This window comes from Marinospirillum celere, from assembly GCF_900112235.1.
Taxonomy (GTDB): domain Bacteria; phylum Pseudomonadota; class Gammaproteobacteria; order Pseudomonadales; family Halomonadaceae; genus Marinospirillum; species Marinospirillum celere.
On the sequence record NZ_FOLH01000006.1, the window covers coordinates 1 to 57671 of the forward strand.

At 50.2% G+C, this 57671-nt stretch carries 47 protein-coding genes and 1 pseudogene (1 of these 48 running past the window's edge); 6 read left to right on the forward strand and 42 right to left on the reverse strand.

All coding sequences use genetic code 11. From position 1 onward, the window contains the following. Nucleotides 1–51 precede the first annotated feature (51 nt). The 8 genes and pseudogenes from BM185_RS12895 to BM185_RS12930 form a co-directional block, all read right to left on the reverse strand. Entirely contained in the window at nt 52–1263 is a 1212-nt protein-coding gene (locus tag BM185_RS12895) for an ABC transporter substrate-binding protein (RefSeq protein WP_091964588.1), read from the reverse strand. A 108-nt stretch (nt 1264–1371) separates the two neighbouring features. Beyond that, nucleotides 1372–2082 (reverse strand): ABC transporter ATP-binding protein, encoded by a 711-nt coding sequence (locus BM185_RS12900; protein ID WP_091964590.1) that lies wholly within the window; start codon nt 2080–2082, stop codon nt 1372–1374. Further along, nucleotides 2082–2855: an ABC transporter ATP-binding protein gene (locus BM185_RS12905; RefSeq protein ID WP_091964592.1), complete on the reverse strand. Its 774-nt coding sequence runs from the start codon at nt 2853–2855 to the stop codon at nt 2082–2084. Before BM185_RS12905 ends, BM185_RS12900 begins: the two co-directional genes overlap by 1 nt. Before the next feature lie 153 nt (nt 2856–3008). Further along, nucleotides 3009–4934, reverse strand: a pseudogene (locus tag BM185_RS12910) (propionyl-CoA synthetase); the annotation flags it as partial. Nucleotides 4935–5210: 276 nt separating this feature from the next. Next, nucleotides 5211–6095, reverse strand: coding sequence for a 3-hydroxyisobutyrate dehydrogenase (gene mmsB, locus BM185_RS12915; RefSeq protein ID WP_091964596.1), 885 nt, complete (start codon nt 6093–6095; stop codon nt 5211–5213). Between the two features lie 222 nt (nt 6096–6317). Continuing rightward, nucleotides 6318–7439, reverse strand: coding sequence for an enoyl-CoA hydratase/isomerase family protein (locus BM185_RS12920; RefSeq protein WP_091964598.1), 1122 nt, complete (start codon nt 7437–7439; stop codon nt 6318–6320). A gap of 229 nt (nt 7440–7668) precedes the next feature. After that, nucleotides 7669–8448 carry an enoyl-CoA hydratase gene (locus BM185_RS12925; RefSeq protein ID WP_091964600.1) on the reverse strand — a complete coding sequence of 260 codons (780 nt, stop codon included), beginning with the start codon at nt 8446–8448 and terminating at the stop codon, nt 7669–7671. After that, on the reverse strand, nt 8448–9614 hold the full coding sequence (locus BM185_RS12930) for an acyl-CoA dehydrogenase family protein (protein ID WP_091964602.1): 1167 nt from the start codon (nt 9612–9614) through the stop codon (nt 8448–8450). Before BM185_RS12930 ends, BM185_RS12925 begins: the two co-directional genes overlap by 1 nt. Before the next feature lie 134 nt (nt 9615–9748). Between BM185_RS12930 and BM185_RS12935 the strand changes: the two genes are divergently transcribed. The 3 genes from BM185_RS12935 to BM185_RS12945 all read left to right on the forward strand — a co-directional run bounded on the left by BM185_RS12935 (nt 9749) and on the right by BM185_RS12945 (nt 13015). After that, the gene (locus tag BM185_RS12935) at nt 9749–10630 is read left to right on the forward strand and encodes an AraC family transcriptional regulator (RefSeq protein WP_091964604.1); all 882 of its coding nucleotides are present in this window, start codon (nt 9749–9751) and stop codon (nt 10628–10630) included. An 82-nt stretch (nt 10631–10712) separates the two neighbouring features. Then, nucleotides 10713–11138, forward strand: a complete 426-nt coding sequence (locus BM185_RS12940) for a MerR family transcriptional regulator (protein WP_091964606.1) — start codon at nt 10713–10715, stop codon at nt 11136–11138. A gap of 197 nt (nt 11139–11335) precedes the next feature. After that, nucleotides 11336–13015 carry an AMP-binding protein gene (locus BM185_RS12945; RefSeq protein WP_091964608.1) on the forward strand — a complete coding sequence of 560 codons (1680 nt, stop codon included), beginning with the start codon at nt 11336–11338 and terminating at the stop codon, nt 13013–13015. Nucleotides 13016–13154: 139 nt separating this feature from the next. Here the strand turns inward: BM185_RS12945 and BM185_RS12950 are convergent, their stop codons facing one another. From BM185_RS12950 to BM185_RS12980, 7 genes are read right to left on the reverse strand one after another with little or no spacing between them, the layout of a single operon-like run. Further along, the gene (locus tag BM185_RS12950; protein ID WP_091964610.1) at nt 13155–15305 is read right to left on the reverse strand and encodes a sensor histidine kinase; all 2151 of its coding nucleotides are present in this window, start codon (nt 15303–15305) and stop codon (nt 13155–13157) included. 47 nt (nt 15306–15352) lie between these two features. Then, nucleotides 15353–16099: a response regulator gene (locus BM185_RS12955; RefSeq protein WP_091964612.1), complete on the reverse strand. Its 747-nt coding sequence runs from the start codon at nt 16097–16099 to the stop codon at nt 15353–15355. Further along, nucleotides 16096–17736: a diguanylate cyclase gene (locus BM185_RS12960; RefSeq protein ID WP_091964614.1), complete on the reverse strand. Its 1641-nt coding sequence runs from the start codon at nt 17734–17736 to the stop codon at nt 16096–16098. The genes BM185_RS12955 and BM185_RS12960 overlap by 4 nt, the downstream gene beginning before the upstream one ends. Then, on the reverse strand, nt 17733–18119 hold the full coding sequence (locus tag BM185_RS12965; RefSeq protein WP_245751769.1) for a response regulator: 387 nt from the start codon (nt 18117–18119) through the stop codon (nt 17733–17735). The genes BM185_RS12960 and BM185_RS12965 overlap by 4 nt, the downstream gene beginning before the upstream one ends. Continuing rightward, the gene (locus tag BM185_RS12970; protein WP_091964619.1) at nt 18119–20701 is read right to left on the reverse strand and encodes a PAS domain S-box protein; all 2583 of its coding nucleotides are present in this window, start codon (nt 20699–20701) and stop codon (nt 18119–18121) included. Before BM185_RS12970 ends, BM185_RS12965 begins: the two co-directional genes overlap by 1 nt. A gap of 9 nt (nt 20702–20710) precedes the next feature. Next, complete coding sequence (locus tag BM185_RS12975; protein WP_177203566.1) at nt 20711–21772, reverse strand: HD domain-containing phosphohydrolase; 1062 nt, start codon at nt 21770–21772, stop codon at nt 20711–20713. A 51-nt stretch (nt 21773–21823) separates the two neighbouring features. Continuing rightward, nucleotides 21824–25327, reverse strand: coding sequence for a response regulator (locus BM185_RS12980; RefSeq protein ID WP_143089519.1), 3504 nt, complete (start codon nt 25325–25327; stop codon nt 21824–21826). A gap of 391 nt (nt 25328–25718) precedes the next feature. Between BM185_RS12980 and BM185_RS12985 the strand changes: the two genes are divergently transcribed. Beyond that, nucleotides 25719–26273 carry a hypothetical protein gene (locus BM185_RS12985; protein ID WP_091964621.1) on the forward strand — a complete coding sequence of 185 codons (555 nt, stop codon included), beginning with the start codon at nt 25719–25721 and terminating at the stop codon, nt 26271–26273. A gap of 54 nt (nt 26274–26327) precedes the next feature. Further along, nucleotides 26328–27689, forward strand: a complete 1362-nt coding sequence (locus BM185_RS12990; protein WP_177203567.1) for a methyl-accepting chemotaxis protein — start codon at nt 26328–26330, stop codon at nt 27687–27689. A gap of 37 nt (nt 27690–27726) precedes the next feature. Here BM185_RS12990 and BM185_RS12995 read toward each other — a convergent pair whose 3' ends face one another. The 17 genes from BM185_RS12995 to BM185_RS13075 form a co-directional block, all read right to left on the reverse strand. After that, nucleotides 27727–28377: a response regulator gene (locus BM185_RS12995; RefSeq protein WP_091964625.1), complete on the reverse strand. Its 651-nt coding sequence runs from the start codon at nt 28375–28377 to the stop codon at nt 27727–27729. 60 nt (nt 28378–28437) lie between these two features. Beyond that, nucleotides 28438–29745, reverse strand: coding sequence for a diguanylate cyclase domain-containing protein (locus BM185_RS13000; RefSeq protein WP_091964627.1), 1308 nt, complete (start codon nt 29743–29745; stop codon nt 28438–28440). A gap of 18 nt (nt 29746–29763) precedes the next feature. Then, nucleotides 29764–30198 (reverse strand): response regulator, encoded by a 435-nt coding sequence (locus BM185_RS13005; protein WP_245751770.1) that lies wholly within the window; start codon nt 30196–30198, stop codon nt 29764–29766. After that, nucleotides 30167–32092, reverse strand: coding sequence for a sensor histidine kinase (locus BM185_RS13010; protein ID WP_091964630.1), 1926 nt, complete (start codon nt 32090–32092; stop codon nt 30167–30169). Before BM185_RS13010 ends, BM185_RS13005 begins: the two co-directional genes overlap by 32 nt. Continuing rightward, on the reverse strand, nt 32092–33012 hold the full coding sequence (locus BM185_RS13015) for a substrate-binding domain-containing protein (RefSeq protein WP_177203568.1): 921 nt from the start codon (nt 33010–33012) through the stop codon (nt 32092–32094). The genes BM185_RS13010 and BM185_RS13015 overlap by 1 nt, the downstream gene beginning before the upstream one ends. Then, on the reverse strand, nt 33012–35531 hold the full coding sequence (locus tag BM185_RS13020) for an EAL domain-containing protein (RefSeq protein ID WP_091964634.1): 2520 nt from the start codon (nt 35529–35531) through the stop codon (nt 33012–33014). Before BM185_RS13020 ends, BM185_RS13015 begins: the two co-directional genes overlap by 1 nt. Nucleotides 35532–35554: 23 nt before the next feature. After that, a complete protein-coding gene (locus BM185_RS13025; protein WP_091964636.1) occupies nt 35555–35995 on the reverse strand; it encodes a response regulator in 441 nt (146 codons plus the stop codon). After that, the gene (locus BM185_RS13030) at nt 35982–37385 is read right to left on the reverse strand and encodes a sensor histidine kinase (RefSeq protein WP_091964638.1); all 1404 of its coding nucleotides are present in this window, start codon (nt 37383–37385) and stop codon (nt 35982–35984) included. The genes BM185_RS13025 and BM185_RS13030 overlap by 14 nt, the downstream gene beginning before the upstream one ends. Further along, on the reverse strand, nt 37382–38140 hold the full coding sequence (locus BM185_RS13035) for a substrate-binding periplasmic protein (protein WP_091964640.1): 759 nt from the start codon (nt 38138–38140) through the stop codon (nt 37382–37384). Before BM185_RS13035 ends, BM185_RS13030 begins: the two co-directional genes overlap by 4 nt. After that, nucleotides 38134–39714: a sensor histidine kinase gene (locus BM185_RS13040; RefSeq protein WP_091964641.1), complete on the reverse strand. Its 1581-nt coding sequence runs from the start codon at nt 39712–39714 to the stop codon at nt 38134–38136. The genes BM185_RS13035 and BM185_RS13040 overlap by 7 nt, the downstream gene beginning before the upstream one ends. Next, the gene (locus BM185_RS13045) at nt 39707–41158 is read right to left on the reverse strand and encodes an extracellular solute-binding protein (protein ID WP_143089520.1); all 1452 of its coding nucleotides are present in this window, start codon (nt 41156–41158) and stop codon (nt 39707–39709) included. Before BM185_RS13045 ends, BM185_RS13040 begins: the two co-directional genes overlap by 8 nt. Then, the gene (locus BM185_RS13050) at nt 41149–42810 is read right to left on the reverse strand and encodes a sensor histidine kinase (RefSeq protein ID WP_091964645.1); all 1662 of its coding nucleotides are present in this window, start codon (nt 42808–42810) and stop codon (nt 41149–41151) included. The genes BM185_RS13045 and BM185_RS13050 overlap by 10 nt, the downstream gene beginning before the upstream one ends. Nucleotides 42811–42928: 118 nt before the next feature. Further along, a complete protein-coding gene (locus BM185_RS13055) occupies nt 42929–43663 on the reverse strand; it encodes a methyl-accepting chemotaxis protein (protein WP_091964647.1) in 735 nt (244 codons plus the stop codon). 161 nt (nt 43664–43824) lie between these two features. Further along, the gene (locus BM185_RS13060; RefSeq protein ID WP_177203569.1) at nt 43825–45111 is read right to left on the reverse strand and encodes a sensor histidine kinase; all 1287 of its coding nucleotides are present in this window, start codon (nt 45109–45111) and stop codon (nt 43825–43827) included. 124 nt (nt 45112–45235) lie between these two features. Further along, a protein-coding gene (locus tag BM185_RS13065) for an IS3 family transposase (RefSeq protein ID WP_091964651.1) occupies nt 45236–46398 on the reverse strand; the annotation gives its coding sequence in 2 pieces (ribosomal slippage) (nt 45236–46143 and nt 46143–46398; 1164 coding nt in all). A 62-nt stretch (nt 46399–46460) separates the two neighbouring features. Next, nucleotides 46461–46706 (reverse strand): hypothetical protein, encoded by a 246-nt coding sequence (locus tag BM185_RS13070; protein WP_091964653.1) that lies wholly within the window; start codon nt 46704–46706, stop codon nt 46461–46463. Nucleotides 46707–46717: 11 nt separating this feature from the next. Further along, nucleotides 46718–47020, reverse strand: a complete 303-nt coding sequence (locus BM185_RS13075) for an Hpt domain-containing protein (RefSeq protein ID WP_177203570.1) — start codon at nt 47018–47020, stop codon at nt 46718–46720. Nucleotides 47021–47112: 92 nt separating this feature from the next. On the opposite strand from BM185_RS13075, the gene BM185_RS13080 reads away from it, so the two are divergent. Then, complete coding sequence (locus tag BM185_RS13080) at nt 47113–47799, forward strand: response regulator transcription factor (RefSeq protein ID WP_091964658.1); 687 nt, start codon at nt 47113–47115, stop codon at nt 47797–47799. Between the two features lie 39 nt (nt 47800–47838). Here BM185_RS13080 and BM185_RS13085 read toward each other — a convergent pair whose 3' ends face one another. The 10 genes from BM185_RS13085 to BM185_RS13130 all read right to left on the reverse strand — a co-directional run. After that, entirely contained in the window at nt 47839–48996 is a 1158-nt protein-coding gene (locus BM185_RS13085) for an HD-GYP domain-containing protein (RefSeq protein WP_091964660.1), read from the reverse strand. A gap of 129 nt (nt 48997–49125) precedes the next feature. Next, nucleotides 49126–50307 (reverse strand): O-succinylhomoserine sulfhydrylase, encoded by a 1182-nt coding sequence (locus BM185_RS13090; protein ID WP_091964662.1) that lies wholly within the window; start codon nt 50305–50307, stop codon nt 49126–49128. Between the two features lie 21 nt (nt 50308–50328). Beyond that, nucleotides 50329–51852: an amidophosphoribosyltransferase gene (gene purF, locus BM185_RS13095; RefSeq protein ID WP_091964664.1), complete on the reverse strand. Its 1524-nt coding sequence runs from the start codon at nt 51850–51852 to the stop codon at nt 50329–50331. An 11-nt stretch (nt 51853–51863) separates the two neighbouring features. Continuing rightward, entirely contained in the window at nt 51864–52349 is a 486-nt protein-coding gene (locus BM185_RS13100; RefSeq protein ID WP_091964666.1) for a CvpA family protein, read from the reverse strand. Nucleotides 52350–52362: 13 nt separating this feature from the next. Further along, the gene (locus BM185_RS13105; protein WP_091964668.1) at nt 52363–52908 is read right to left on the reverse strand and encodes an SPOR domain-containing protein; all 546 of its coding nucleotides are present in this window, start codon (nt 52906–52908) and stop codon (nt 52363–52365) included. Then, entirely contained in the window at nt 52893–54227 is a 1335-nt protein-coding gene (gene folC / locus BM185_RS13110; RefSeq protein WP_091964670.1) for a bifunctional tetrahydrofolate synthase/dihydrofolate synthase, read from the reverse strand. The genes BM185_RS13105 and folC overlap by 16 nt, the downstream gene beginning before the upstream one ends. A gap of 8 nt (nt 54228–54235) precedes the next feature. Next, nucleotides 54236–55099 carry an acetyl-CoA carboxylase, carboxyltransferase subunit beta gene (accD, locus tag BM185_RS13115; RefSeq protein WP_091964672.1) on the reverse strand — a complete coding sequence of 288 codons (864 nt, stop codon included), beginning with the start codon at nt 55097–55099 and terminating at the stop codon, nt 54236–54238. A gap of 94 nt (nt 55100–55193) precedes the next feature. Next, entirely contained in the window at nt 55194–55997 is an 804-nt protein-coding gene (gene trpA, locus BM185_RS13120; protein WP_091964674.1) for a tryptophan synthase subunit alpha, read from the reverse strand. Beyond that, nucleotides 55994–57205 carry a tryptophan synthase subunit beta gene (gene trpB, locus BM185_RS13125; protein WP_091964676.1) on the reverse strand — a complete coding sequence of 404 codons (1212 nt, stop codon included), beginning with the start codon at nt 57203–57205 and terminating at the stop codon, nt 55994–55996. Before trpB ends, trpA begins: the two co-directional genes overlap by 4 nt. Nucleotides 57206–57249: 44 nt before the next feature. Next, nucleotides 57250–57671: the 3' portion of a phosphoribosylanthranilate isomerase gene (locus tag BM185_RS13130; RefSeq protein ID WP_091964678.1), read on the reverse strand. The gene runs 226 nt beyond the window's last position; only the last 422 of its 648 coding nucleotides appear in the window; its start codon lies off the right edge, out of view; the stop codon is at nt 57250–57252.

Below are 57671 nucleotides of genomic sequence, written 5' to 3' on the forward strand. Positions count from 1 at the left end.
AAAGGCCCCGCTTGTTTCTTATTTTCTAAATCAGCAGAAGCTTAATTCAACTTAGTTGTTGACTAGACGACACTGGCTTTGTGAAAGCGGACGGAAGGCTTCATCACCTGGGATGGTACGAACAATCTTGTACAGATCCCACTCACCAGAAGATTCTGCAGGTGTTTTAACCTCGGCCAGGTACATATCGTGAACCATGCGGCCGTCTTCGCGGACATAACCACCTTTGGCGAACATGTCGTTGATTTCGTTGTTAGCCATCCATTCACGAACAACTGATGCTTTGTCACTGCCAGTCGCTTCAACACCTTTCAAGTAGTGCATGGTGCTGGAGTAGATACCGGCTTGAACCATAGAAGGGCGAGCGCCAGTGCGATCATAGAAGCGATCAGCCCAAGCACGTGCATCTTCATCCATATCCCAGTACCAGCCAGTGGTCAGTTGAATGCCTTGAGCGGTTTGAGTGCCCAGGGCGTGAACGTCATTCAGGAAGAGCAGCAGAGCAGCAATCGTTTGACCGGCTTGGGCCAGACCAAACTCACCTGCGGTTTGGATAGAGTTAACGGTGTCACCGCCGGCATTGGCTAAACCAACAACCTGAGCACCAGAGGATTGAGCCTGCAAAACGTAAGAAGAGAAGTCACTGGTTCCCAGTGGGTGACGAACCGTGTTTACTACAGTGCCACCATTGGCTTCTACAACGTTACGTACATCGTTTTCCAGGGCATGACCGAAAGCATAATCAGCGGTTAGCATGAACCAGCTCTCACCACCTTCAGCTACAACAGCTGCTGCAGTACCATTAGCCAGTGGATAGGTGTCGTAAGTCCAGTGGATGTGGTTAGGTGTGCAGTGTTCATTGGTGATACTGGAAGCTGCAGAACCGTTAACCAGACCCAGGGTGTTAGTACCATCCATAACCCGCGTGGCAGCAATGGTCACCGAAGAAGCCACCAGACCCTGAACCATATCAACATTATCCCGCTCAACCCACTGACGCACGGTGCTGGAAGCTACGTCAGGACTGTTACGGTCATCAGCACTGAGAATGCGTATATTGGCACCGTTAATGGAGCCACCAAATTCTTCAACAGCCATACGCAGAGCAGTCAAACCATTTGGCCCGGCCAGATCCCGGTAAATACCAGACATATCTGCCAGATAGCCGATGCGAATTTCATTATTAGAGATTTCAGCCTGAGCTGCGCTCATGCCCATAGCTGTTGCGATTGCTGCCGTTAATGCAGTTTTCATCAGTTTCATTGTTTTTCTCCGATGCCTTGCAGGCTCTTGTTTTTGTTTTGCTTGTTGGTTTTTCATCCGTGAATAGCCTTTTGGCTAGTTAAAATCCGTGTTCGGGTTATCCAGGCGCTACACGCCCAGATAGGTGTTCAGTATGTCCTGTTTGCTTTCCAGCTCTTCTTTTTTGATTTCTTCGACGATCTGACCGTGCTCCATAATGTAATGGCGATCAGCAATCGGGGCTGCAAAACGGAAGTTTTGTTCAACCAAAAGAATGGTCAGATTTTTGGCTTTAAGCTTGTTAAGCACTTCAGCCAATTTTTGGACGATAACCGGAGCCAGACCTTCAGTGATTTCATCCAGCAGGAGCATATTGGCTCCAGTGCGCAGGATACGAGCCATGGCCAGCATTTGCTGTTCACCACCGGATAGCTGAGTACCGCGACTTCTGCGACGCTCATACAGGTTGGGGAACATGTCATAGATTTCATCCAGACTCATACCGCCGCTGCGAACCGTGGGTGGTAACAAGAGGTTTTCTTCCACGCTTAAGCTGGCAAAAATACCGCGCTCTTCCGGGCAGTAACCCACACCCAAACGGGCAATATGATGAGGCGCTGTATTAATGGTTTCATTACCATTGATCATGATGGAACCAGTACGACGTCCAACCATGTTCATAATGGATTTGAGGGTGGTACTACGTCCGGCACCGTTACGACCCAGCAAGGTCACCAGTTCACCACGATTGATCTGAAGATCAATACCGTGAAGGATATGGGATTCCCCATAGTAGGCATGCAGATCGGTAATACGCAGTTGTTCGTAAGCCTTACTCATCAGTGGGCCCCCTTCACTTCAGCATCTTCACTGCCCATGTAGGCTTCACGCACCTTGGGATTTTGGGAAACGTTGGCATAATCGCCTTCAGCCAGGACAGCACCACGCGCCAGAACGGTAATCTTGTCGCAGAGTTTACTGACCACGCCTAGGTTATGCTCAACCATCAGAATCGTACGCCCTACTGCCGCTTGGCGAATCAGTTCAACGACCTTATCAACGTCTTCATGACCCATGCCCTGGGTTGGTTCATCGAGCAACATCACAGTGGGCTCCATGGCCAGGGTGGTTGCCAACTCCAAAGCCCGCTTGCGGCCATAGGGCAGCTCAACAGTAATAGTGTTGGAATACTCCTCCAGACCTACAGACTCCAAAAGCTCCATAGCGCGATCGTTGAGCTTGTCCAACACCCGCTCATGTTTCCAAAAGTGGAAGGAGTTACCCATGGGGCGTTGTAAGGCCACCCGCACGTTTTCCAATACTGTCATGTGTGGAAACACAGCAGAAATCTGAAAAGAGCGGACCAGGCCCTTACGAGCGATTTGGTTGGATTTGAGTTTGGTAATCGACTCACCCTGGTAAAGAATCTCTCCACGGGTGGGGGGCAGATATTTTGTCAGGAGGTTGAAGACCGTGGTTTTACCAGCACCATTAGGACCAATCAGGGCATGAATCGTACCCTTCTCAACCTGCAGGTCTACTGAGTCAACAGCTGTGAAGCCGCGAAACTCTTTAGTCAGACCTCGCGTTTCTAACACGAACTCCTGGCTCATAGTGAATCCTCTTGCTGTGGGCTTAAGCCCTGTTGTTTTTGTTGCAGCTAGTCTTACTGAGCTTGTCGAACCAGTCTTAAATGACCTTGACGTAAACGTAAACCATATCAACAGGATCGACAAGAGGGTTTTTTGACTTTTTTGCGATTTTTGTTAATTCACCTTGGATTTAGTAATGCCTGCCTGATCCAACGCTTCACCAATTTCCGGCAAAATGGAAAGATCATCAATCGTTGAAGGCGGCGCATAGTCTTCACCCTCGGCAATTTTGCGCAGAATCGCACGCAGAATCTTCCCAGAACGGGTTTTCGGCAAGCGTTTGACCACCAGCGCTTTCTGGAAACAAGCCAGCGCACCAATCTTTTCACGTACCAGGGCAATAAGCTCCTTCTCCAGCTGCTCATGGCTGATGTCCGCCCCATCCTTGAGTAGAATCAACCCCACCGGTAACTGGCCCTTCAGCTCGTCAGAAACGCCAATGACCGCACATTCCGCCACTGCCGGATGGGTCGCTACCACTTCTTCCATTTCCCCCGTAGAAAGGCGGTGACCGGAGACATTAATCACATCATCAGTACGGCCCATGATGTAAACAAAGCCTTCCTGGTCGATATAGCCGCCATCCCCGGTGTGGTAGTAGCCCTTAAAGGTGCTCAGATAGGATTTCAGATAGCGCTCATGGTCACCCCAAAGGGTTTGAGCCACACCCGGCGGCAAGGGCAGCTTGATTGCAATGGAGCCCATTTCATCTGGCTCGGCCTGGGAACCATCTGGACGCAAGACTTGAACATCATAGCCAGGTACACCCCGGTTAGTAGAGCCCACGCGGAGATCACCCTCGCCCATGCCGGTTAGCGGTGCCGTTACCGGCCAGCCGGTTTCGGTTTGCCACCAGTGGTCAAACACTGGCTTTTTAGACATTTCGTGGAGCCAGTGGTAAGTGGGTGAATCCAGCTTTTCACCAGCAACAAAAATATGCTTGAGCGAAGAGACATCATATTGGCGGAACAGCTCACCTTCCGGGTCTTCCTTGCGAATAGCACGGAAAGCGGTAGGTGCACAGAAGATGCCGTTGACACCGTATTCCTGAATCACCCGCCAGAAGGCCCCAGCATCCGGTGTGCGTACTGGCTTACCTTCGTAGAAGATGCTGGTGCAACCACCCATCAGTGGGCCATAAACGATGAAGGAATGGCCAACCACCCAGCCAATATCAGAAATACCCCACCAGGTATCGCCATCCTGCATGTTATAGACATTGCGCAGGGCAAAATTCAGCGCCACGGCATGGCCGCCATTCTCACGCAGCACGCCCTTGGGCTTGCCGGTGGTGCCGGAGGTATACATGATATACAGCGGGTCTGTAGCCGCCACCGAGACACACTCAGCGGGCGTTACATCCTCTTGCACTTGAAACCAGTCCAGATCCCGGCCTGCTTGCATTTGCGCCTTAATTTGCGGGCGCTGCAACAGAATGACTTTTTCTGGCTTATGAGTGGCTTCTTCAATCGCGGCATCGACCAGCGGCTTGTATTCAATCACCTTGGTAAATTCAATGCCGCAGGAAGCCGTCAACACCACCTTGGGTTTGGAGTCATCAATACGCACTGCCAACTCATGGGGTGCAAAACCGCCAAAAACCACTGAATGCACTGCGCCCAGACGCGCGCAGGCGAGCATGGCAATGGCTGCTTCCGGCACCATGGGCATGTAGATAATGACCCCATCGCCCTTACCAATGCCCTGAGCCTTGAGCGCACCAGCAAAGCGCTTGACGTCTTCCAACAACTGATTATAGGTGAAGGTTTTTTTGGTATCTGTCACCGGCGAATCATAAATCAGCGCAATGCGATCACCCTTGCCGTCTTCGACATGGCGATCCAGCGCCAGATAACAGGAATTCAGCTCACCATCGGCATACCACTGGTGAGTCCCATCGGCGTTTTCCTTGAGAATCTGGGTTGGCTTCTTGTACCAAGCAATTTGATCGGCCTGCTCGGCCCAGAAACTCTCCGGGTTTTTCAATGCACGCTCACGTGCGTCTTGTGCTTGTTGCATGTGAACCTCGTCTCTGTTTTGTTTTTGTTTTGACGTAAATGATTGGCTGTGCTTCGGCTAGCCTCTGGCCTCAAGGGCAGGGCATTACCTGTCAGGACGCGTAAATACATCCCTGTAAGCTCCGACCACAACGTCTTGCCCTTCCGTGACCACCCAAGGCGGCTAGTACCAAAGCGCGACAAGGGTGTCTGTTGCCAGCGTAGCAGGGACTGCGCAGCGCGGCGCTTGAGGCAAGGAAAGCCGAGCGCGCCGAAAAACAGATCTCCCTTGTCATAGCGCTCACGCCTGGCCGACCCCTTACTCAGCAAACATCTTCTGGATGCTGGAGAAGTCCAGGCCGCCATTGCCTTTTTGGGCATGCAAAGCGAAGAGGTTGCGCGCCAGGCTGCCCATGGGAACGGAGGATTTGCTGGCAACAGCAGTATCCAGCGCCAGCCCCAGGTCTTTGGCCATCAGGTCAACCTGGAAGCCGCCCTGGTAGTTGTTGGATGAAGGCACGCCTTCCATCACGCCAGGCCAGGGGTTGTAGACGTTAAGGGTCCAGTTGCCGCCCGAGCTTTGCTTCATGATTTCGGAGAGCACCGCTGGATCCAGGCCATTTTTGACGCCCATCGCCAGGGATTCAGTCGTCCCTGCCATGAGTACGGCCAGCAGCATGTTGTTGCAGATTTTGGCAATCTGACCAGCACCGGCATCTCCCGCGTGGAAAGTAGCTTTAGCCATGGGTTCGAGAATAGGTTTGGCTTGATCAAAAGCTTCTTTATCACCACCACAGATAAAGGTCAGGGTGCCGGCTTTGGCACCACCGACACCACCGGAAACCGGAGTATCCATAAAGCGGATTTTCTTTTCAGCAGCAACTGCAGCGACCTTGCGTGCCGTGTCAGCGGCGATAGTTGAGGAATCCAGCACCAGGGTTCCAGCAGGCAGTTGGCTGAACAGACCTTCAGCACCCAGGTAAAGGCTTTCCACGTGCTGGCTGGCGGGCAGCATGGATACCACCACTTCTGCACCCTTGGCTGCTTCAGCCGCTGAAGTAGCGGTTTTGCCACCGGCACCTTGTAGTTCTTTCAGCGCAGCATCACTCAGGTCAAAGCCAGTCACGTCATGGCCTGCCTTAACCAGGTTTTGCGCCATGGGACCACCCATATTGCCAAGACCGATAAATGCGATTTTTGTCATTGTTTTTCTCCGGTTACTAGTTCGTGTGTAATGAATGTGACTACTTCAAGGGGAAAGGCGTGAAGCAATTCAGGCCTTTCCCAACATACAGTTGTGGCCGACCTACATGGATGTAGGAAGTGCAGAAATTCATCAGGAGTGAATTCTGCCGGAGCTTACAGGGACGTATTCACGCGTCCTGTAATTGCTTTACTCTTTTCCCAGTGACTCCCGGCCTCACGCTCAGAGGTCATTCAACGGATTAATCCCCCAAAGCGGTTCAAAAAAGCTATCAACCCACTGCTGTTCCACGCTGCCTGCTGTTGGGTAGCGCCAGCGGGGCTTTTTGTCTTTGTCGATTAAAAGCGCTCTGATACCTTCAGCAAATTCCCCTTTCAGAGCACAGTTCACGGAAACCGTCAGCTCCTGCTGAAAGACTTCTTTCAAAGAGGCATGGCGAGTGCGCCTGAGTTGTTCTTGTATCAACAGCATGGAAGTAGGCGAGCCCGCCGCCAGGGTGGATACCGCACGATTCAACCACTTGTCATCGCCCTGGTAGCTGGTGATTTTTTTAATTCGTTCCAACGGCGAATCTGCATCAGTCAGGTACTGAATCTGCTGGTAGTGATCCTGGACGGGTGAATCCGGCAGTTCTGCCAAGCAGGGTTCTTCAAATTCACGCAGGGTTTGATTAACGGTTTTCCAAGGGTCTTCCCAACCGGCTTCTTCCAGCGCACCCAGTACCCGATTACGGTGTTCGTGGGTGATAAAGCGGTCGGCCAGGCCGGTAAATAGCGCATCAGCAGCGTTGATGTTAGCTCCGGTCAGGCCGAGGAAGAGGCCTGTGCGGCCGGGCATGTGGTTGAGGAACCAGCTACCGCCGACATCCGGGTAGAGGCCGATGGTGATTTCCGGCATGGCCAGGCGCGAATTTTCGGTAACGACTCGGTAGGCCGCACCAGCCATCAGGCCCATACCACCGCCCATGACGATGCCGTTACCCCAAACGATCAAGGGTTTGGGGTAGGTGTGGATCAGGTAGTCAAGGCGGTATTCGGTGGAGAAAAAGGTTTCGGCATAGGCGTTGGTTTTGGCTGGATCACCACCACCCGAATATTCCGTCATCGACCGGTAGAGAGCGACGATATCGCCACCCGCACAGAAGGCCTTGTCGCCACTCCCTTCCAGCCAGACAGCGGCAATACGCTTGTCATCGGCCCAGCTGCGGAATTTGGGCAGCAGCTGCTCGATCATTTCCAGCGACAAGGCATTGAGGGCTTTGGGCGCATTCAGAGTCGCCACCCCCAGCAACTGGCCGTTGTTAAGCGGCAGTTCGCTGAAAATTACCGGTAAATCAGTTGTCATGGCTAGCTCTCTTGGTTGTTAACATTTTCTTCTTGCTACTTTCAAATAGCTGCTCGCTTTTGCAAGGCAGCCCTGAGGCAAATCCGGAACGAGGCACTACAGGTCAGGACGCATGAATACATCCCTGTAAGCTCTGACTGCAACCTCCTGTTGCAGACAGCCTGACCTTGCAGCACCTCGTTCCTGCATCAGTTCGCCTGACAAGTGCATGCCTCGCCACTGGAACCTCTTACCTGTTCTTCCACTCAGCCTGGCGCTTGTTCAAAAACGCCTGGACGCCTTCTTTTTGGTCTTCGGTATCGAAGAGGTCGACAAAGAGTTCACGCTCCAAGCGCCAGCCTTCGTCATGGCCTTTAGCATCTCGGGCATTCATAACCAGAGTTTTGCAGGAGGCAATGGAAGAAGGTGATTGCTGACAGGCCATTTCTGCCAATTCCAGGGCCTTTTCCAGCGCCTTGCCTGTAGGCACGACTTCTTCAACCAGACCGATTTCCAAAGCTTTGTCGGCTTTCAGGCGTTCGCCGCAGAGGATCATGCGTTTGGCCCAGCCTTCACCCACCAGCCAGGGTAGGTTTTGGGTGCCACCCGCACAGGGCAGGAGGCCGACCTTGGCTTCGGGCAGAGCCATTTGGGCCTGTTCTTCCGCGACACGAATATCGCAAGAGAGGGCGCATTCCAGGCCACCACCCATGGCATAGCCGTTGATAGCAGCGATGGAGACACCACGGAAGTTAGTCAGGGCTTCAAAGGCTAGGCCAAAGTGGCGGGCCATGTCGCGGGCAACGGCTTTATCGCCATCAGCAAATTTGTTGAGATCAGCACCGGCTGAGAAGAATTTTTCGCCTTCACCCGTTATGACCAGGGCAAAGATGTCCAGGTCGGCATTCAGGTCTTCGACCAGCTTTTTCAGGCCAGACAAGGATTCTTCATTCCAGGTGTTGGCCGGTGGGTTGTTGATGGTGATCAGGGCGATATGGCCGCGTTTTTCGTATTTCAGCAGATCAGTCATTATTGAATGGCCTCCAGTACGCCAGCTTCAAGCGCCCGACGAGCAACGATCAGGCGCATAATTTCATTGGTTCCTTCAAGGATGCGGTGGACCCGTGCATCACGCAGGTACCGCTCTAAGGGGTATTCACGAATATAACCATAACCACCATGCAACTGTAGAGCTTCATCAATGACTTGGAAGCAAACATCAGTGGCAAAGCGCTTGGCCATGGCACAATAAAGCGTGGCTTCATGGTCGCCCTGGTCGAGTTTGAAAGCAGCCAGGCGCACCATTTGTCGTGCAGCGGTGAGGTCAGTGGTCATGTCTGCCAGTTTGAACTGCAGGGCTTGGAAATTAGCCAACTCCTGTCCAAACTGCTTACGCTCTTGCAAGTATTCGCGAGAGCGCAGCAAAGCGGCCTGGGCAGCACCCACAGAGCAGGTGGCAATGTTGATACGCCCACCGTCTAAGCCTTTCATGGCGAATTTGAAACCTTCACCTTCCTTGCCCAGCAGGTTGCGCGCAGGAATGCGCACCTTGTCAAAGGTAATCAGGCGGGTCGGCTGGCTGTTCCAGCCCATTTTTTCTTCCGCCTTGCCATATTCAACCCCAGCTTCATCAGCGGGAACGATAAAGGCTGAAACCCCCTTAGCACCTTCTTCCTGGCTACCTGTACGAGCCATGACGACTAGAATATGGGTGGAACCGGCTCCGGAAATAAACATCTTGGAGCCTTCAATAATATAGTGATCACCATCCCGGGTGGCCTTGGTTCTCAAGCTGCCCGCATCAGAACCTGCACCGGGCTCCGTCAAGCAGTAAGACCCCAGCCATTCACCACTGGCAAGACGAGGGGCAATTTCTTCAGCAACGTCGGGCTGGGCGAAGGAAGCCACCATCCAGCTGACCATATTATGAATCGTGATATAAGCAGCCGTTGAAGGACAGGCCGCGGCCAGTTCCTCAACAATGACGCTGGTGTCCAGACGCGATAGCTCCATTCCCCCGTGGGATTCAGGGGTGTACATACCACAAAAGCCCATTTCACCGGCTTCACGGATGACATCAACCGGAAAGATATGCTCGGCATCCCATTGGGAAGCATTTGGGGCCATGGATTTTTCAGCAAAGGCCCTGGCCGCATCACGAAAAGCGATCTGGTCTTCTGTCAGGTTAAAGTCCATGCTTTGTCCTCGTTATAATTCTCAGGCAAACAGCCTCAACAAAAACCGAGCGGCTGCTAGGTTGGAATTAAAATTAGCAATAGTTGACGCTCACGTAAATTGACTAAATTGCTCAAAGGATGGACTATATTGCGATGTCAACCACATCCGATTGGCCGCTACCTGACGGCAGCCTACGCTACATCATCCCTCACCGGGTTTTAAAGCTTCTGGAAAAGCATCCGCTGACCCGGGAGCTTTACCCTGTTTCTTTTGGTCATTACCGCCGCGCCCGCGGTCATAGCATGCACCGCGAACGTCATGATGATGAATTACTGATCTACTGCACCGAAGGCGAAGCCGAAGTCATCACCGGTGGTCAGCGCCTTCTGGTTGAAGCTGGTGATCTTCTTTTATTACCAACCGGCGAACCCCACCGCTATCAAACCCCAGACCACAACCCCTGGACCATCCACTGGGTTCACTACACCGGCCCCCTGGCCAGCTATTTTCAGCAATACCTGGGTTTTAGCGGCTCAAATCGTCGCATTCACCTGGGCCGGCAACCTCGTCTACTGGTTGACTTCAACGGCCTCTTGTCAGTTCAGGACTCAGGCTTTCGGGAACAGCCTCTGATTCATGCTGCCAACCGCCTAAGACAGCTCCTCACCGCCCTACCTCTCTCCCACCAGGGCGTGCAGCTGAAACAACAAACCGAACTCGACTTAGAACGCCTGCATCAGTTAATGCGTACTCACCTCGAAGACCGCCTCGACCTCGACAGCCTCGCCGAAGCCGCCGGTCTCTCCCGCTACCACTTCATCGCCCGCTACAAACAACTCACCGGACAGACCCCCATCCAACACTACCTCCACATGAAGATTGAAAGGGCTTGCTATCTTCTAGATACTGGCGAATCCAGCATCAGCAGCATTGCCGAGCAACTCGGCTATGAAGACAGCTACTACTTCTCGCGCCTATTCAAAAAAGTCATGGGGGTTAGTCCGGCGAACTACCGGCGCGTCAATCGTTACTGATTAAAAAAATCGCTATTTTCCTTTACGTAAACGTAAACCTTGATTAGAGTTAGCGAAAAGACCTTTTCAACTTAAGAAAATCATGAACACTACAACCAAAATACGTACCTACAGTATCAGCGACCTGGCCAAGGAGTTCGACGTTACCACTCGAACCATTCGCTTTTATGAACAGCAGGGTCTACTCAACCCAACACGCCAGGGCCAAACCCGTATTTACAGCCCCAAAGACAGGGTCCGCCTAATGCTGACCCTTAGAGGCAAACGCCTAGGCTTTAGCCTTGCGGAAAGTAAAGAACTTTTTGACATGTACGATTCCACCACGGAAGGCGACGAAAAACAGCTCCTGTACATGCTCAACATCCTGGAAAAGAAACAAGCCGACATGCGCCAACAACTGCGTGACATCCAACGCCTCCAGGAAGAACTCAACAACGCCGAAGACCGCTGCCTGGAAGCCCTAAACAAAGTCCGCAGCGGCAAACGCCAAAAACAAAAAGCAGGATAATTTCACTAAAAGGTTAGTAATTTACAGTTAGGAGCGCGGTGGATGTGACTGCTTTCAGGCCGTCTGCAACAGGAAGTTGCAGACGGAGCTTACAGGGAAGTATTCACGCGTCCTGAAAGCAGTTACTCCAACCAGCGACTCTGATAACAACTACAGCTCCTCACAACCAACACACAACAAACACAAAAGGTGGGTTTATGAGCAAACAACCTAGCTACGTCAGCGGAACCAGCGACAAACCTCTGTTGGGTATGACCATCGGCGATCTCTTCGATCAAACCGTTTCCGAATTCCCCGACAATGATGCCCTCATCTCAAGGCATCAAAAACTGCGTTACACCTACAAAGAACTCCAGCAAGAAGTTAACCGCTGTGCCCGTGGCCTGCTGAAAATGGGCGTACAAAAAGGTGAGCGCGTCGGTATCTGGTCACCCAACAACGCCCAATGGTGCATTACCCAGTTCGCGACCGCCAAAATCGGTGCCATCCTGGTCAACATCAACCCCAGCTACCGCACCCACGAGCTGGAATATGCCCTCAAGCATTCAGGCACCAGCACCCTGATCCTTGAAGGCGAATTCAAAGCCTCCAAGTATGCAGAAATGCTGTGCGAAGTCGCTCCTGAGCTAAAAACCAGCACCCCTCAGGTGTTCAAATCGGCCAAATTACCCGAATTGAAGCGCGTTATCTGCCTAAATGATGACCTGGCCACCGAAGGCATGTATACCTGGTCCGACCTGATGGCTATGTACGATCAGGTGACTGAAGCCCAGCTGTATGATATTCAGAAAACCCTGCAGTTTGATGACCCCATCAACATCCAGTACACCTCCGGGACGACTGGCGCACCCAAGGGCGCAACCCTGTCACACCACAATATCCTCAACAACGGCTATTTTGTGGGCGAGGGTATGAACTTGACGCACAAGGATCGCATGGTCATTCCTGTGCCTCTCTACCACTGCTTCGGTATGGTAATGGGTAACCTGGGCTGTGTGACCCACGGCTCCACAATGATCTACCCGTCTGACGGTTTTGATCCCGAGCTGACCCTAAAGGCTGTGGAAGAAGAAAAAGCCACGACCCTTTACGGCGTACCCACCATGTTTATTGCTGAGCTGGAACACCCGGATTTTGAAAAATTCGATCTGCGCCATCTGCGCACTGGCATCATGGCCGGTTCCAACTGCCCGATTGAAGTCATGAAAAAAGTCATCGACAAGATGAACATGAAGGATGTCACCATCTGCTACGGCATGACCGAAACCAGCCCCGTCAGCTTCCAGACCCGTATGGACGCGCCGATTGAAAAGCGTGTCTCCACCGTCGGCACCATTCACCCCCACCTGGAGGTGAAACTGGTCGACCCCGAATCCGGCAACGTCGTTGAACGCGGTGAAAAGGGTGAGCTCTGCACCCGCGGCTACAGTGTTATGCTGGGCTACTGGAATAACGAAGAAGAAACCAAAAAATCCATTGTTAACAAATGGATGCATACCGGCGACCTGGCCGAGATGGATGAGGAAGGCTATGTTGCCATTACCGGCCGCATTAAGGACATGATCATTCGCGGTGGTGAAAACATCTACCCACGCGAACTGGAAGAGTTCTTCTACACCCATCCAGACATTTCCGATGTTCAGGTCATCGGTGTACCGGATCAAAAATACGGTGAAGAAGTCATGGCTTGGATCAAGACCCATGAAGGCAAGGAACTGACTGAAGAGCAGATGCGTGAATTCTGTAAGGGCAAGATTGCTCACTTCAAGATTCCACGCTACTTCAAGTTCACTCAGGACTTCCCGATGACCGTCACCGGCAAGATCCAGAAGTTCAAGATGCGTGATCAAAGCATTGAGGAACTGGGCCTGCGTTAAAAACGTTTTTCCAACAACCTTAGGCTGAGCTAGTTAATTGAACTACTCAGCTTAAGGCAGTAATTTAGGGCCTTGATCATCAGCTCATACCTATAAACTCAAAACTTTCAATAAATCTTAGTGCTCCCAGCGTCTTTGTTTAGAAGGCCTTATGTGGATGGTTTCTTGCAGCACTAATGGTAAAATAAAAAACTGAGCCTTGACCTGGACTGGATTCGTACCCTATCTCGCCCTGCATTTTTTCAATCACGGCGCGTGTGATGGCCAGGCCAAGTCCGGTCCCTCCTTTCTGGCGGGTATCTGATGCATCGGCCTGCGCAAAGCGCTGGAAGATTCGATCACGAAATGCTTCCGGTACACCCTGCCCCTGATCAGTGACACTGACACGAACATGCTCAGCAAACCGTTCAAAATGGATCTCCACCCTGCTTCCCGGGAGTGAAAACTTGATGGCATTGGACAACAGATTACTCATCACCTGATGCAGCCGCTGGGGATCTGCCAGAACAGGGGTGCACACTGCATCTGGCTGCAATCGCAAGGTCACCTGGTGCTGATCGGCAAAACTCTGATTTCTGTCGATCGACTCCCGCAGTAAAGCCAGCAGATCAAGTTCAACAAGCTCAAAATGCATTTCTCCGGATTCAAGCTTATCCATATCCAGCAAATCATTGACCAGCTGGGTCAAGTGCTCGGCATTTCTCAGCGCCGATTCCAGCATCGGCTGGGCTGTATCCGGCATCACCCCCAACTGACCATGAGCCGCCAGCCCCAGAACCCCCCTGATCGAAGTCAGCGGTGTTCTCAATTCATGACTTACGGTCGAAATGAACTGGTTTTTGGCAATTTCGGCCTGTTTTCGCTCGGTGATATCCCAGTTGGTTCCAATCACTCTTGTATCACCTTGTTCCGACTGGGGCTGAACCCGACCATTGGCCTTGATCCAGTGAATACTGCCATCAGGATGCAATACCCGAAACTCGGTATCAAAAGCACGGCGTTGATCAATGGACTGCTGCAGCTCGGTTTTGGCTCGCTGCAGATCATCGGGATGCAGCCCTTGCTCCCAGAAGGAATAAGCCCCGGAAAAGTCTCCCGCATCCCGTCCGTAAAGCCTGAACATTTGTTCATCCCAGATCAGTTCACCGGTTTCCACTCGATATTCCCAGATGCCTACTCCTGCACTGGATGTTGCCAGGGACAGGCGTTGACGTTGTTCATCCAGTAAAAAAAACAGCCGGTTGAATGCTGCAACCAGTTGAGCCACTTCATCCTGCCCCTTGACCTTCAGCAATTCAACTGGCTGCTGGCCAGCGGACATGGCATCAATATTTGCTGTTGCTTGTTTCAGGGGAGCAAGCAGTCGGTGCAACAACAGGAACAATATCAGGCCACCGGCAATGACCAGCATAACGGAAGCCTTCAAAAGCTTGTTGATCAGCTCCTGCATCGGCTGTTGCACCAGTGCTTCAGGAACCGCTCGTACGATGGTCCAGTTCATCTGCGGCACACTGGCCGTGGCAAAAATGAAGTACTCACCATCCTTGTGTCTGGCACGCCCACTGACATTACCCCTGCGCACCGAGTCAATCAACGGATTCATGCCATCTTCCGGCAGCAGTTGCATGGCCTGGGAGGGATCACTGGCAGTGACAATCAGTTCATTGGTTTCATCCAGCACATAGAACAAGCCCCCCATTCCGGTACTGTCGTGCCCGACATCGAGCAGGAAGTTGTTTTCTGTAAGGATGGTGACACCGATCAAAAAGCCCAGCAGCTGTTGTTTTGAATCCAGCAGGGGAACATTGATGAAAAAACTGGGACGATCGAGACTACGACTGACCAGTGGTCGCGTTATCACTGGCTGAAGGGTTGCCCTCACCTGCTGCACATGCGCACGATCAGCAATGTTCAGCCCGATGCGGTTACTGTTGATGGGGGCTTCGGCAATACCTATGGCATTGATATCAAACACGCCAAGCCCACCATTAAACAGCTGCCGCCCGGGAACCGATAATTGCAGGCGCTGGTTCAGTTGGCTGACGGGAAGCAATTGATCATTCTCAATCATGACTTCAGCCAGGTACTGCAAGGCCTTTTGCCGCTCTGACAGCGCTGATTGCGCCTGAGCTGCCAGCCACTCCGCATCAGACTGCTGCTCCAGCAGCAACAGCCGTGAAACCTCTTTCGGCAAGTTGCTGCGCAAACCTGTAATTAGCACAAAGGAAACAAGAACCAACACCCCAAGGCCCAGCAAAGAAACCTTGTGCAATATCTTCAGTGATTTCATCAACACCTCCTGAGTTGCGTTGAGACCTTCCTTGTGATTGATCACTGTCAATCAACCATCAGGGTCCTGATCGAGTCAAACAGCTTGTTATCTCGGGGTATCAGCTTGTCGATGCGAACCCGATCTGGCAGTGCAAGTTTCTGACTGGTCACCAGAATGATTGGCACCCGGGCATTACTGCAACCTGATGCCTGCAAAGCGGCAGCTACGGCCAGACCATTCAGCTCCGGCAATTCCGGTGACAAAATCACCAGGTCGTATCCATCCCGCAGCAGCAATGTCAGAGCAGCCAGGCCATCATGCACCAAGGTAATCTCTACATCCTGATCAGCAATTGCTTTATGGTAGACCTTGCTCATCATGCGCGAAGGATCAGCAACCAGTACCCTGCGTCTGCTTCGGCCCAGCTCGGCCCGAATCAGATCCGTTTCGGCATCCAGGTCAGCCAACGAGCCATCCTGCTGAGTCAACTGTGCAGGAACCTTGCGCAACAGATCCAGATACCTGAGTGCTGTTGTCGCCAGAAGGCTGCCAAACCCCTTCTTGACTGATTCAGTCAGCAGGTTTTCCAGTTGATGGCAGATGCGTGTCACCACATGCAATCCATGTGTTCCACCGGAGCCTTTCAGACTATGTACCTGGCGATACAGTTCGTTGAAGCACTCCTTGCTCCCCTGTTGCTCAAGATCAAGAATCAGCATTTCAATTTTTTCGCAGCGATCCGGTAACTCGGCCAGAAAGCTGTCGCGCATCTCACGCAGAAGTTGCTGGAACTTTTCCATGGAGTCACTCATGCATGAATCCTCACAAGGTTTCGACCCATTGCCTTGGCCTGATAGAGAGCTTCATCAGCCAGAACCAGCAAATCAGCGCCCTTGGCGTGAGGATGATCTGTGGTTACAGCAATTCCGATGGAAATCGTGCATTGAAAGCTACTGTTTTCGTGGGTGAACTGCAGTGTCGAAAAGTGCTTTCGAATCTCATCCATCAGCCTGAAAGCTTGCTGCTGATCACAGTTCGGCAGTATGACTGCAAACTCCTCGCCACCATACCGCCCAAGAAAATCCGACTTGCGCAGCCGTTGACGCAGCAAGGTTGCCACTGAAAGAATCACCACATCACCTGTGGCATGGCCGTAGCGGTCATTCACTGCCTTGAAGTGATCTATATCCAGCATCACTACACAAGCAGGTTGCTGATCTCGGTGCGCCCGCGCCACCTCGACTTCGATGATTTCCTTGATACTGGCATGTTTGAGCAAGCCAGTCAGGCTGTCTTTGCTGATCAGTGATTCAAGCTGACGAGCCCGATCAATCCGGGTGCGAACTGCTGCGACCAATTCACGATTACTGATGGGTTTGATCAGGTAATCATCACCGCCGCGATCCAGTGCCGACACGCGCTGCTCAAAATTGGTTTCTGCCGACAGATAAACCAGGGGAAGACTAGCCCACTGCTCATGCTGACGGATGACCCCAGCCAGTTCTGGACCGGAATAATCAGGCATGTGCAGATCAATCAACACCAGTTCCGGCCGGAAAACTTCCAGCGCGCTCATCAGTTCCTGTGCTGCATTCAGCAACTCAACATCCATCCCTGCAGCCATAAGCACCAGTCGATAATGCTGTGCCAGCAACTGGTCATCATCAATGATCAGTACCCTTGCCGGTGCTGCATGCTGCCGATCCAGCAGGTGGCTCAAACGTGTAATCAACAAGGGATAATCCAGCGGCTTCAGGAAGTAACCTACCGCTCTGGCCCTGGAAGCCTGAATGCGAGATTGAAAGTCTTCCTTTTCACTGATCACCACCAGCGGACAACCCTTTGCAACCAATTGGTTAATGATGCACCAGTCCTGTTCATCCACTGCGCATCCTTCCGAACAGCAGCAAAAGTCTACCAGCAGCGCCAATGGCAAACTCTCTTCCGATGCTTCAAAAGCTGCCTGAAGGCTGACAAAACGGCGCAACCTGAAGTTAAAACGTATCAGCTGCCCTTCCAGCTCATCAGCCACTTTCAAATCACTCTCAACCAGCCAGACGCATACATCATCCTGCTCTTGCCTGACCGGACGCAGCAGCAAGCCATCTTCCAGCACTGTTTCTTGCCGTGATTGTAAACAGGTCAGCAGCTGCAGACCCTCAACCCAGGATTGATCCAGCAGTGACGGAGCCTGCTCCTGAGTTGTTTTCTGCCATTGGGCAAGTTGCAACTCCAGATTGCGGGCTACCTCACCAAGCGCCTTGAGGCCATGCACACCCGCTGATCCAGCCAGCGCGTGCAATCGCTGGTGCAGCGCTGCTGCAAGATTGGTTGCTGGAGCCTGAGCCATTTGCTGCCCCAGCTGCTGTATCTGCTCAAGGGTTGCAGGCAACTGCTCCAGATACAGCTGCTTTAGCCGCGCCAGTTCAGCAAGCACCTGTTCACTCATGCACCCTCCTCAACCAGTTGTCGTACCTGATTGGCCAGCATCATGGGATCAAAAGGTTTGGCAATCACACCCAGTGCACCCAGTGAGCGGTAATACTCCACCTCTGCTGGCTGCACCTTGGCTGTCATGAAAATTGCCGGTACTTCTGCCAACGTGCTTCTTTCACGCAAGGCTTTCAAGGTATCAGGGCCATCCATTCCCGGCATCATCACATCAAGCACCAGCAAATCCGGGCTGAATGCCTCAGCCTCCTGCAATGCTTGCTGGCCGGATGAGCAGACCTGAACCTCAAACCCTCCCACCATTTCCAGAGCAACCCTGGCAACAGCCTGAATATCCGCCTCGTCTTCCACCAGCAAAATTCGCTGAAGTACCATCATCATTACTCCTTTATCCTGTTACCGGGGATAAACCTACTCACCCGCTGCAATTCAAACCAGAAGCAGGTTCCACCCTGTGTGACTGTATCAAAACCGATGCTTCCGCCCATCTGCTCCACCAGCTCACGAGTAATGGCCAATCCCAGCCCTGTTCCTCCCTTGAGCCTATCCGAACTCCCATCCAGCTGGGAGAACTTTTCAAAAATCCTGCTCCTGAAATCTTCAGGTATTCCTGGCCCCTGGTCGATGACACGAACTTTCACTGAGGCATCCAGCAGCTGCAAGTCAATAGTGACTTCCGAGCCGGCGGGTGAAAACTTGGCTGCATTGGACAAAAGATTTGCCATGATCTGCTGCAGGCGTTGCTCATCAACACGTACCAAGAGATCAGCATCTGCGACAGTTTGAAGTTTCAACTGCACTGCATATTGATCAGCATAGAGTTGATTGTCATGTATCGATTGCTTCAGTAAGGGGAACAACGGATGAGTCTTGATACTGAACTTCATCTGGCCTTCCAGCAGTTTATCCATATCCAGCAGATCGTTGATCAAACTGATCAGGCGTTTGCTGTTGCTGTGAGCAATATCAATCAGTTGCGTGGTTTTTTCCGGAAAATGCTCCATCACTCCACCGGCAAGCAATCCCAGCGCTCCAGCAATGGAGGTCAACGGTGTTCGCAGCTCATGGCTGACCGTTGAAACAAACTGATCTTTCATCCGTTCAATCCGCTTGCGATCCGTCATATCCTCAATGATGGACCAGACCAGTTTGCGCCCATCCGGGTCGACCACCAGCATGCCGTTCAACAATACCGGAAAACTGCTGCCATCTTTTCTGACAAATTCTTTTTCATAAGGCCCAAAACGATCGGTATCCAATAGTTTTTTGACCTGGACTGACTCCTGTTTCCAGTAGTGGCCAGGGGTCAGACCCAGGTGGCTGAGTGACAGGAGCTCCGCTCTGGAGTAACCGACTGCCTGAACCAGGGTTTCATTCACTTCCAGAAAACGACCCGTTTCAAAGTCATTCAGGGCGATGCCCAGTGGTGACAATTCAAAAAGACCACGCAGGCGTATTGTATTCAGTTGCAACGCCTGATCGGCACGATCACCGGCTATAACCGCTCCGACCCAACGTGCCAGCAAGCGAACAAACATCTTCTCCCCATCACTGAAAGCCTTGTCACGAGGCATCCGGCCAGTGAAGCTGAGTGTACCGAACACCTGGCCTGCCACCTCAACAGGCATGCCAAGGTACACCTCCAGTGAGGTCTCCTTATAACAGGGGTGACCAGAAAAAGCTGACTGACCCACATGGTCCACTGCCACCAGATCCCCTTGACGCAAAGTCAGATCACAATAGGTCTGTCCCATTTGAAACACCTGCCCAGGGTGTATCGGCATTTCCTTCGGGGCCACACATGCAAACACTTCATAACTTGTGGATTTGATGCAACTGACAATGCCCAGATCCAGTTCCAGATAGTCCGAGCCAAGCCGTAGAGCCTGCTGCAATTGTTGCCGAAGGTCCTTGACACTGCCTGATACAATTTCATGCAGGGTTGCAAAGGCACGAAGCTGATTTTTGATCTGCTTTATCCCTTGTTTCTGCTCGGTGATATCAAGGATAAAACCATCAAGACAGATCACTTCATTTTCCAGGCTTCGGACAGCAGCACCTCTTTCCATCGCCCAGCGAAAACTGCCGTCATGATGTACAATCCGATACTCCACTTGCCAGTCATTACCTGCTTTCAAGGCCGCCTGTACAACACGATCAGTCATTGCCCGATCATCCGGATGAATGACACTGGCATAACTGCGAACAGCATTATTGATGAAATCACTGGCTGGATATCCTGACAGAGGATCCACCTGATCACTCATGAAAATCATTGTCCAGTGCTCGTCTGCGAGGCAGCGATAAGTAATACCGGGGATGTTATCAACCAGGGCACGAAACTGGGCTTCACTGTCACTGATACTGCGCATCAGTTGATCATTATGCTGCAGGACTTTTTGTAAACGCCCACCGGTTGCAACAAGGAATAATAGAAACAGCAGTATCATGCCGCTCATGCTGAGTGACATGGGATCTGCCTGCAGCAAAAAATGACTGATCAGAGGTAACAATGCCGGAGTGATCAGCAATAAGGCACTGATGCGATCAGGTGCCAGTGAAGTCATGCCACCAGCACACATTCCTGCCACTACAAATGCAAAAAACACCTGGATGGCCAGCTCATCCGCTGGAAACAATAGCCAGATACCGATCCCCCAGGTTAATCCGGACAGAAAGGCACCCACACGAAAGATACGCAGGGAACGCTCGACATCAAAGTCCACGCTGCTGCTGACACAACGATACCAATAACCACTGAATAGCCGACCGACAAGCACCAACAGCAGCAACAGCAGCCAGATTAAAGCCAGAGTGGCATTCAAGGTTGACCAGGAAACAAGTAGCAGCAACCCTGCCAACAACAGGTGAGCAGCCAATGAAGGGTAGAGCCCGTCATACAGCAACCCCAGTCGCATTGCTGTGGTATGTATTATTTTTGCTTTCTCGGGTCGTTGCTTCATCACTTATTTTTAACCAATAAACGTATCGCGAATCACCAGTATTTCAGGCAGTTGCTGTAAAAACACCTCGACCAGCGCTGGATCAAAATGTTTGCCGCTGTTTTCTCTGATAAACTCAACGGCTGCCTCAACGGTCCAGGCTTTTTTGTATGGGCGCACTGAAGTCAGCGCATCAAACACATCCGCCAGCGCAGCAATTCGAGCGGCCTGAGGAATGGATGCACCAGTCAGCCCATAGGGGTACCCACTGCCATCCCACTTTTCATGGTGGCTGATGGCAATTGTCCGAGCCATAACCATTAGATCTGAATCATCTCCCTCCAGCATTTCTGCACCTAGGGCAGCGTGGGTTTTCATGGTTTCAAACTCTTCTGGTTCAAAACGCCCGGGCTTTTTCAGAATGGCATCCGGAATGGCTATTTTGCCGACATCGTGCATCGGGCTGGCATTCAAGATCAGATCACATTGCTGCTCACTCCAGCCAATACCACGTGCCAGCACAGCGCAGATGTGGCTCATCCTGAGGATGTGACTGCCGGTTTCCTCATCGCGGTACTCGGCAGCACGCCCCAGGGTTTGCACCACCAGCAAGCGGGAGCGATGCAGCTCACGGGTCCGCAGTGCCACCATTTCTTCAAGCACCGCCTTTTGATCCTGAACCATGCGGTGGGCCAGATGGGCATCCAGCAGGTTGCGAACCCGCATCAACAGCTCATTACGATCAAAGGGTTTACTGATGAAGTCTCTGGCTCCTGCTGCCAGCGCTCGCAGCAGATAATCCTTGGTCTGCTGGGCGGTTAAAATCACTATCGGTGGTAATAACGGCAGATTGAGTGCCATCAGCTGCTCCATCACCTGGTAGCCATCCAGATGTGGCATGTTGATATCCAGCAGCACCAGATCAATGCTTTCCTGCTCAAACCTGGGCAACACCTCGCGGGGGTCCTGAACCAGAATGCGATTGACATAACCCTGACTGGCCAGCATCTTGTCCAGCAGTTTCAGATTGGCAGGTTCATCATCCACAATCAGGATATTGGCCTGATGGCGCTCAGCGCTCAGTTCACCCATATTGACTCCACTATTAACTATCATGAAAGAATGCAACAACCCCCAGGTTCATCATCGCTGCAGCCAGCGTTCCACTGATGCAATAAACAGTGGCACCTGGATGGGTTTGGTAATGTACTCGGCAAAACCTGCCTCCCTGCCACGCTCAATGTCTCGCGGCATGGCGTTGGCACAGACGGCAATCACCGGAATCCTTTTCAACTGTGGATGTTGTTTGAGAACACGCATCAATTGGTATCCATCCATACCGGGCATGTTGATGTCCAGCAGGATCAGATCCGGCTGATGCGCCTGCGCCAACTCCAGTCCCAGCTCTGCCTGGTGGGCCTCCAATAGCTGCAGGTTTGAAATTCGTGAAAGAATACTGCGCACCAACCGCAAATTGGCGGCATTGTCTTCGATATACAGCACCCGCTGCGCCAGACACGAAGTGACATCACGAGGCTCTGAGCTGGCCTGCTGTTCTGAGGGGCCATGCTGTTGCTGACTGCCTTGCAGTGGTAAACCGATAATAAAACTGCTGCCAACACCTGGCTCACTGGTAACCCGAACTTCTCCCCCCATCAAAGTCAGGATGCGCCTGGTTATAGTCAGGCCAATACCCGTGCCTTCCACATCACCGGTTTCCGCTCCAAGGCGATTAAAGGGTTCAAAAAGTTCAGATAAATGCTCGGCAGCGATACCTTGTCCGGTATCTTTTACCTCCAGTTGAAAACACTGCTCAGACTGATTGATTTGCCAGAGTATTTGCACCGTGCCACCCGGCCGGTTGTACTTCACTGCATTGGATAAAAGATTGAGCAGCACCTGCTTGAAACGAGTGCGATCAGCACAGACCCATGCATCACACAAGTTAAACGGCAGCAATTGCACATCCTGCTGTGCCGCAAGCGGACTAATCAGTGAATAACACTCCTGTACCACGGCATCCACTTCCACCGGCTCTAATGACAGCGTCATGCGACCGGATTCGATCCTGGCCAGATCCAGTACCTCATTGATCAGCTCCAGCAGGTGATGCCCTGCTTTCAGGATTTCGTGCACATTTTCCTGCTGATCAGTATCGAGTTGATCGTCATACTCCAGCATCTGGGCAAAACCCAGAATGGCATTCATTGGAGTGCGCAGCTCATGGCTCATGCTGGACAGAAACTCAGACTTGGCCTGATTGGCACGCTCGGCTTCTTGACGTGCCAATACCAAAGCATCCTCTGCCTCTTTACGTGAAGAGATATCTCGTATCAAGCCAACAAAAAAACAGGCATTATCCTGTTTGATTTCAGTTGCTGTCACCGCAAGAGGGAAGGCAGCACCATCAGCTCTGACTGCAGTTACTTCAATCTCCCGATTGAGCAATCTGGCTTCACCAGTGTGCAGATAACGCTGCAGATAACTATTGTGTTTATCCCTGTGTGGTGAAGGCATCAGCATCGACACATTACTGCCCAGCAAACTGTCTCTGCCATACCCGGTGATTCGACAAGCAGCAGGATTCACCTGCTGAATGATGCCTTGAACATCGATTACCAGAACGCCCTCAACCACTGAGTTGACAATGTACTTGAACGTATGAAGTTCACGCTCGGCAACAACACGCTCAGTGACATCCTGCACCACACCCAGCATGCGCAATGGTTTTCCTGCTTCGTCACGCTCTACGGCACCACGTTCCAACAACCAGCGCACAGTACCGTCAGGCCAGACAACCCGATGTTCAATGTTGTAAGGTCTATCATGTTCCACACAGGCATTCACCGCATCGGTCACCGCCTGGCGATCATCCGGGTGGACCGCCGCAAGAAAATTGTCATAAGAGGTTTCCAGATCACCTTCAGGGTAACCGAACAGCGGAGCAATACGTTCACTCCAGAAGAGCGAACCCTCCTGAATATCCCACTCCAAGGTACCAATATTGGCGAATATCTGTCCACGACGCAGGCGCTCTCTGGCAACTTCCACTTCATCTCGTGAGGCCTGCAGCTCTCCCTGTACTGCCTTGACGTGAGTGATGTCAGTGCGAATGGAAACATATTGATAGGGTTTACCCAGAGCATCCATGAAGGGTGTAATGGTGGACTCCACCCAGTAATAACTGCCATCCTTGCGGCGGTTACAGATTTCACCGAACCACACCTGCCCGGATGCAATAGTGGCCCAGATTTCCTGATAAAAAGCATCCGGATGCTGATCCGATTTGACCACCCGGTGATTTTTCCCCAGTAGCTCCTGACGGGTGTACCCACTGATATCACAAAACAGATCATTGACATAAGTGATGTTGCCGGCTCGATCTGCCACACTGACAATGGCGTGCTGATTGAGTGCCTGATGCTCCCGCTCCCGCTCATAAAGTGTTCGCTTCAAACTGGCACGAGTATCACTGAGGCTCCTGGCACGTGCGGCACGAATATTGACCAGTTCGATCAAGTGAGCGGCAGGTACCGACTTGATTAGAAAGTCATCACCACCCTGTTGCAATGCATGCAATTGTAGATTGCGATCTTCTTCAGCAGACAGAAAAATGATCGGCAGCTGGCTATAATGAGCATCATCACGAACCAGTGTCGCCAGCTCATAACCCTGAATATCCGGCATATGCATGTCCAGCAGCAATACATCCGGCTGGGTAACTTGCAGCTGCATCAGGGTTTCGCGTGCATCCAGCAAGGTGGTTACACGCATGCCGGCGGAACGCAGTATTGTGGCCTGAGCCTCCAGCACCAGTGGGTCATCGTCAACCAACAAAACCCGATAAGGTGAGTCAGGCATCCGGCGGATTAAGCTGTTCAGTAAACTGATCAAATGATCACTAGATACAGGCTTGACCAGATAGTGTTGAGCACCGGCACGGTAGGCCGCCAGGCGCGCATCCAGGTCTCCTCGCACGGAAAGACAGATCACTGGTGGCAAGTCCAGCTGTATCAGGTCTGCAAAGCGGGTAACAAACTCGGCGCCTGCCAGCTCACCATCCGGAAAAACCATATCCATGATAATGGCATCCGGTCGCCCAACAGCCTCAAGCGCATCCAGCATGGCCGGATAACCATTACAGAATTGAACCCGGTACCCTGCTGCTTCCAGCGCATCGGTCAAACCTGTCACCTGTTGTGTATCATCATCAACCAGATAAATCAGCGGCGCGGATCCATTCAGGGGTTTGAAATCCTGTTCAGGTTCCGCCAGAAATCCAGCGATGGGAGCAGACTTCTGCAAAGCCAGTTGCAGAGAAAGATCCAGATCAACCAACACAACAGATATCTCTTCAAGTAAATCAGCTGGCGCGGATGGCATGCCGGAGCGCAAACCTTGTAACAACTTCAACAGCAGCACATCCAGCGTTCCTGCAAAACGGCCAAGCTGAGGCAAGCCAAAAGTACCGGCTGCACCGGCCAGGCCATGAACCTGAAGTTGCAAGCGCTCAACTTCACGGGCATGCAATTCCTCAGTGTCCAAACAGGCAGATAACTCCATGATTTGCTCACGTCTCATGGGAAGACCAGCAAAAAACAGATCGTGCAACTCCTGCAGAAAATCTTGAGGGCTCTTGTCTTGCATTACTGACACCTGTGTGAAAGTTACATTTTGTAAGCAACAGGATAAAGACTCGATTTAGAGTATAAGAGTTATTTCAAACAAGCCTGCAGCAATAACAAGAGCAAAATCCTAATTCCAACAGCAATTTGATACACTTAAGATACATTTTAAATCTGCGCGGCTAACGCTAAATTAACTAGAGCGAACCGTATCAAATTGTATCAATTATGATTCAGGGTGTTAAAAAACATCCAAATAAAGATTGCTGCTCACTAATAATTACTGCCTTAATACTGATTGATTACTTAGAAAACCGGATCTCGAGAACCGTATGAAGTGCTTTTAGAACCAATAGTTACTCGAAGACTCTGAAACCAGAAGAGCATGGCAATGAAACCAGAAGAGCATGGCAATGAAACTACAAACGAAATTACTTCTTTCTTTAACTATGATAATCCTGATCAACGCCCTCGTTGCTGCTGTTGTCATGCTGCAAGTCTCAGGCATCCGCGAAGAAGCCGAGGAGCTCTCCAGCAACGAGATACCGCTGATGGCAGCCATGGGCGAGGCGAGTGCGGCGGTCAGCTATGAATTGCTGGCCATGCGCGAGTACCGTTACTCACAAAACCCGGTTTACCTGGATGCGTTCAATCAGGCTCATGAGCGGTGGTTGACTAATGTGCCAACCATCAGGTCACTGCTGGCCCAGTCAGAAATAGCCCACTACAGCGAACAACTGGAGCAGGCTATAGAGGCCGAGTCCGCTTTATTACACCTGTTTCAGGAACTGGTTGACGTCAATGCCCTGTACCAGGACGCGGGAGACCGATTTGGTGTGGCTGAAGACAGAGTTGATGCGTTTATAGCCGCTGGCCTGGAACGTACTCTGGGCCAGGCTATGGATCAGGCCATGAGCGAAGCATCCGCATTGGTGCGCCAACGCACACTGGAACAAGCCATGGCCTAGCAAGGTTTTAACGAGGCCTATGACGACCTCATCGAAGCCATTCTCGAAGCAAGGTTGGACAGCTCCCAGGCCGCACTTGAGTCTGGGCGATCCGAGCTGGTACAGCTATCATCCAACGCTGCTACGTTCAATCTGGGTGTGACTGCGGCGGATCAATCCGAACTGGATGCCGGCTTCGCAAACCTGCTCCGGGCACTGGATGACACCATTAGCGCCCGCCTTGAACGGCGTGCACTCGATGAGCAAATCGACGCAACTTACCAGTTATTGATCGGCCTGGTGGATACCATCGATGAGCGGATGCAAGAACAAGTAGCCGAAGATGCCAACACCATGTACGAGCACGCCCGTTTCGCGTTTAACCTGCTGATTGCCGGCATTGCGCTGGCCTTGTTGCTCGGCATTGCCATCGCCGCGTGGATCATTCGCGATGTCTTGCAGCAACTCGGCGCCGACCCTGGCGAACTGGACGCCATGGCAAAACGCCAGGCTGAAGGCTATCTGGATGTTGCCAGCCAACAACACAACGGCGTCGCCGGCGCCATGCAGTCCGTTGGCCTCAAGTTGCGAGAAACCATTGGGGTTGTGCAGGAGAATTCGAAAGGTGTTGTTGTAATAGCAGAACAGCTGAGCAACGTTTCTGAACAGTTCCGTACAGGTATGGCAACTCAATCTGAACGAGTTTCCATGATTGCTTCAGCTTCAATTCAAATGGCACAAACAGCTAATGACATTGCTGAAAATGTTAACCAAGTAAAACAGTCATCTATAGAAACCCTGGAACTTGCTCAAGCGGGTGGCACTAAAGTAAGACAATCTTCTCAGTCAATGGATGAGATTCTTCAACATGTCACCTTGGCCTCAGATCAAGCAAGCACTCTCGAAGCAAAAGCAAACCAAGTACAAGAAGTTGTTGGCATTATCTCAAGCATTGCTGAGCAAACCAATCTGCTGGCATTAAATGCAGCCATTGAAGCAGCACGGGCGGGTGAAGCTGGCAGAGGGTTCGCAGTCGTTGCAGACGAAGTACGTAGTCTTGCAGAACGCAGTAATCAATCAACTCATGAAATTAATACAATTATCGTTAGTATGCAGGAAAGCGTGAAGCAGGTTGTTGACTCTATGGCCCAGGTCTCATCCAGCGCGCAAGAGGGAAATGAAATTTCAGAAGAAGCCGCACAAGCTTTTTCGGGTATTGTTTCTTCTGTTCAATCACTTCAGGAACATGTCTCTGGAAATGCTGTATCTATTGAAGAAATGTCATCTACCGCAGACCAGATCACAGAGGACATCCAGGCAATTGATGATGTATCACAAGAGTCTCTAGGTTCAGCTCAACATATTGCAGACTCTGCTAAAGAACTGAAGAAAAACTCGACTAAACTGAGCAGCAGCATTGCTTTTTTTAAGTTCTAGTGTCTTCGTAAAACATCTAATATATGTGGCCCTTTAGTTAAAAATCCAGGCCCATGGCTCTGGCCATGGCACCGATACGCATCCCTGTCGCCGGGTGACGCAGATCAGGGTTGGCCCCCTGGCGCATAAGGAAGTGGGCCGCTTCAACCTGACGCATCATAATTGCAAACATCAGTGCTGTATTGCCCTGGGCATCGGTCATATCGATATCATCAACCTGCGCAGCTCTTTCCTTCAGGCTTTCCAAATCGCCATTGGCAGCAGCCAGATGCAGCAGCAGCCGATTATCGCTGCGATTACTGTTAAGACTTGTTAGGGATACCTGCTTGCCCAAGCGTAAACTGATGGCTTGCAGTAACTGGTCACGGTTGATGGGTTTGGTTAGATAGTCGTCAGCGCCCAGCTGTTTGCTAAGCTCACGCTTTTCTTCTGACTCAATTCCTGTCAGAAAAATGAAAGGCAATTGCTTCCAGTGCTCATTGTTTCTGACTTCTTTTAGTAAACCAAAGCCATCCAAAACCGGCATTTGAATATCACAAATGACCAAGTCAGGCAGCCATTTCTCCAGCTTCCTGAGGGCTCGATCACCATTGGTTGCCATCTGCACCTTGAAACCTTCCTGCTCCAGAAGCGCCCCCAAAAGGCGTACCAAGGACTCATCATCTTCAACCAGTAGAATTTCAGTCACGGTCGTTCCTGCTCCTCAAAGCACTGTTAACAACAGCAGCTTAATTGGAATTATTGTGGTTTATTCTTCACTGTAACTAACCGATGGATGGAAAGCATAGCAGTTCTTACCTTGCTCTTTAGCCAGGTACATTGCCTCATCAGCTTGGTTAAGTAATTGAGTAACATCAATAGCAGGAGATTGAGGGTAAAAGGTGATACCAATACTGGCAGTCACTTCCAGCGTATGTCCTTCCCATTCAACGGGTTCGCTAACGACACCAAGCAATCTGTCCAAAAGACCACCCAGTTTTTCTGGCACCTTAACTGATTCCAACACCAGGGCAAACTCATCACCACCCAGGCGTGCCAGGGTATCTTCATCGCGCAGGCAGGCCTGAGCCCTGTCAGCAATGCGCTGCAGCACCAAATCACCTGCGGCATGCCCGTGAGTGTCATTAACCAGCTTGAAGCCATCCAGGTCCAGGTAGGCAATGGCAATCTGGGTTCCATGACGATCAGCATAGGCTGTTGACTGGTGCAGACGATAATTAAACAGGACCCGGTTTGGCAAACCTGTGAGGGCATCAAAGTGAGCCAAGTGTTCCAACTGGGTTTGCTGCTCTTTCTGCTCGGTAATATCAGTAAACAGGGCAACAAACTGGGTAATTTCTTCACTAGGGTCGCGTACGGCACTTACGGTCATATTTTCCACAAAAATCTCGCCATTTTTTCGGCGATTCCAGATCTCACCTTCCCAGTGTCCCTTGCTGACTAGCTGCTGCCAGAATTTTTCATAAAACTCTTTGCTATGGTGACCCGAATTCAACAGGCTTGGGTTGCGACCCACAACCTCTTCACGACTATAGCCAGTGATTCTGGAAAAAGAGTCATTAACTTCCAGAATTTCACCCTTGGCAGAAGTAATCATAATGCCTTCCCGGGCATAGTTGAAAACGGTTAATGCCAAGCGTTCACTACTATCCCGTTCATGACGCAGCAAAGCATAGCGGATGGCTTTACGTAGCGAAGAAGCATCTTCACCCTTCGATAAATAGTCTTCAGCACCGGCCTCAATAGCCGTCTCAGTTGCATCTAGGTCATCCAGGCCGGTTAAAACAACCAGGGGAACATCCCCTACCAATTTGCGACAATGCTTCACAGTATCCGGACCTGAAGAGTCAGGCAGGTTCAAGTCCAACAGAATGACATCTGGACGCAAGCCTTGATCCTGCAACAAGATTCTGGCTTCACCTAAGCTGGCTGCCAGTTCAACCTTAAAAGCCTGGAGGTCACGTTCAAGCAGCTGCAATTTAATCAACTCAGCATCGCCTGGCTCATCTTCAATGATCAGTACGAGGGCCTGCTTTTTACGGTTTATTTCTGACATAAGCTCTCACTTCACTGATCAGGGATAAGCAGGTCGCTTAACCAGTTCAAACCAGTAGTTTTCCAACTTTTGTATTTGATGTACAAAGTCATCAATACTCACTGGCTTAACGATGAAGCCCGCTGCACCCTGGTCATAAGATGCATAGACATCCGTTTCAGCGTCCGATGTGGTCAGAACAACAATCGGAATGGCTCTAAAATCTTTGTTTTGTTTGATCTGTTTCAAAAATTCACGACCATCCATACGTGGCATATTGAGATCCAAGAGAATCAAATCTGGTTTGGGTTGACCCTGGTAAGTGCTCTCTTGCTTTAGATAGGCAAGGGCTTCTTCACCATTTTCAACGTGTTGTAAGTCAACTCCGATTCGACCTTCTTCAAAAGCCATACGTGTCAGATGAGCGTCAGCTGCATCATCTTCAACGAGCAGAATCGTGCAAAGTTTGCTCACTGGGTTCTAACTCCTGATCAGGAAAACTTAAAACAAAGGTGGTACCTCCATCGATACCCTCTTCAATACTGATGTCACCTCCCGCCTGAAGCATCAAGCGGCGAACTAAGGCCAAGCCCATACCCGTCCCTGTATTATCAGGCGTTTGAGTAACTAGGCGGCTGAAAAGCTCAAATACCTGAGTTCTATGCCTAGGAGCTATACCCCTACCATTATCCGCAATATATATAAGATTACAATGATTTACTGTTTTACCGTATATCTTTATTTGCATGGGGCGCTCAGGATGACGGTAGGTCACGGCATTACTTAGCAGGGCACGGAAAATTTCTTCAAGTCTCCGGCGTGCAAAAAGAATTTTTGGTAAAGGCTTTTCTACCTGCAGATCAGCATTGCTGAGCTCCAGTTGCTCTTGGATTGCTTTTTCGCGGAGCACCTGATCGAGAACTTCCTCCGTATGCAATCTTTGCACGGGCAGGATCACTCGATCCAACTCCAAATAGCGCTGAACATCATGAACCAGGTAACTCAAGTACTTAGCCTGGGCATGAATGAAATCTATGGATAGTCGAGCATCCTTATCCTGTTCTAATGAAGGTTTACTGCTTAGGCGCTCGGCAAAAGCCATCAAACGGCGTGTTGGCTCTTGGAAATGATGCGCCATGACTTCACTTAAACGCTGCAGTTCCCTATTCGAGGTATTTAAGCTGAGTTCACGCTGATACAGCTGGTTCGCCATTTCGTTCATGGCCTTAGCCAGCTCTCCCAACTCATCCTTCTGCTCCAGGTCTATTTGGGCCAACAGATCGCCTTTACGAATTTTCTCCACGCCCTTCATCAGTTGTTGTAACGGATAGGTTACCAGCTCACGAATCAGAAGAAGACTGAAAGGAATAATCAGTAAAGCAGTAATTAATAAAGCGGTGAGGATGGCTTCACGGGTTGCCGCACTAGCTTGATGATAATTTTCAACCGGGTACACAAAACTCAAATACGCCGATTGTTCACCACCAGCCAAACGGAGTGGAAATACTCCCCAAAAACCACCCGCTGTTTTTAGAAAATTGATCTCCCGCTCGGCAATAGGAGGCAGCTTGTTTTTCAATTGTTCGGCATGCTTTTTAACCAGGGGTTGGCCATCAATAAAACCACCCTGGGCATCCAAAAGACCCACTTCTAAACCGCCACGGGTGGCAAGCAATAAAAAGTCGCCATCCAGACGACGCATCAAGACCAAAGAGCCCACCTGGCGCTCTTCTTCCAGGTGTGAGCGCACGAGTGGGTATTTTTGTTCCAAATAAACCTGGCCGTTATCTAAATAGTAGCGCTGGCCTGGCTGGAGTTGATTATGGCGTTGGGCGCGTCTAAAAATTCGATCTTCAAGATCATTTTTTAGTGACTCGTCCAGGGCTCCTTCCGGGCTCATCAGCTTAAGGTCGGGTTGCTTATTTGCGTAGCTCACAAAGCCTTGGAGAACTTTTGACTCTTCTGCCAAGGCAAAACTGACCAACTGATCATCCGCTGCATACAGGTAAGCACCCGTACTACGCCCTGTTTGAATGGCGGTTTGCAGGCGTTGCGAGAGGCGCTTTTTTTCTTCGTCAAAAAGAAGACTTTGGTAGTTTCGGGTATCTTGAAAGTTGTTAATCAAATTAAGAATAGCGACTAAGCGCTCTTCTTCACACAAGAGATGGGCCTCGGAAACCAGGGCCGCTTCCAGATTCTTGCGGTTGTTATAGAGGCTGGAAAAACCTTCTTCGATCAGTGATTCAGCTGTTTGGGTATGATAGTTCAGCAGGTGACGGTCAACGAGATAACCTGCTAAGAGCAAGGAGATCAAACCAATAGCTAGGGTAAAAAACAGCAGTTTAAACTTCAAGGAAGAGGCCAACATCAGAAGATGGGCTCCACCTGATCAACATTTTCACGGGTGATAGCTATAGAATCCAATACCACTTTTTTTGGCACCTCCTCGTCTCTTAAAATCTGCATAGCTAGTCGCGCACCTTCTTTGCCTCCTGTTTGGAAAGTAAAGCTGATACTCTGCTTGCCTTCTTTAATGGCATCTCTCGCTTCAGTAATGAAATCGATGCCCGCAATGGGCAGATCAGCAGGGTTCATACCTGCATGCTCTATTGCCATACGGGCACCTGTGGCCATGCTGTCGCTTTGGGCATAGATGGCATCAAAAGTCTCGCCCCTGTCCAACAGATCAGAAACAGCAAGAATGGCATCGGCCCTTAAAAAATTACCTCTGGCGGAAGTGACGCTGATTGCAGGGTGGTTATCGATAATATCCATAAAACCCTGAGTTCGTGCCAGGGTGGTGCTGGCTCCGGAAACTCCTTCCAGCATCAAGATATGCCCCTCACCTTCCAGCTTTTCAACAAGGTAGCGGGCTGCTGCTTGGGCAATGGCATAATTATCCAGGGTGACATAGCTGGTATAGCCCTCACCATTAATACTTCGCGTCAGGAGAACAATAGGGATTCCCTGCTTATAAACCCGCTCAATAACCGGAGTAAGCAGCTCCTGGTCTCTTGGGCTGGTGATAATTAAATCTACGCCCCGGGCCGCCAGGTCCTCAATATGCTGTGCCTGTAAAGCCGTTTCACCATCCGCATCGGTATAGATAAAATCAACTTCAGGATAGCGGCTCAGTTCCCGCTCCACATCTCTCACTTGAACTAGGCGCCAGTCATTACCCAGAGTGTCCTGAGCAAAGCCAATCAGGTATCTCTCGCCCGCCCAAACGCAAGGCACTAACAATAACAAGAGTGGCACCAGAATTAGCTTTTTGAGCAGCTGAGTCACTATGCTTCTTCCTCTAAATTTCTATTCTGTGAAGAGCCGGAACCAAAATGCCGCTCAGGATGGTTGGCCAGTAATAGCTGATCCAGCAGATGCATCAACTCTGCTCGTCGATGGTGAAGTTTTTGCATTTCCTGTTGAGCTCGATGAAGATCACCCAGCTTTTTGTTTTCAATCACTTTACTGGCCTGCTGGTGGACCTTCTCATGCACCTGACCTATCTGAATAAACAGAGGATGATCGTGCATTTTGTTATATTGCTGGTGCCACCAGTGGCCAAAACGACAGCTCTTGCTATCTAACTCCGGTGGTTTGGGATAAGCATCAATCAACCATTTTTCAAGTTGAGACATCCAGGCATGATGTTCAATTCCAGCAGATAGCAAGGGCAGGTCTTCTCGCCGGTAAAGAGCGAATTCTTGCGCACAGCCACAGTTAAGGGGCCATTTATTCAAACTAACGGCCACTTGTTCGGGCAACAGAGGCGGTGAAAAGTAATACCCCTGAGCAGCATCACAACCCAGGCGGGTTAAGAGCCTACATTGGGCCTGGGTTTCTACACCTTTGGCCGTTAGCTGGCAACGAAAAGCCGAAGCCAAACCCAAAGTTGCCTCAACCACAGCCAAATCATTGGTGTCCAGCTGCATTCCGGCAATAAAGTCCTGTTTAATTTTCATCTCGCTGACATGCAAGCGCTTCAAGTAAGGCATCGAGGTATAGCCTGCCCCAAAGTCATCCAGCACCAGTTGGATACCTAAACGCTGGCAGCAGGCTTGTAGCGCTTCAATCGAACTCAACTTTTCCAGAGCGGTCAGTTCTTTGATTTCCAAGCGTAAACAACCTGGCTCAGGCAGGCGATCCTTACAAAGGGTATAGAGACGATCAGGAAAATCCACTTGCTGCAGCTGGTAACCAGCGATATTAAGAGAAACTGGCAAGCTCTGTCCTTGTGTATGCCAAGCATTTAATTGTTCCAAAACCTGATTGATCGCCCATTCACCCAGATCGAGAATAAGATCACCCTGTTCTACTGTTTCCAGGTAATCCTCAGGTAAAAGGAGGCCACGCTGCGGGTGCTGCCAGCGTAATAGCGCTTCCAAAGCAATGGGCTGACCACTTCTCAGGTCAATAACCGGCTGGTAATAAAGCTCAAATTCATTGTTGTTCAGCCCTCTTCTGAAAGCCATTTCACCCGCTGTAATCAGGTTTGCCTGCTCACTGATGGCCCGATCATGAAAGCAGAAATCATTTTTCCCACTATTCTTTGCCTGGTACATGGCCTGATCAGCCTGTTGCAGAAGCTTTTCCGGTGTTTTGGCTTCGTCATTCGGATAAAGGGTAACGCCCAGGCTGGCAGAAACTTGCAGTAGGTGTTCTCTCCAAGGACAGGGACGTGCTACCTCTGCCAAGACTCTTTGCAGTAACTTAAGCGTGGTTGACATATCCAGTTGGCGCTGTAGCAGGAGTACAAATTCATCGCCTCCCACACGGGCCAAGGTATCTTCTTCGCGCAAGCAAGACTGAACACGCGCTGCGACCTCTTGCAGAACATAGTCACCGGCATCATGGCCGTAGGTGTCATTAACCGGTTTGAAACCATCCAAATCAAGAAAGACCACTGCCAAGCGTCCACCATGCCGCTTAACGCTGGCAAAACTCTGTTCCAGCCGATCCAGAAACAGGCTTCTATTAGGTAGTCCGGTCAAAGCATCGTGGTTGGCACGGTGCTGCAGGCTTTTCTGCTCTTCCTTTTGCAAAGTAATATCACTGAACATAGCCACATACTGACGGACCTCTCCTTTAGTATTAGTGACGGCATTGATGGTAAGGAGTTCGGTATAAATCTCACCACTTTTCCGTCGATTCCAAACCTCTCCTTTCCAGCGCTCCTTTTCTTTAAGGCTTTCCCAGAGGTCTTTATAAAACTCCTGATTATGATGGCCAGAGGCTAAGATCGCTGGAGTCTGCCCCAGGGCCTCTTCGCGACTGTAACCAGTAATATGGGTGAAGGCTTCATTAACATCCAGAATCACACCCTTTTCATCAGTGATCAGGATGGCTTCACTTGCATGGTGGAAGACGGTTTTAGCCATGCGTTCATGCTCATCCCGCTCATGACGCAAAATTGCATAGCGTAAGGATTTACGAAGAATCCAGCTTTCGACGCCTTTGAGCAAATAGTCTTCAGCGCCTGCCTCTATAGCTGCTTCAATAATGCTGAAGTCATCTCGACCGGTATGCACTACCAGGGGTACATTGTCCAATAGCTCCAGACACTTATCGACCGTCGCTATGCCCGTCGAATCAGGTAAATTCAAGTCCAGCAGGACCACATCAGGCTGGTAGCCTGCTTCCAATAATTGTTTAACCTCTGCAAGGGATGTGGCCAGTTCTACCTCAAAAGCATCAACAGCATTTTCACAAAGTTGAAAGCGAACCAGCTGCGCTTCAGCAGTGTCATCCTCAACGACCAAAACTTTGGGGCTTTTTTTAAGACTGATACTGGCATTCATTAAAGGCATAGAGTTACCAAGAAGTTTTTCAGCTACCCTGCTGGTCTTTTTACTAAACTGAACCAGTAGTTTTCCAGCTGCTGGACCTGTTCAATAAAATCATTAATGTCGACCGGTTTGACGATATATCCTGAAGCGCCCAGATCATAAGAAGAAATAATGTCAGTTTCTGCTTCTGAGGTGGTTAGTACCACGACCGGGATAGATTTGAGGTTTTCGTCCTGCTTGACCTTTTCCAAAAACTGGCGGCCATTCATGCGAGGCATATTTAAATCCAGCAGAATTAAATCTGGACGGCGTGCCTCGGCAAAACGCCCCGTTCTACGCAGGTATTCTAGCGCTTCCACGCCATCCTGAACCTGCTGGAGATCAACCAGCAAGCGGCCTTCTTCAAAGGATATTTTTACCAAATGAGCATCTGCTGGCTCGTCTTCGACCAGCAAGACGCAAAATTTGTGTTCATTTCGACCCATCCATTTTTTCTCCTACTCCAGGCAAATCAAAAGTAAAGCAAACACCACCTAGCTCACTGTCGATTGCGTTGATTTCACCATCAAATTGCAACAGCATTTTTTTAACCAAGGCCAGACCCATGCCTGTACCTGGGTAGTTTTCTGTACTGGGTACCAGCCTGGAAAATATTTCAAAAACCTGCTCACGATATTCTGGCGGGATACCCACACCATTGTCTTCAAAATAAACCCTAACTCTGGTTGTCTCTTTAAAGACACGAACCCGAATTTGCAAAGTTTGATCCAGTTTCGCATAAAGAAAAGCGTTGTCCAGCAACTGGATAAAAATTTCCCGAAGACGCCTGGGCGGGAAAAACGCAGCCACCTCTTCACCTTCTAAAGACCACTGGCTTTCCTCAAGGTTAGAAGAGTGAGAGCGAACCAGCTCTTGAAAAACCTGGCCAGGGTAAAGGATTTCAGGTTCCAGTTTGAGTTGCTCCAACGCCAGATAGCGCTGCACATCCTTAACCAGAAGACTAAGCCTAAGCGCTTGTTGTTGGATAAAAGACAGAGATACCTGGTTATCACTATCCTGTTTTTGGAGACCCCGGCTTTCTAGACGTTGAGCATAGCTGACAAGGCGTCTGGCCGGTTCCTGGAAGTGATGGGCCATGATTTCATTCAAACGCTCCATTTCATTGGTCGATTGTTTTAAGGAAACAGCCAGTTCATTAAAGGCAATCAACACTCGACCAATTTCATCTTTTTCATGGCCTTGAATAGGCGTTAGGGGTGTAAAATCATCACGGCTACGGTGACGCAGCTGTTCCACCAGTTGGCTCAGCGGCTGGGTCAACAGATGCTTAGAAATATAAAGAATAACGACAGCCAAGATAATATTGCGTACCAAGCCAAAAACAAGTTCCCACCAAACCCGTCGGGTGAAGTCACTTCCCGCAATCCCACCATTGATGCTCAGGCTCAGTTCACCAACAGGCTGATACTCACCGGTATACTGACTGTGCCAAACCAAGGGGTAGCTAAAGGCTAGCTCACTTCCCAAAAGACTACCTAAAAGTGGGGTCTGCTGATCAGCACGCCTATCCCTGGAAGCCAAAACCCTATCCCTTTCTGTAACCAGCTGCCCTGAGCTTACCGCCTGAACAGCAAAAAGGCCTTCCAACACCTCTTCAGCCAGCAGTTCATCAAGAGTGTAGGCTGCCTGGGTGGCCGGATTGGCAGTGGTTCTTAATAGCTCCTGAGTAGAGGTTTCAATATTGCTGCGGGTTTGCTGAAGATCGACAAAAATCAGTAGCAAACTTAACACCAACCCCAAAAGAATAGCAGCCACAAGTGTCCAGCGGGTTTGCCGCCAGGCCAGGCTGGTGTTTAATTGCACCCGCTTAGTCATTCCAGCTCCTTATCAACACGCCAAGCATCACCCGCCCAGGAATCTAAAATGGCTTCTATGCGGCCTTGCTGATTCAGATTCTCTACTGCTACTTTGACTTCATCAACTCTTTCCAACTGCTCACTGTGCCGGGAAAACTGAACGGTAACGGGTGTGACCTGAAGCACTAAGCGATCACCCAAGAGTTCTTCAATTTGCATTTGTTCTTGCAGGTAAGCCAAAGACAGGCTGTTTCCCGCTATCGCATCCAAGCGCCCGGCAGCCAGCATATGAATCTGGGTTTCATAATTACGCACAGGAATCTTGTAGAGGCTGGTATCCCGATCAAACTCGGGGGATAGGCGGATTCCTTGCAGGACACCAATACGCAGGCCTTGAAGGTCTGCATAGGTATTCAGCGGAATGCCCGTACGTGCCTGAATGATGGAACCAAAATCAAACAAATGCCCGGCATGAATGACATCCTGATCACGATCAGCAGATTGAATCAAATAACTAATATCGGTATCACCCAATGCCAGACTTTCCATGACTCGGGCATAGGGCGCCAGCTGTTTATTCTGGGCAATACCACTAGCCGCTTCCAGTTCCCTGGCAATATCCAGCCAAATACCCTGAGGTTGGCCTGTCTGTTGGTCATAAAAACCCCAGGGCTCCGTTTCCATGATCAAGACTTGAAGGGCCGGTGCCGCCTTGACTGGAAGAACAATAAGGCTATAGGCAAAAGTAATCAGCAGGAGTCCTTTTTTCAGCATCCCTGCCCCCCGGTTAAACCACCCACAGGCAGGGTTCCTGGCAGCGTAAAACAAAAGCAACTGCCCTGATCTTCACCTTGGGATTCGACCCAAATACGCCCTCCATGACGTTCGACAATTTTTTTGCAGATTGCCAAGCCGACCCCAGTACCTTCGTAGTCGCTGCGGGCCTGTAACCGCTGAAAAACTTTAAAGAGTCGATCCTGCTGATCGACAGGAATACCTATGCCTTGATCCTTAACCAGGAACAGCCATTGTTTACCCTTGGGCTGAACACTTACCTCAACCTGAGGCTGCTGACCTTTAGCATGATATTTGATGGCATTGCACAACAGGTTTTGAAAAAGGCGCGTCAATTCATCGCGACTGGCATAGAGTTCAGGCCAGCCGCTTTCCTGGAGCTTAATTTGCGCTTGTTCTTCATTAATTTGCGGCCTTAAAAAGCTTAAAGCCTCATCAACAGCCTGCTTACTGTTTAACAGCTGCATGGGCTGTCCACGACGCCCCACGCGAGAATATTCCAATAACGAAATCAACATTTGATCCAAACGCTGAGCGCCTTCAGAGGCAAAGTCCATCATTTGCCGGTTTTCATCATCCAGTTGATCGCCCAGGCGTCTCTCCAGCATCTGTAGATAGCTATTAATCATCCGCAGGGGTTGGCGAAGATCATGGCTGGTGACATAAGCAAACTGTTCCAGCTCAGCATTGGAGTCCCTTAATTCCTGGGTACGTTCAGCTACTCTTAATTCGAGGTTTTCATTGGCCTGACTCAAGGCTTCTTCTCTGGCCTTGATTTTTTCCTGCATCTGGTTGAACGCCAGAGTAAGCTGCGCCAGTTCATCTTCACCTCTCACGGCCAGCGGTTGGACCTGGCCCTCCTGGGCAAGCTTTTGTGCACCATCACGCAATTCCAGCACCCTTCGCAATAGACGCAGAATAAAGGTGCCCAAAAAAGCAGCCAGGATAAACAGGGTTATGACAGCTGCAATCAGAAACAGGGTAAAATGTTTGCTTTTACGATCCAGCAGCTGTCGGTAAATGGCTTCCGATAGGGCTTGGCGTTCATAAGAAAACTGCCGGAAGACATGAATTAAAGCCTGGAAACGAGAGCTGGCTTGATAGACAGAAATGTTACGAATGGCCTCCTGATCCTGCATGACAGCAGCCTCAGCCATTTTTTCAACTTTGTCGGTATACCGCTGCCAATTTGCCCGGATCTGCTGTTCCTTCAAAGTATCTTCATTGGCTAGCAGGCCCAACAAATCAACCAGTTGAATTTCAAAAACAGCCAATTCTTCCTGTAGGCTTTCCACCTGACCGAGAAGTGCAAAATGGTCGCTGGTTCGCTGTAATTCAGCTTCCTGCTCACGGATAACTAGCAACTGAGCTTGCAGACGATTCACCAGAGCCAAAGGCTGGAGTTGTTCTTCCAGAAGCATTTGAGTATCTGCAATCGTATGACTGAGTGTTCTTTCCACATACAAGAGAAGCAGGGAGACAAAGAGCACTCCGAGAATAAAACTGGCTGCTAGCTTGCTACCCAGCCCTTTGTACCAGCGAGGATTATTCATTCCCTCTCTCCTCGATTTTCTCGGGGTAGAGTGCCAACTGGTATTGCCATAACCGCCTCTGTTTTTCTCGTCCGTAGCTTTTAGTAATCGCTTCCCACTCCTGTTCAACCTGAGCCATGGCTTGCTGGGCACTCAATTCACCACGGCTTGCCTGCCCCAAAGCCTGATTCAAGCTCTTCAAGTAAGCGGTGTTGCCTGGTAACCCTGTGCCTGCGGGAACAGCAAGCGGCAGGCTTGTCTGCAAGGCATTCAGGGCTGCTTGACCATAAACATCCAGTAATTTCTGCTGCTCAAAATGACTAAAACGAAAGGGGTCTACAAAGCTGGTTGAAAGGCTTATCGCCTGGGTTGAGATTCTTGGCGAGGTAAACCAAAGAGCAAAGAGCAAAGCCAGCTCAGGGTTCTCGCTGGTTGCCGGAATGACTAAATTATTGCCGTAAGCTAGAGAAGTACGCCTAACCAAGCCTTCTGAATGTTGGATACCCGGCAGGGGATAAACTGAGTAGCTTTCTCTAAGTTCAGCATTACGATTAAACAATTTGGCTCCGGCAACAGTAATGAGCAGCGAATAGGCCTCACCTCGATGAAAATAAGGCAGAGCAGCATCGTAACCCGAGCCTGGTTGGTGAACCTTAGAGGGTGAAAAAGTTAAGGTTTCCAGATAGCTCTCGGTCGCTGCCCAGCCTTCAGGTGTGTTCACCAAAGGCTTCATTTGTTCATCAAAAAGTGGGTAATAGGGAGCAGCCTGACTAACAAAGCGAGGTAGCCAATACATCCAGGCAACCTGGGGATCGCGAAGTTCTACACTGCCATAGAGATTTTCTTCAGGGCGGTGAAAAAACTTCAAGTGATCCCGGTATTCCTGCCAGGTTCCAGGAGGAGCCAGGGCATACCCATAGTTTTCCAAAAAAGCCTGCTGCTCTTCGGGGTCATCCAGTAAATCCTGGCGTAAATAAAGCAGCAGCAGGTCGCCGTCAGCCGGAATCGCCAGCGTGGTTTCAGCAAAACGTGATTGGGCTGCTTTTAGGAAAAAGTCATCATCCTCGTGGAAGGGTAAATCCAGTTGGGCAAGCAAATCATCCAGCGGCAATATAAGCTGCTGATGGTAAAGATCCGGGTATTCAGAATTCCTGGCCACGATTAAATCCAGATTAGGATTCTCTTGCAGGTGCTTTTTAGCTGGCTTTTGAGGCATCAAACCAAGATCCAACAGCATGCCTGTTGCCTCCTCCCATTGGCGTCGTAGCTGTTGCTGCTGACCAAGAAAAGAGGCCCGGTTACCCTGCTTGACCGTTACTCTTAAAACACTGTTAGGTGCTAACTCACCCGAGGCCTGCAACTCTTTAACCTTGGCAAGGATTTGCTGATCCAGCTCTGCACTTGCTAAGCCAACCATGAAAACCAAACCAATCAATAATAAACCCTGGCTTATCCTTACTCGCACGCGTTCTGGCCTCCTTGCTGGCTAGGAGAACAAAGCTCACTTCCTGCTAAGGGAAGGTCAAAAATCACCTGCAGTCCACCCAAATCACTTACAGCCAGCTTCAAGGTGCCACCGGCCTGTTCAACAATGCGTTTTGCCAAGGGTAAACCCAGGCCAGTTCCCGAATACTCGGAAGCCTGCGGATTTAAACGTACAAATAACTCTAAAGCCTGACCAAAGTACTGCGGCTCCAAGCCTTTACCATTATCTTCCACCCTAACCAGCAAACGCTGCCGCCCCCCTTCTACACTGATTCTGATTTTCAATGGCTGATTGGTTCGTGCATGCTGGTAAGCATTCTCCAAAAGTACTCTAAATAACTCACGCATGCGATATTCAGATGCACAAATGGCTGGCCAGGGTGTTACTTCCAGTTCAACACAGTCTGCAAGTTGCGAAGCCAGGGAACCACTGCGGATTTCTTCACGCAGCAATTGATCAAGCGCCAAGGTTTGGTAATTAACCTTTCTGGAACCCACCTCTATAAACCGCTGCATACCCTTGATTAAATCCAGCAGGTAGTGGGCTTGTTGGCGAATAAACTGCAGCGAAGTAAGGGTTTGCTGATCCTGACTAGCTGGTTGGCGCAGCAGTTGATCGGAAAAAATAACCAAGCGCCTGGCTGGCTCTTGGAAATGATGAGCCATAATATAATTAAGACGCGCTTCTTCTTTTTGAGCCACTCTAAGTCGCTCAGCCGTTTGGTCCGCATACTCACGGCTTAACCGAGTTTGCTGCTGATCTTCATAGTTGCGGATCAAAAGCCTGTAAACCAGCACACCGGGTAACAGTGCCACCAACCAAGACAAGTATCTCAACCAACTCAGGTGGCCAACCTGTTTATCCCCAATAAAGGCCAGCTGCCACTCACCATCAAGTGCTCTCACTCTGGCCTTCAGGCTGTCCGCACGCACAAATAAGTGTTCATCACCGGCAAAAGCTTCACCCTGAGCACCCTGTCCATCTTGACCCCGAATGGCCAAGCGTCCAGTTTCAATCAACCCCAAAACTTCTGCCGACTCTAAGAGTGAATTCAATAGGATAGGCGTACTCACTAACCCCCAATAGCTGGCAGCACCTTCTTGATCCCGAAGAAACACAGGAATTCGATGAATTACGGCCTTGCCTCCCTGAACCAGTTCAACCGGACCAGTCAGTAAAGGCTGGCCCTGCTGCCTGATTAGAGTGAGGGGCTCTGCTTGACCCGGAACTTGATTTAGATCAACTCCCAAAGCAGCTTCATTACCTTCAAGAGGAAAGATCCAACGAATAACATCCCCTGGCGCCAAAGCCAGATGATTAACCATCGGATAGCGCTGCAGCAGTTGCTTGGCCATGCTTTCCAATTGCTCTTCTTTCAACACACCCTGATAACTTTGGATATAAAAACTAAAACTGGCTGAAGCATTACTGACCAAATTCAGGGCTGACTCCAAACGAGTGCGTATCTCCGCCAACTGGGCTTCATTTTGTTGCTGGTGATTTCGTTCATCCAGAGTGATTAAAAGCTCCAATAAAAGCCACAAGACTCCAGCCGTAACCAGGCCAGCCATTAACGACACCAGGTAATGCTTGTGTCTTAAATTACTGAAATAACGGCTTGCCTGCTTCATCTGAAAGGCCTTGTAAGTCCATAAAAAACGAGTGTCAATGAATGTAACCGAGGAACGCAAGAAAGGCCACCACTGATTCCAGCGGTGGCCTATTCACTAACGTATGCGAGAAGACAAATCAGCTGACATAGACTTTAAACTGTTTGCGCAATTCATCAATCATAAGGGTTGTGTCCTGGACGTGCTGGCTAGCTGTATAAGCCTGTTGTGCCTGGGCAGCATTTGAATCCGCAAGGTTTGCGATGCCTTCAACTGTTTCAGCAACTTCTCGTGCTGCCATGGCTTGCTCTTTAAGCACGTGTTGAATATCCAAAGTAGCCTGAACAACTTGCTGGGTTTTTTGCTCAATTTCAGCAACCGATTGGCCTGCGCGCTTCGCTTTACTAACACCCGCTTCAACACGTTCGACACTTTCCTGCATCTCATCTGCTGCTGCTTCCGTACGCTTTTGTATCTGACTGACCATATCGGTAATTTCTACCGTGGATTGTGCTGTACGTTCTGCCAGGCTGCGAACTTCATCAGCAACGACAGCAAATCCACGTCCATGTTCACCTGCACGAGCCGCCTCGATTGCCGCATTTAAGGCCAAAAGGTTTGTTTGATCGGCGATCTCCCGAATCGTTGAAACGATCTGGCCGATATTATCCGAAACCGCTTCCAGAGCTTTCAGCTGGGCAGCAGAGTCTTTAACCGTTCCCGCAATGGCAGCAATTTCTTGTGTACTTGCATAAACAGCTTCCGCACCTGATTTGGACACCTCACCAGCTTGCTGAGATGCTGAATGGGCTGCATTGGCGTTCTCACCAATTTGCTCAACCGATGCTGACAACTCCTCCAAGGCTGCAGCCATATTAGATGAAGCCAGTGACTGCTCTTGAGCACCTTTGGAAGTTTCTTCTAAATCCTTAGACTAGACAACTCTATTATCAGCCCTAATCAACCAACTCTTAACCTGAATCGATACAAATAAGCTAATTTTAGACACTTAATGATACACTCATGATACATTCATCACACTTTTATCCTTGGCCTTCTTGGTAACTGCACACAAAAGCGGCTACCCACGGGCTTTGCTGACTCCACCCACAGTTGACCACCCATCACTTCCGTCAGCTCTTTGGAAATAGCCAAGCCCAAGCCTGAGCCTCCGTGTTGACGTTTTGCCGAAGCATCAGCCTGAGCAAAACGTTGAAAAATATGGTCCCGATCTTTCTCATCTATGCCCGGCCCCTGATCGATCACTTCAAGCCTAACGAACTCCTTGTCACAGTGAGCTTCAAGCCGAATAACACTGCTTTCCGGTGCGAACTTGCTGGCATTGTTGATCAAGTTGGTCATGACCTGAAGCAATCGTTTCGGATCCACCTCTACCAATACATTCGCATCAGGCAATACTTTTAATAGTTGCTGCTGACGTGAAGCAAGTGAACAGGCAAGGCTGGCGGCGGCTGCTTCTAGTAAAGGAGACAAAGCCGTTTGTTCCGAATGGATATGCAACTGCCCTCGCTTTATTGCTGCCATATCAAGTAGGTCATCCACTAGACTGGCCAAACGCCTGGAGTTTCGATGTGCCAAGCCTAAGAGCTCATTTTGCTTCTCTCTGTCAAGAGCAAGCCCACCTGAATTCAGTAAATCCAAGGCTCCCTGAATACTGGTAAGTGGAGTTCGCAGCTCATGACTGACGATAGAAATCAACTCATCTGCTAAGCGTTCTTTTTGATTACGCCACTCCTGCAAACTATCAAAAGCGACCATCAGTTGCCCAATTTCCCCTTGAACTTCAGAGTTGAAAGGCCGATAGGTTTCGTCTTCAGCGACCACTGAATGTAGTTGAGCAATCGCATAGCGCACTGGCTGTAAAAGATATCGGACCATCAATAAAATCATCATGCATGCAATGATCAGCATGAGAAGTAACATCAACAAATAGCGCTGTAAAAGCTGTTCTGCTGGAGCCAGAACTTCGTCTTCTGAAAGCAAATGCAAAACAGTCCAGTCCATGAAAGGCAGAGCAGCTTTGCTAAAGACCCAAGTATTGCCTTTACTATCTATAACTTCACCGTAGGGCTCTTCTGCTTGAAGACTTGCAGTTAGCAGCTTGTGATCTTCTATTTGTACTGGGGTTAAAGCCCTTTGTTGATCACCGGAAGCCGCATAGAGGTTGTTGTCACCATCCACTATATAGAGAGCACCCACCTTGCCAAATTGTGTAAAGTTTCTACTTAACCCGGCAAAGGTCACATTATTTAGCAGCTCATGAGTACCCAGTAAAACACCATAGACTTCACCGTTCTCCACAACTGGCACATTAAAAGCGATTAAAGGAATCTGTGTTCTACGGCCCAAAAAAGGTGCACTGCGTACTGGTTCAAGTGACTCTAAGGCTTCAGATACAAAAGGTCGATCAGCATAATTGTAGTGGTCAACTAATTCCGGACAGTATTTTAAGTTTTTCCTCAGCCGCAACAGGTGATAGTCCACCATTAAAGGCATGAGGTCGTTGCTGGTTATAATAGCCCATCAAGTAATAACCAATGTCTCGCCTAGCTGCATTCAAGCTTCTATAACCCAATGCCGGCACCCACTCTGACTTTAAGCTACGGAACAGCCTTTCCATCGGGGCGTTGTCCCAGCAGTTTCCTCTTCGGCTCATGCTTTGCGTGATCTGGTAACGCCAGAGCCTCTGCCGGAACTTACGGCTGGCATACTGGCTCCCCTGGTCTGAGTGAAACATGATGTTCCTGGGCTGGCCTCGTTGCTCCCAGGCGTGATCCAGTGCCTTAACCACCAAGTCAGCATCCGGACTGGATGACAGCGCCCAGCCCACAACACGCCGGGCATACAGATCCAATACAACAGCCAGATAACTCCATTCCTGACCCGTCCAGACATAGGTGATATCACCACACCAGACTTGATCAGGGCAATCAACACTGAACTCACGGGCTAGGTGGTTTGCAATATCAGGCCGTTCAACCGTTGCTTGCTTGTAAGCATGGGAACCAGGTTGCTTACAGGTCAGCCTCAGTTCACGCATCAGGCTACGGACTTTAAAACGTCCAATAGCCGTCCCCTCTGCTTTCAATTGCCCTTGGATAGTGCGGCTGCCGGCAGAGCTTCGGCTTTTCGTGAAAAGGTGTTTAACCTGCGCTTTCAGAGCCAAGCGCTTAGCATCCACCTGGGTACGCCGTTGACGGTATTCATAGTAGCTGGATCGACTGACATCAAAGGCTGCACAGACCATTTCAACAGGCTCCTGCTCACTCAACTGGTCTATCAGCGTGTAGGATTGATTTCGTCCGACATTAAGAGAGCGGTAGCCTTTTTTAGTATGTTTTTCTCCTGCTCCAGGCGTTTACAGCGAGCCTCCAGCTCCTGGATACGTCTCTGATCAGGTGTCAGAGCTTTGCCTTTGGGTGTGATTCCTTCACGCTCCTGAGCAAGCTGTTTAACCCAGGCTCGGATTGAGCTTTCAGCAACTCCCAAAGACCGAGCTGCTTCCGTAAATGTATAGTTTTGATCCAGTACCAGGCTGGCTGCCTCCTGCTTAAACTCAGGAGAAAATGAACGTCGTTTCTTGGTCATCAGACACCTCGCTTAGGGTGGTCATATTACCACCGTAAAAGATGTCCGGGTTTATTGAACCACTACAATGTGACCAATTGCTCTGCCAAGGCTTGTAAGCTGGCTTCCTGCCGCTCCAATTCACCTTCAAGCTGCTCAGTCAAACTGGACAGGACTCGTTGCTCATTTTCGTAAAAAATTTGCCGATACTCTTCGTGCAAATAACCACGTACCAGAAAAGTGGACGCCAGGACAATTACAACAAAGCCCAGAAAAAGCAAGGTCAGTAAACGGGTTTGTAATGAGCTCTTCTTTAAAATTTTCTGCATTGAGCCGCCCTTTACTGCCCTTTTATAGCCTGCTGAGTTAGTGTTAACACAACCTGCACTTCTTGTGTGATGGGTACCCAATCAACGGTCTCTGAGTCAACTTTATTAAGCTGTACACGTAACAAAGCATCCAGTTGTAATGCTTGTTGGCCAAGCTCCTCAAACTGGTAAGCGCCTGCTGCACCAGCTAGGTTATGAATTTCTTTATAGAGATCAAAAAGTGATTTGGTTACCAATGCCCGATCAATTCGCTGATACCGACTCGCTAGACCATGGACAAAGCCTAGCCTTAGCTCTCGCAGTTCATTAAGCACCACAGACTTTCCTCCTATTTTAAAGCGGCAGTGTACAAAACTCTTCTTATCCGGCATATTAGATAATAAAAATAGAAAGGTAGCTATCTTCCATGCACCAGGTTGCCATCATCGAAGACGACATGGACCAGGCTCGTCTGGTTGCCAGCTGGCTGAAAACCTATGGTTATCAGGCAAGTCTTTATATTAGCGCTGAATTATTTCTCGAAACACACCAAGATAGCAAGGACTTCGACCTGCTTCTAATCGACTGGTTACTGCCAGCAATGTCAGGTCTCGAGCTAACTCAGCAGCTAGTGGAACATAAAGATCGCCCCCCAATCATTTTCATGACCAGTTTACAAAAGGATGATGATCTTGCCAGGGCACTCCATTCAGGTGCTGACGACTTTATTTCTAAACCTTTGAAAAAAAACGTGTTTCTAGCACGCGTTCATGCTGTTACACGTCGCCATAAGCTAAGGAAAGAGCAACAGTTGGAGCAGGTAGCTTTCAAGTTGGAAAGCAGCAGCTTAGCACTTATTTCTGCTGACCAACGAATCAAACTCACTGCTTCTGAGTTTCGGCTGATGCAACTCTTTTCCCATTCTCAAGGCCACCTGTTCACCCGTGAAGAACTGGCCGACAGTATCTGGGGCGATTCCACGAAAGCGAATGAAGGCCGTGCACTGGATTTGCTGATCAGCCGACTGCGTAAAAAGCTTCAGAAGCTTGAAAAGCCTATCGGTGAACTGATTAACCATTACGGCCAAGGGTATAGCTTTGACAGCCACCTCTAAGCGACAATCAGATCGTTTCGAGTTTCAATGCCTTGAGAATTATTCTGCAATAGCATTGCTTACTTTGATGTTCCAAAAGAGGAAAGGCTGGAGGGGTTTGAGGAGGTCTTTATTGAGGATTTTCTGAATGGCAAAATCAGTTTCGCTGGTGTCGCGGCGCGGTGGCTGCACATAAACCTGCCCACTCGAAGCCTTGATGCCTGCACAAATAGGTGTGTGTATGGCAACGCCCTTCTCCGTGACGACAGCCAGGTCGCCATTTTTCAATTGCACAGGGGTTCCTGGTGGGTAAAGGCCCAACTGGCTTAGAAACACCTTACCCAAGCGGGCATCAAGTAGCTCAGCATCATCTCCCAGCATCTGTTTCATCGCCTGGCGGGGGGTCAGTAAAGGGCGATATTCACGCGGTGCGGTCAGGGCGGCATAGCTATCTGCCAAGGCAACCAAGCGGGCCGTATTGCTAATCTGGCTACCTTGCAAGCCCTTGGGATAACCACTGCCATCCAGGCGTTCATGATGCTGAAGCACAGCAGTCAGCCAGATATTGTCTTTAACGCCCAGCATCTCCAGAATCAACAGTGATTTTTCCGGATGATTGCGGATGGCTTCTTTTTGCTGTTCAGTCAACGGGGTTTGTTGGTGGTTAAGCTTTTCCTGAAGATGCAGCATTCCCAAGTTGGCGGTTAGAGTTGCCGCCAAACCAGAGAGCAGCTTTTCTTTACTCACTTTCAAAGGGCGAGAGACGACAGCCAGAAGGACTGCACAGCGCATGGGATGATCAAGAGTTGAAGGGATATCTTTAGGCCAGTGCGCAGCCCCTAAAAGGGCGTTGGGTGATTTTTCAGCCAGGAGTAATAGATGCTCGGCAATACCCAGAATGCGGCGCTGGAAGCCTTTTGCCGCGGCATTTTTCTCGGCATGCTCAAAGGCTTTATCCAGCTGAGTGTAGAGTTCTTCCAGTTCCAAAAAGGGGTTAAGTTCTTTTGAGTAGCGGCGACGCTGGAAGTCGGTTTCATCCTGACGGACGACAACTCTTTCCTTGGGATTGAAATAACCCTGGGCCAGCAGTGCTTGAACCTGCTGTTCGTTATCAATCAGTGAACCCTTGGTCAGAAGCACTATGCCACTGCGGGCGTAGATATTCATCGGCGCCCGGTCACCTACAATCAATTGTCCTTTCGCCAGCTTTTGCAGCATTCGTTTCAGCTCCTTGCCAAATCTTAACAAAAGTTAAAATAACACTCTTGCAGCCTAGCGAATCAGAGCTGAAAATTATAGTTGCATTTAATGGCGATTTTTAACCGAAAGTAACTGGACGCCTTGAATTCAGCATAAACCCTGGGCCAGATCCGCTTGGATGTCTTCAATATCCTCCAAGCCTACAGCAATTCTGACCAATCCATCGGTAATTCCAGCAGCCAAACGGGCTTCTGGGGCAACCCGGGCATGGGTCGTGGTCGCTGGATGGGTAATCGTGGTCTTGGCATCACCCAAATTGGCGGTAATAGATAGCATCGAGGTAGCATCGATAACTTTCCAGGCCGCTTCACGCCCCTTTTCCATTTCAAAGGAAAGCACACCACCAAAACGGCGCATCTGTTTTGCCGCCAACTGGTGCTGCGGATGCGTCGGCAAGCCAGCATAATGAACAGCTTTAACGCCGGGTTGCTCCTGCAACCAGGTAGCCAATTGCAGCGCATTAGCTGAATGGGCCTCCATGCGCAGCTTTAAGGTTTCCAAGCCCTTTAGAAAGACCCAGGCATTGAAAGGGCTCATGCAAGGCCCCGCAGTGCGCACGACACCAAAGACTTCGGCCATATCCTGTTCACTACCTACTACAGCACCACCGACCATACGCCCCTGACCATCCAGGTATTTGGTGGCTGAGTGCACGACGATATCAGCACCCAATTCCAGAGGTTTTTGAAGGGCTGGAGTACAAAAGCAGTTATCCACGACCAGCTTCACCTTACGACTGTGAGCCAGTTCAGCCAAAGCAGCCAGATCAGCAATTTCACAAAGGGGGTTGGAGGGCGTTTCTACAAAAAACAGGCGGGTCTTGGACGTACAGGCAGCCTCCCAAGCGGCGAGGTCCTGAAGTTCAACAAAATGCGTGGTGATTCCCATTTTGCTTACGAACTTATTGAACAGGCTAACGGTAGAACCAAAGACGCTGCGCGAACAAACGATCTCATCGCCCTGGCTCAAAAAGGCCATGCACACAGCCAAAATAGCTGACATCCCTGAGCTGGTAGCCACGCCTCTTTCTCCACCTTCCAAGGCAGCCAGGCGCTCTTCAAAACAGGCAACCGTCGGGTTGGTAAAACGTGAATAGATGTTCACTGCACCCGTTTCATTAGTAAAGCACTCAGCGGCATGAGCTGCCGACTCAAACACAAAGCTGGAAGTGGTAAAAATAGGTTCAGCATGTTCACGTTCAGCAGTTCGGCGATGGCCACTGCGTAGGGCACGGGTCGCTGTACCCCAGGAGTTATTTTCTAATGACATGACCTGCTCCTGGTTATGGACTTAAGCTTCTTCAGCCGAACTGTCATTGTGTAGATCGATGGCCGAATTATCATCGGTATTGTTGCCGTTTTTAGCAGCATCACTGCGTTGGTTTTCCAGACGGGCCAGATAGGCCGCATCAATACCACCTGTTACATAATGGCCATCAAACACCGAGCAATCAAAACCATCCACCTTAGGATTCAGTTCCTTGCAGGCGGCAACCAGATCATCAATATCCTGATAAACCAGCCAATCAGCACCGATCAGCTCACCCACTTCATCTTCAGTACGGCCATGGGCGATAAGTTCGTGCGCTGCTGGCATATCGATCCCATAGACATTGGGGTAACGCACTGCTGGAGCCGCTGAAGCAAAGTAAACTTTTTTGGCACCTGCATCCCGAGCCATTTGAATGATCTCATTGCAGGTGGTACCCCTAACAATAGAGTCATCAACCAGCAAAACCGTTTTGTCTTTGAACTCCATAGAAATGGCATTGAGCTTTTGACGCACTGATTTCTTGCGCAGGGTTTGTCCCGGCATAATGAAAGTACGCCCGATATAACGGTTTTTGATAAAACCTTCACGGTAGGTCACACCCAGATGTTGAGCCAGCTCCAGAGCCGAAGTTCGGCTGGTATCAGGAATGGGAATCACCACATCAATATCATGCTCGGGCATAACCCGTTTAATCTTTTCGGCCAGCTTCTGACCCATTTGCATACGGGCATGATAGATGTTGATGCCATCCATGATGGAATCAGGGCGAGCCAGATAGACATGCTCAAAAATACAAGGCGTCAAACGCGGCTCTGGGGCGCATATTTGGCTATGCAGTTCACCTTGGTGGTCAATATAAATGGCTTCGCCGGGCTGAAGATCGCGCACCAGTTCAAAGCCGGCAACATCCAGGGCCACACTTTCCGAGGCAATCATATACTCTCTGCCTGCGGGAGTTTCCCTTTTGCCATAAACAATCGGGCGAATGCCATTGGGATCACGGAAGCCAACCATGCCGTAACCACTGATCATGGCAACTGCGACATAGCCCCCTTCACAGCGCTGATACACCCGGCTGATAGCAGCAAAAACATCTTCGGCACTCAAGCTCATGCCCAGCTTGCCCAGTTCATTGGCAAAGATGTTGAGCAAAACTTCCGAGTCAGAGTTGGTGTTGATGTGGCGCAAATCTGTCCGAAAAAGCTCTTCCGTCAGCGATTCTGAATTGGTGAGATTGCCGTTATGCGCCAGGGCAACACCATAGGGCGAATTAACGTAAAAAGGCTGGGATTCCGCTTCACTGGAGGAGCCAGCAGTTGGGTAGCGAACATGGCCTATCCCCATGTTTCCACTGAGCCTTTTCATATGGCGGGTGCGGAAAACATCCCGGACCAGACCGTTGCTTTTACGTAAGAAGAAACGTCCCTGATCACAGGTCATGATGCCTGCAGCGTCCTGCCCCCGATGCTGCAACACGGTCAAGCTGTCAAAAAGCATTTGATTGACCGGCCCATGAGCCATAATACCTGCTATTCCACACATGAAGCTTTCACCTATTCACTGATATAATCTTCCAAATGGGAGGCACTAAAATCTCTTACCTCTTCCATATAGGGCATTAAACGCGATTCTTGCCACCAGGCGTGATACCTGAGATCGGTCAGGCTCGCTATAGCAACGCCCAAAACGATAATGACCACGCCTCGTACCACACCGAAAATACTGCCTAGAAAACGGTCCAGTTTACCCAGGCCTATTTTTTCAACCAGGGTGCCAAAACCAGCGGAAATCACTTTACTGGCCAGCAGAACAACGACCGTAATCGCAACATAGGCTGCTGCCAGCTGTAAGCCAGGGTCCGCCAAAATAAAATCAAACAAGGGCGCAACCTGTTGCCCCAACATTCTTGCTGCCAAAAGAGCCACTATCCAGCCTGCCAGAGACAGCACTTGATGCACAAAACCTTTCCAGAAGGCTAACAAGGTGGAAGCCAACAGAATAACAATAAAAAAGATATCCAGCGCATTCATACCCATCATGGGTTACTACTCCTCACTCATTCGTACCTGGCAAACTGCCCTGCTCTCTTGCAACCCTTTCCGGCACATAACGGGTCAGTAGGGTTCTTAATCCCTCTTCCTGTAAGAGCCGGTCCTGCACACTTCTGGCTTCCTGTTGATCAATAAAAGGGCCCACAAAAACAACGGCCAAATTGTTAATACGTCGCCAATAGGTCTGCAGTCCTTTGTCTTCCATCCGGGCCACCAAACGGCGGGCATTACTGGAATCACCCAGGCTGGCTACCTGAATAGCCCAGGCTTCAACGCCACCTTCCAAGGCCAGCTGCATTCTTTGATCGCCCCTCTCCCGCCGCGATTCAACCCTTTGCTGCTCTTCTTCACTGACACTGGGTTGGAGCTTCGGAGGCTTAGAAGCTTCTAGATCAACGGCCAGGGGTTCGGGACTTTCAGGCATGACAATTTTATCAGAAACCGGCAGCGGCGGACGCTCTTCTTCCAAAATCAAGGGTAAAAAGATGACCGCCAAAGCAATTAAGGCCAAGGCTCCAATCAAGCGTTCTTTCAAGCCGTAGCGCATGGAGGCATCTCCTTTCGCTGCAGAAGATCCAGAAACAAGGCCACTGTAAAGAAAGAGCCCACCACCAACACTTGATCCATTTCGCCAGCATCCAAACGCTGTCTGGCTTGGGCGTACAAGGGTTCAGGCTGAGTGGATGCATTGCAGTAAACAACCTTACCACCCTGCTTCTTGATCAGCTGTTCTAGGACTAAAGGCTGCTCGGCTCTTGCCGTGGGCAAAGCCGTCACCATCCATTCATCAATGCAGGACAATAAAGGCGTTATCGTTGCCAACTGATCCTTATCAGCCATCATCCCCAAAATGGCCAAACGCTTTTTGCCGGGCTCTTCAGCCAGCCTGGTTGCCAAGTATTCAGCAGCCTGGGGGTTGTGCGCAACATCCAATAACCAGGCACCCTGCCTTTGCATTCTGCCGGTCACTCTGGCTTGTGCCAAACCCTGAATTCGAGCCTGATCAGTGATCGGCAAGCCGGTTAATTCCAGCGCCTGAACAGCCGCAGCCGCATTCGCTCTAGGCAATTCTGGCCAAGGCAGGGAAGTAATTTCCAAGGACTCACCCTGTGCATTCTGACCCTGCCAACACCAGGAATTTTGATTCGGGAACTGGTAAAATTCAGTACCCAATTGAAAGACTTTACAGCCCAGGGTTTCTGCTGTGGCTCTGACACTGGCAGGCAGGTTTTGACTCCCCAGAACCGCAGCCTGTCCCGCTCTGAAAATACCGGCTTTTTCACGGCCTATTTGTTGCAAATCATTACCCAGGTATTCCTGGTGATCCAAGGCAATGGTCGTCACTACGGCAACATCAGCATCGACGATATTGACTGCATCCAAACGACCACCCAGCCCAACTTCCAATAACCAAAGGTCCAGGTCAGCCTCGGCAAAGATCACCAGGGCGGCCAGGGTGGCAAATTCAAAATAACTTAAAGAGATGCTGGTCAGATCAGCCTGATTTCTTGCCGCATCGATGCGTTCAAAAGCACCAATAATCAACGCATCAGTAACAGCTTGGCCTTGAAGTTGAATGCGCTCATTAAAGTGCAGAAAGTGCGGGGAAGTATAGCTGCCAACCCGTAGGCCAGCAGCCAGGGCCATAGACTGAGTCATGGCCAGAGTAGAGCCTTTGCCATTGGTTCCGGCAAAGGTAATGACTTGAGGGCGGGTTGCTTGCAGGGTCAGCGGCAAGCCAAGGCGACGTGCAACCTCACCGACCCTATCCAGTCCCAGGTCGATTTCACGGGAATGGAGGTCCTCTAAGCGCTTTAGCCATTCAGCTAGCGAGCCAGAGGACTTCTTGGTGGCAGCAGTGGTCACGGAAGCGGTCAGGCTGCCGGCTGGTGGGTCATTTTACGCAGCAGGTCCGCCAGCTTGGAGTTCATTTCATGGCGATGGATAATCATGTCAACAGTGCCATGCTCCAGTAGGAATTCAGCACGCTGGAAGCCTTCTGGCAACTTCTCACGCACCGTCTGTTCTATAACACGGGGGCCAGCAAAGCCACAAAGTGCAAAGGGCTCGGAAACATTGAGATCGCCCAGCATGGCAAGAGAAGCAGAAACACCGCCATAAACAGGATCTGTCAAAACAGAAATATAAGGAACGCCCGCCTTCTTCAAACGCTCCAGCGCCGCTGAGGTTTTAGCCATTTGCATCAAAGAGAAGAGGGCTTCCTGCATGCGCGCGCCACCCGATGCCGAAAAGCAAATCAGTGGAATGCGTTCTTGCAGAGCCAGCTCAGCAGCACGCACAAACTTCTCGCCAACCACTGAGCCCATGGAACCACCCATGAAGTTAAATTCAAAGGCAACAGCAACAACCGGCAAGCCGGTTAGCTCACCGCGCATGGCAATCAGAGCGTCTTTCTCGCCAGTGGCCTTTTGTGCTGCTGTCAAACGATCTTTGTATTTCTTGGAATCTTTGAATTTCAGACGATCTACAGGTTCCAGTTCAGCAGCCAGCTCCTGGGCACTGCCCTTATCCAGAAAGCCTTCCAAACGCTTACGAGCAGACAAGCGCATATGATGGTCGCACTTGGGACAGACATGCTGGTTCTTTTCCAATTCCGGACGGTAAAGTGCTGCCTCACATTTGGGGCATTTGCGCCACAGACCCTCAGGTACATTGGCTTTACGCTCAACATTGTCGGAACGAATAATGGAAGGAACAATTCTGTCTAGCCAGCTCATAAATTCTTTAACCTACTTATCAAGTTGGAGTCGCCATGCAAAGGGCGCCTATTCTAACCCAAGACACCCTACACAGGGAAACCCAGGGTTGCCTTCAAGCATCCAAGGCTTGTCGCATTTCTCCCAAAATAGCTTTCAGCGCAGGAGCCATCTCAGAAGGCCGGTCAGCCAGTTCGGCAATACGCCCCACCAGTGCACTGCCAACAATCACACCATCTGAGATTTCAGCAAGGGCTCGCGCTGTTTTGCCATCTCTGATACCAAAGCCAACAGCCAGAGGCAAATCAGTAATACCGGCAAATTCATTCAGCTTGGTCGCAACTGCCGGCACATCGATAGTTGCTGAGCCAGTAACACCTTTGAGAGAAACATAGTAGAGATAGCCACTACCTGCAGCAGCTATTTTACGCGCCCGCTCCAAGGTTGTTGTGGGTGCCAGCAAAAATACTGAATCCAGCTGATGGCTTTTTAAGAGCACCGCAAAGTCTTCAGCTTCTTCAGGAGGCAGGTCAACGATCAAAACACCATCAACCCCAGCCATGGCTGCAGCCTTAACAAAGGTCTCGTAGCCCAGAGCTTCAACGGGGTTCAGGTAGCCCATCAAAACTACAGGAGTTTTTTGATCTGTTTTGCGGAACTCGGTCACCAGTTTAAAAACATCCAAGGTGCTGGTGCCATGCTTCAAAGCTCTTTCACAGGCTTTTTGAATGACCGGACCATCCGCCATGGGATCCGAGAAAGGTACGCCCAGCTCCAAAATATCGGCACCAGCCTCGACCAAGGCATGCATCAGCTCGACAGTATATTCAGGCGCAGGGTCACCGGCAGTAATATAAGGAATCAAAGCCTTACGGTTGTTTTCCTTGAGTTGGGCAAAGGTGGCTTGAATACGGCTCATAAAGTAATCCCCTGCTTGGCAGCAACAGTCATGATGTCTTTATCACCTCGACCGGAAAGATTGACGACCAAATGTTGATCCTGCTTCATGGTAGGGGCAAGCTTCTTGGCAAAAGCCAGCGCATGCGCTGATTCCAACGCAGGAATGATGCCTTCAAAGTTACACAGATCTTCAAAAGCATCCATGACTTCAGTATCTGTCGCTACTTCGTATTTCACGCGGCCAATATCCTTAAGATAGGAGTGCTCTGGGCCTACACCTGGGTAATCCAGGCCCGCTGAAATCGAGTGGGTTTCGATAATCTGTCCGGCTGCATCTTCCATCAGGTAGGTGCGGTTACCATGCAATACACCAGGACGACCGGCATTCAAGGGCGCAGCATGACGACCTGTTTCCAGACCATCACCACCGGCTTCAACACCATACATGGCAACCTCATCATCCGTCAGGAAGGGATGAAAAAGCCCCAACGCATTAGAGCCCCCACCAACACAGGCAATCAGAGCATCTGGCAGGCGACCGATTTGTGCCAGGGACTGCTCACGCGCTTCACGACCAGCAACCGCATTAAAATCACGCACCAGCTTGGGGTAAGGATGAGGTCCTGCGACGGTGCCGATGATGTAAAAAGTATCATCCACATTGGTCACCCAGTCACGAAGGGCCTCGTTCATCGCATCTTTCAAAGTACGCGAACCGGACTCTACGGGAATGACTTCAGCACCCAGCAACTTCATACGGTAAACATTGGGTGCCTGACGCTGTACATCATCAGCACCCATATACACCTGGCATTTTAGCCCTAGGCGTGCTGCAACAGTTGCTGTGGCTACACCATGCTGACCTGCACCGGTTTCAGCAATAACCCTTGGCTTACCGGAATACTTGGCTAGCAAAGCCTGCCCAATGGTGTTATTCACCTTATGGGCACCAGTATGATTCAGATCTTCACGTTTTAGCCAGATTTGTGCACCACCGAGATGTTTTGACCAACGCTCCGCTGGATAAAGTGGCGAAGGACGCCCGACATAAAGCGCCAGATCCCGGTCAAATTCAGCCTGAAAATCCGGATCTGCACTTAAACGGGTGTACTGTTCGTCCAGTTGCTCCAGGGCGAAACTCAGAGTTTCGGAAACAAAACGACCACCATAGCGCCCGAAATGGCCTCGGGCATCAGGCAGTTTTAACAAATCAGCATATTTGGACACGTTTACACCTCGGGTTGATCAAACACCGCCGGCAAGACTCACACTTAAGCCTCGGCAAGACGGGCTAAGAATTCTTTTATTTTCATGGGGCATTTTATACCCCGGCTGGCTTCGACTCCACCGGAAACATCCACTGCATAAGGCTGAGTGATTTGTAGTGCTTCAACAAGATTATCCGGTGTTAAGCCACCGGCCAGTATCCAGGGCCGCTCATCACTCGATGGAAATCTTTGCCAATCAAAGCGCTCGCCGGTTCCGCCAGGCACTCCTGCCTGGTAGGCATCCAGCAAAAAACCTTTAGCACTAGGCCACTTAGCCGCCTCTTTGACGGGGTCTAGCTCAGGCTTCATGCGCAATGCCTTGATATAAGGGCGTTGAAACTGAACGCAGAATTCCTCACTTTCATCACCGTGAAACTGAAGTAAATCCAAAGGCAGCTGTTTCAGTAAGTGCTGCAACTGAACAG

Excerpts from the sequence above, each read along its gene's own strand:
- BM185_RS12895 (WP_091964588.1), bottom strand. The coding sequence starts at position 1,263 with ATGAAACTGATGAAAACTGCATTAACGGCAGCAATCGCAACAGCTATG.
- BM185_RS12900 (WP_091964590.1), bottom strand. The coding sequence starts at position 2,082 with ATGAGTAAGGCTTACGAACAACTGCGTATTACCGATCTGCATGCCTAC.
- BM185_RS12905 (WP_091964592.1), bottom strand. The coding sequence starts at position 2,855 with ATGAGCCAGGAGTTCGTGTTAGAAACGCGAGGTCTGACTAAAGAGTTT.
- mmsB (WP_091964596.1), bottom strand. The coding sequence starts at position 6,095 with ATGACAAAAATCGCATTTATCGGTCTTGGCAATATGGGTGGTCCCATG.
- BM185_RS12920 (WP_091964598.1), bottom strand. The coding sequence starts at position 7,439 with ATGACAACTGATTTACCGGTAATTTTCAGCGAACTGCCGCTTAACAAC.
- BM185_RS12925 (WP_091964600.1), bottom strand. The coding sequence starts at position 8,448 with ATGACTGATCTGCTGAAATACGAAAAACGCGGCCATATCGCCCTGATC.
- BM185_RS12930 (WP_091964602.1), bottom strand. The coding sequence starts at position 9,614 with ATGGACTTTAACCTGACAGAAGACCAGATCGCTTTTCGTGATGCGGCC.
- BM185_RS12935 (WP_091964604.1), top strand. The coding sequence starts at position 9,749 with ATGTCAACCACATCCGATTGGCCGCTACCTGACGGCAGCCTACGCTAC.
- BM185_RS12940 (WP_091964606.1), top strand. The coding sequence starts at position 10,713 with ATGAACACTACAACCAAAATACGTACCTACAGTATCAGCGACCTGGCC.
- BM185_RS12945 (WP_091964608.1), top strand. The coding sequence starts at position 11,336 with ATGAGCAAACAACCTAGCTACGTCAGCGGAACCAGCGACAAACCTCTG.
- BM185_RS12950 (WP_091964610.1), bottom strand. The coding sequence starts at position 15,305 with ATGAAATCACTGAAGATATTGCACAAGGTTTCTTTGCTGGGCCTTGGG.
- BM185_RS12955 (WP_091964612.1), bottom strand. The coding sequence starts at position 16,099 with ATGAGTGACTCCATGGAAAAGTTCCAGCAACTTCTGCGTGAGATGCGC.
- BM185_RS12960 (WP_091964614.1), bottom strand. The coding sequence starts at position 17,736 with ATGAGTGAACAGGTGCTTGCTGAACTGGCGCGGCTAAAGCAGCTGTAT.
- BM185_RS12965 (WP_245751769.1), bottom strand. The coding sequence starts at position 18,119 with ATGATGATGGTACTTCAGCGAATTTTGCTGGTGGAAGACGAGGCGGAT.
- BM185_RS12970 (WP_091964619.1), bottom strand. The coding sequence starts at position 20,701 with ATGAAGCAACGACCCGAGAAAGCAAAAATAATACATACCACAGCAATG.
- BM185_RS12975 (WP_177203566.1), bottom strand. The coding sequence starts at position 21,772 with ATGGGTGAACTGAGCGCTGAGCGCCATCAGGCCAATATCCTGATTGTG.
- BM185_RS12980 (WP_143089519.1), bottom strand. The coding sequence starts at position 25,327 with ATGCAAGACAAGAGCCCTCAAGATTTTCTGCAGGAGTTGCACGATCTG.
- BM185_RS12985 (WP_091964621.1), top strand. The coding sequence starts at position 25,719 with ATGAAACTACAAACGAAATTACTTCTTTCTTTAACTATGATAATCCTG.
- BM185_RS13000 (WP_091964627.1), bottom strand. The coding sequence starts at position 29,745 with ATGTCAGAAATAAACCGTAAAAAGCAGGCCCTCGTACTGATCATTGAA.
- BM185_RS13010 (WP_091964630.1), bottom strand. The coding sequence starts at position 32,092 with ATGTTGGCCTCTTCCTTGAAGTTTAAACTGCTGTTTTTTACCCTAGCT.
- BM185_RS13020 (WP_091964634.1), bottom strand. The coding sequence starts at position 35,531 with ATGCCTTTAATGAATGCCAGTATCAGTCTTAAAAAAAGCCCCAAAGTT.
- BM185_RS13025 (WP_091964636.1), bottom strand. The coding sequence starts at position 35,995 with ATGGGTCGAAATGAACACAAATTTTGCGTCTTGCTGGTCGAAGACGAG.
- BM185_RS13030 (WP_091964638.1), bottom strand. The coding sequence starts at position 37,385 with ATGACTAAGCGGGTGCAATTAAACACCAGCCTGGCCTGGCGGCAAACC.
- BM185_RS13035 (WP_091964640.1), bottom strand. The coding sequence starts at position 38,140 with ATGCTGAAAAAAGGACTCCTGCTGATTACTTTTGCCTATAGCCTTATT.
- BM185_RS13040 (WP_091964641.1), bottom strand. The coding sequence starts at position 39,714 with ATGAATAATCCTCGCTGGTACAAAGGGCTGGGTAGCAAGCTAGCAGCC.
- BM185_RS13050 (WP_091964645.1), bottom strand. The coding sequence starts at position 42,810 with ATGAAGCAGGCAAGCCGTTATTTCAGTAATTTAAGACACAAGCATTAC.
- BM185_RS13055 (WP_091964647.1), bottom strand. The coding sequence starts at position 43,663 with ATGGCTGCAGCCTTGGAGGAGTTGTCAGCATCGGTTGAGCAAATTGGT.
- BM185_RS13070 (WP_091964653.1), bottom strand. The coding sequence starts at position 46,706 with ATGCAGAAAATTTTAAAGAAGAGCTCATTACAAACCCGTTTACTGACC.
- BM185_RS13080 (WP_091964658.1), top strand. The coding sequence starts at position 47,113 with ATGCACCAGGTTGCCATCATCGAAGACGACATGGACCAGGCTCGTCTG.
- BM185_RS13085 (WP_091964660.1), bottom strand. The coding sequence starts at position 48,996 with ATGCTGCAAAAGCTGGCGAAAGGACAATTGATTGTAGGTGACCGGGCG.
- BM185_RS13090 (WP_091964662.1), bottom strand. The coding sequence starts at position 50,307 with ATGTCATTAGAAAATAACTCCTGGGGTACAGCGACCCGTGCCCTACGC.
- purF (WP_091964664.1), bottom strand. The coding sequence starts at position 51,852 with ATGTGTGGAATAGCAGGTATTATGGCTCATGGGCCGGTCAATCAAATG.
- BM185_RS13100 (WP_091964666.1), bottom strand. The coding sequence starts at position 52,349 with ATGATGGGTATGAATGCGCTGGATATCTTTTTTATTGTTATTCTGTTG.
- BM185_RS13105 (WP_091964668.1), bottom strand. The coding sequence starts at position 52,908 with ATGCGCTACGGCTTGAAAGAACGCTTGATTGGAGCCTTGGCCTTAATT.
- accD (WP_091964672.1), bottom strand. The coding sequence starts at position 55,099 with ATGAGCTGGCTAGACAGAATTGTTCCTTCCATTATTCGTTCCGACAAT.
- trpA (WP_091964674.1), bottom strand. The coding sequence starts at position 55,997 with ATGAGCCGTATTCAAGCCACCTTTGCCCAACTCAAGGAAAACAACCGT.